The organism is Kamptonema formosum PCC 10802 (assembly GCF_000332335.1).
Taxonomy (GTDB): domain Bacteria; phylum Cyanobacteriota; class Cyanobacteriia; order Cyanobacteriales; family Oscillatoriaceae; genus Oscillatoria.
The window spans coordinates 246538-304208 of the sequence record NZ_KB235949.1 but is presented as its reverse complement, the minus strand read 5'-3'; the positions used below and the strand labels follow the sequence as shown (position 1 = coordinate 304208).

Genomic DNA, 57671 nt, shown 5'->3' with positions numbered 1-57671 from the left:
CCGCGATAGTGCCGCAGCGCTCCGGCAAAGGCGACCCACAGCCCGCCGCTGACTGTGCCGGCAAGGGCCATTGCCAGTTGGGCGATGAGAGGGGGGGCAGCCGGCAGGGCCAGTCCCGCCGCCACCGCCGCCACCCCCCCGGCGACGAGAGCGCCCTCATTGCCAATAATCACCAAACCCAGCTGGAAGGGCAGCAGGGTGCACAGGGAGCTCAGCATCAGCGGTGCGGCCCGAATTAAGGTGTTTTGCCAGGAAAACCAGCTGCCAAATGCCGCTGTGTAAATGGAAGCGCAGACCTCTGCCGGGTTAGCGCCGGCCAGGGCGCAAAACACTGCAAATACAAGCAGGGATACGAGCAGCGCTCCCACCGGCAGGCAAATTGCTTCCAAGGCTGGCCCGAGGCGGCGATAACGCATGGCGATTGTTTCAATTCCGTTTCCGGGATTCAGCTGGCCAAAAATCTTCTCCTCCTGCAACCTGCTGAAATCATTATTGCATTCATTTGGGCTTGTTTGCACAACCCTTGATGCTCCCTGGCGATTAGCTCTTGACGCTACCGAGGGCACCTTCGACGAGCCAGTTCATGGATTCTAGCTCAATGTCTTGCTGCTTGTACTCCTTGCCGGCAGGGATGATAACTTTGCCGGTGCTGTCTTTGATTTCGCCTTTGTAAATCACCATTGTGCCGGCTTTGAACTTAGCCAGTGCGGCTTCAGCATCTTTTTTAGCGGCTTCACTGACAGCGGGGCCATAAGGCGACAGCTTGCAAAAGCCTTCTTTCAACCCCCCCCGCAGCAGGTGAGGGATGCTGCCATCCATCAGGGTTTTGCCATCGCGAAGCATTTCTGCGTATTTGGAGTAAACATTTGCCCAGTCCCACTCAGCGCCGGTGAGATAGCCTTTGGGGGCGAGGGCGGCTTGATTGGCGTGGTAGCCGCAGCAAAAAATCCCCCGTTTCTCTGCTGTTTCGATGACGACTTTGGGGCTGTCTACGTGACTGGTGACGGCATCGACGCCCCGGTCTGCCAGGCTGTTGACGGCTTCGGCTTCTTTCACCGGCAGCGCCCAGTCGCCGGTAAAGATGGCCTGGGTTGTTACTGCCGGCTTGACGCTTCGCGCCCCCAGGGTAAAGCTGTTGATGTTCCGCAATACGACGGGTATGGGTTTGGCTGCAATAAACCCCAATTTGCCGGTTTTGGAGGTGTGAGCGGCAACGATGCCAGAAATATAATTCGCCTCGTCGATGTAGCCATAGTAGCTGCCCACATTTTTGGGGTGCTTGCCCTCCTGATAGAGCCCGCCGCAGTGGAAGAATTGCACTTGCGGGTATTCCCGGGCGACTTTCAGGATGTGCGGGTCAAAGTAGCCAAAGGAGGTGGGGAACAGGACGGTTACGCCGTCAATGTTGATCATGTTCCGCATGGTTTCTTCGACGGCTGCTGTTTCGGGAACGCTGGCTTCCTCCACTGTCTTGACCCAGCTCAGTTTGGAGATGCCGGCTTTGCCTTCGGCGTGAGCTTGGTTGTAGCCGCTGTCGTCTTTCGGCCCAACGTAGATAAACCCCATGTTGACGGTTTTGCCAGTGCCGGCTGGGGCTTGACCGGTTTGGCTGTGCTGCTGCGCCGGCGTGCAGCCGGTGGCAAAGCGCACGGTCGCGCCACAGGTGCCGGCTGCCAGCAAACCTCGAATCACTTGCCGGCGCGATAAGCGCGATAAGGACAGGGAACGTCTGGGACTCACAGGGGGGGCACTCCTTATTAGGGGTTTGCGGTTTGGGGTTTGCGGTTGGGGCTTAAGATAGCACAGGTGCCGGCCTGACGGGGAATTTTGATAAAACAGAACGGCGACTGCTGCCAGCTGCTGCCGGTTTGGGGTGACGCTGTTTTAACGGTTTGAGCCAGCAACCGCCATTTTCAGGAACCGGCTGTCTCTGACTTTTGCGGCGAGTCGCTTGCGCATTGTAACTCAAGTCCCCGTATCCGCATCAGCCTTTGGAAAGATTTATAAAACTGAGGCGCTCCCCATCCAGCGGAGTGTGTGGCCCGCTACTTATAAGATATTCTTATGTTTAGTTTTATAAAGTTGCGGGAATTGGCGAGCCAGTTAGATTAAGATGGAGTGCATAAAGATGGGCTTGATTTCGGGCGCGCTTAATGCAATGCTGAAAATCAGCGCCTGCCGAGAGCCGTATGTTAGGGTGAAACAGCGTCAGGGTTTTAGGCGCAGGAGGGAAGAAGAGCAGACGCCTGAATACAGTGCGACGGTTCGAGTCAAATCTGGGCCACTTCTGCTTAAGCCAAAGCGCTAGGACGCTGTGGGAGGAATGAAAAAGAAGAGCGACAGCAGAAAAAGCTTGGCAGATAGCTTGAGAAGGCAGGAAAGTCAAAGGGGGTTGACTTGGCTAAATTTTGACATTGGAAGTGCGCGAAAGAAGACGAGAAAAACAGAACACCTGAAAGACGAAGTTTGAGTCAAGGAGATTCAAGGTGAAAATCGGAGCTAATTATCAGGGTGAAGGCCGGTGCGAATTTACCGTTTGGGCACCCTTTCGCAGAGAAGTTGCGGTGCGAGTCGTTTCTCCTGACAAGCGCCCGATCCCGATGCAGCGGGACGAGGGGGGGTACTGGAAAGCAACAGCTGAAGGCATAGATCCGGGAACACTGTATTTCTACAAACTGGACGGGGAAGCCAACAGACCTGACCCAGCATCGCACTCGCAACCCAATGGCCCGCACGAGGCGTCTGAGGTGGTGGATCACAGCCAGATGAAGTGGACGGATGCCGGCTGGTCGGGCGTTCCCCTGGAGGAAATGATTATTTACGAACTGCACACCGGCACGTTCACGCCGGAGGGCACCTTTGAGGCGATTATTTCCCGATTGGCAGAGTTGCGGGATTTAGGTGTCAATGCCATTGAAATTATGCCAATCGCGCAATTTCCCGGCGACCGCAACTGGGGTTATGATGGCACTTATCCGTATGCGGTGCAGAATTCCTACGGCGGTCCGCAAGGATTGAAGCAACTGGTTGACGCCGCACACCAGCGGGGAATCTCAATCATTCTGGATGTGGTGTACAACCACTTTGGCCCGGAAGGAAACTACACCGGCCAATATGGCCCCTACATGACAGAAAAATACAATACGCCTTGGGGCTGGGCGATGAACTTTGATGACGCCCACAGCCCCGAGGTCCGCAACTACTTTATTGAAAATGCCCTCTACTGGTTCGATCGCTACCACATTGACGCCCTGCGACTGGATGCCGTCCACGCGATGTATGACTTGGGGGCGAAGCACTTCTTGCAGGAATTGGCGGACAGGGTGGCGGCGCTTTCCGAGTCCGTTGGGCGCAAACTCTATCTAATTGCGGAGAGCGATTTAAACGACGTGAGGGTGATTCACGAAAAAGAGTTTTGCGGGTATGGCATGGACGCGCAGTGGATCGACGATTTCCACCACTGCCTTCACACCTTGCTCACCGGCGAGCAGCTGGGCTACTATCAGGATTACGGTCAGTGCCAGCAGCTGGGAAAAGCCTATAAAGAAAGCTTTGTTTACTCCTGGACATACTCGCCCCACAGGCAAAGATATCACGGCAGCGATGCCAGCGACCGTCCGGGGCAGCAATTTGTCATTTGCGCCCAAAATCACGACCAAGTTGGGAATCGAATGCTGGGCGACCGGCTGGCGAACCTCGTCTCCTTTGAGGCGCTGAAGCTGGCTGCCGGTGCGCTTTTGCTGTCTCCCAACATCCCCCTTCTGTTTATGGGTGAGGAGTACGGCGAAGAATCTCCCTTTCTCTACTTTGTAAGCCACACCGACCCGGACTTGTGCCAAGCCGTCCGAGAGGGGAGGAAAAAAGAATTCGCCGCGTTTCATCTGGAAGGGGAGTACATCGATCCTGAGAGTCGCGAGACGTTTGAGAAATCCAAGTTGAAATGGGGGAAGCGGGAAGAGGGCAAGCACAAAACCCTGCGGGAATTTTACCAGCATCTCATTCAGCTGCGCCGCACGATACCCGCTCTGCAAAAGCTCGACAAGCAGAATTTAGAAGCCTCGGCGATTGAGGGAGAGAAGATTTTGTTCCTTCACCGCTGGAACGGAGAGAGCCAAATATACTGTATAATGAACTTTAATGCCAAAGAGGTGACGGTTAAGCACCAACATCCTAGCGGAAATTGGCACAAGATTTTGGACTCGTCTGACACCAAGTGGATGGGTTCAGAGCCCACACTGCCAGACCAGCTGGAGCCCGATGGTAAACTGACAGTCAAACGTCACAGTTTTGCGCTCTACCAGCAGTAAGCCCAAAGTTTGTAGTTGGGCTTTAGCCCAAAGTTTGTAGTTGGGCTTTAGCCCAAAGTTTGTAGTTGGGCTTTAGCCCAAAGTTTGTAGTTGGGCTTTAGCCCAACCCGCCCACACGGGGTTCAGACCGCTGTTTAGAAGTGAGAGTTCAAGCATGAGAATTCCAGTAGCAACTTACAGGATTCAAGTTAATTCAGCATTTAACTTTGAGGCGACAAAAAACCTAATTCCTTACCTGAAAGAATTAGGGATTTCAGAGATTTACGTCTCGCCAATTTTCAAAGCCCGAAAAGGCAGCAGCCACGGCTATGATGTCGTCGATCACTCTCAAATTAATCCTGAATTGGGTACGCCAGAGGAATTGGAAGCGCTGGTGAGCGAACTCCAGCAGCGCGACATGGGGTGGGTGCAGGATATCGTTCCCAACCACATGGCGTATGACAGCCAAAACCTGTGGCTGATGGACATTATGGAAAATGGCCAAGACTCCGATTACAGTGACTACTTCGACATTGAGTGGAATCACCCGTATGAAGATATCAAGGGGCGAGTGCTCGCTCCCATGCTGGGCACGTTTTACGGAGAAGCCCTGGAAAATGGCGAGATTCAGCTGAGCTATGAGGAGAGCGGGCTGAGCGTGAATTACTACAGCCTTAAGCTGCCGGTGCGCATAGAATCTTACTCCCGGTTCCTCACGCACAATTTGGGCTATTTGCCGAGAGCGCTAGGGGGAAGGAACCATCCAGACTTTATGAAGTTTCTGGGGATTTTTTACCTGATCAAGAACCTTCCCAGCGAGCCCAAAGGCAAAGAGCGATATGACCAGCTAGCCTTTGTCAAAGGACTGTTGTGGGAGCTGTACACGCAAAACCCTCACGTCCAAGAATTTATCGACAGCAATGTAAAAGTTTTTAATGGAGAGAAGGGGAACCCCGAGAGTTTTAACCTTCTGGACAGTTTGCTTGCGGAACAGTTCTACCGGCTCTCTTTCTGGAAAGTCGGGGCGGAAGAAATCAATTACCGGAGATTTTTTACCGTCAACGAACTGATCTGTGTCAAAATCCAAGAGCTGAAAGTTTTCAACAAAGCGCACGCTCTGGTTAGCAAGCTGGTTGAAGAAGGAAAAATAACCGGCTTGAGGGTAGACCACATTGACGGACTGTATGACCCAACAGAATACCTCAAGAGACTGCGGCAGAAAGTGGGAACTGCCTACATCACAGTTGAGAAGATTTTGGAGCTGAAGGAAAACTTGCCCGAAGGGTGGCCCATTCAGGGGACAAGCGGCTACGATTTCTTGAACTACCTCAATGGGATTTTTTGCCGGCGGGAGACGGAGCGCAAGTTTACCGAAATCTACAGTAACTTTACTGACTGTCACAGCTCTTACCAGCGGCTGTGTCTTGAGAAAAAACACCTGATTGTCGATAAGAACTTTGCCGGAGATGTAGACAATCTGGCTCAAATCCTGAAAAAAATAGCCGGTCAGTCCAGGCGCTCCAGCGATTTTACCCTGAACGGCTTGAAAAGAACCCTTTCTGAAGTGCTGGCGCTTTTCCCAGTTTACCGCACCTATGTCAATGGGGATGGGATGCGGGAAGACGACCGCGCCTACATCCAGGAAGTTATCGAAGAAGCGAAAAAGCGAATTCCGCTGCTTTTGAACGAACTTAACTTTATTGAAAACTTGCTGTTGCGGGAATTTGAAAAGCCGCTCCCGCCAGAAGACGCTCAGCGGCTCCACTTCGTGATGCGGCTGCAGCAGGTGACTGGCCCTCTGATGGCGAAAGGGATTGAGGACACGCTATTCTACGTGTACAACCGGCTGATCTCCTTGAATGAAGTGGGGGGCAACCCTGGAAAATTTGGCATCACCGCCGAGGAGTTCCACTCATTCAATCAACAGCAGATGGCCCATTGGCCTCACAAGATGAATGCGACCGCAACCCACGACACCAAACGAGGCGAGGATGCGCGGGCGAGACTGAATGTGCTTTCAGAAATCCCGGAAGAATGGGAAAAACAGGTAAAGCGCTGGAGTGAGATCAATCGCTCTCATAAAATCGAGGTTGGCGGGCGAGCGGTGCCGGCTGCCAATGACGAATATTTCTTTTACCAGACCTTGGTTGGGGCTTTCCCGGGTTATGAAAGTGAGCGGGCTGAGTTCGTCGGGCGGGTTAAAGACTACATGCTCAAGTCCGTAAGGGAAGCCAAGCTGCACACCGCTTGGCTGCGCCCCGATACGGAATATGAAGAGGGATTTCTAGCCTTTGTGGGGAAAGTCTTAGATCCTTCTGACTCAAATGAATTCGTGAAGGAGTTTCTGCCCTTCCAGAAGTGGGTGGCTGGCTATGGCATCTTTAACTCGCTTTCGCAGACCTTGCTGAAAATCGCTTCTCCAGGCGTGCCCGATTTTTATCAGGGAACGGAATTGTGGGATTTGAGTATGGTAGACCCGGACAACCGGCGTCCGGTTAATTTCGACCGGCGCATCTGGTTTTTGCAGGAGCTCAAAGAGAAAGCCAAGACAGATATTCTGAAACTCCTGCAGGCTCTCCTGTCGGATAAGGAAGATGGGCGGATTAAGTTCTTTCTAACGTTTCAAGCCCTGCAGGCGCGCTGCCAAAATTTGGAAGTGTTCCAGACAGGAGATTACCAGCCTCTGAAGGTGGCAGGCAAGTTCAAGGAGCATATTGTGGCTTTTGCCAGAAGCTCTGGCGACACGACAGCGATCGCCGTTGCCCCCCGATTCCTCACAGCGCTAGTGACGCCTGAGGGGTATCCCCTCGGCGAACAAGTCTGGGCGGACACTCACATCGAGATCCCGCAAGGTGCGCCGTCTTTTTGGCACAATGCTATCACCGAGCAGACGATTTCTGGCGGTGACAAGATGGCGATCTCAGAGATCCTGCAACACTTCCCTGTGGCGCTGCTCGTCAGCCGGCGCACCCCGTGATAGTTCCTTTTTCTCCTCGTTCCCAGGCTCCGCCTGGGAACGCAGTCTTAGAGGCTCTGCCTCTTTCCGCCCCGGAGCGCAGTCTTGGAGACTCCGCCTCCCACACCGGCATTCCCCCGGCTGCGCAGAGAGCGATAGTTTTTTGTATCCGGCGCTACAAGCTAACTTAATATTACTCCATTCTTGCGGTAGAGCTAAGTTAATTCCTCAGTTAGATGGTAGGGGAACAAGTGGCAGTTATTGTAGAAAAAGGTTACAGTTATAGCGTCTCTCATATTAGTGAGGTACTGAGAAACCCGGTTTCTTTAAGAAACCGGGTTTCTGGGCCAGAGTTCATCCAACTGAGAACTGCTATAGCAGCTGATGTGCGAATGCCGGTTGAATCAAGCGGAGAAGTCTTATGAGCAGCCTAATTGAATTTAAGTTATTCGCCCCTTATAACAAAGGGGCTGTTTTGATTGGGGATTTTTCAGATTGGAAAGAAATCCCGATGCAGAAAGACGACCGGGGGGACTTTCGCACTGAGGTTCAACTGGAAGACGGCGTTTATCAATATAAATTCCGCGTTCAGTCCCGAAGTGGGTTTCGCAAGCCGGATGAATGGGTGGAAATCAATGACCCCTGGGTGAGGGAACTCGACGGGAAGACAAAAAACGGTGTGGCCCGCATCAAATAGGGCCGGCGGATTCTGGATACCTACGTTTGGCAGCATGACGGCAAACCGCTGCTTCCCAATGAAGGCGCTAAACATTGTATCAGCGATCTCGCCCGACTTACTGCAGCTATTTATGGCCGTGAGTTTCGGTCTTTTTAAAGCGTTAGAAGCAGAGCTTCAGGACTTGACTGCTGTGCCATATTGACGAAATGTTGCTGTGTCGCTGGGAATCTGCAACTGAGAATTTCGGGACATCTCCAGCTGCCTTGTTTATTTCAAATCGGTTAACCTATCAAATCACTGCCGGGAGTGAAAATTTATTGCTGTACATCTATTTAACAGTTCGCAGCTGGCGCAACTTCTGCCCAAGGAATGAAGTTCAGCTGTTTTGCTCTGCGCCAAAAATACGCCTGAAGAGATACAGGGCGAGCTTTAAAGCACCATTACCGTTAAAAAACTTCCTCTTATAAAAATAGAAAAAACTCCCAGGACTTCAGTAGAGCCGTACAGGGAGAGGGCCTATGTCAAGAAACGCTATCGTCCTTGGATCTCACATAGCTCTGCAGCCATTGCTCTGAGACTCCGGCGATTTTGGCAGTCTGAGACAAGCTAAAGTTTTCTCTCAGCAATTTGTCAATCAATATCTGGATTTTCTTAGGAGAAATAACCTCGCTTTGGTAGTTTTGCATGAGCGGTCTGCCCTAAGTTCACTAAGCGCCGCAAAACTTCTTCGCGCCGCCTTGTATTCACTGTACCGTTTTGGCGAGGGGTTGTCTGTACGCTACCGTACCGTTGCAACTGAGACACTGACTGGCTCTTGCCTTTGCTGTATAGTAGATCACATAATTTCTTAACAAAAAATTCATCTGCAGTGGTACGAGGAGCCGGTGCGGCTAACTGTATGCTATACCCAAAGTGGTGTCAAGGAGGCTCCTCATGATACCGGTGTTTCAAAGCTTACGCAATCCCGCTGGGAACAAGCTTCTGGCTGCTTTGCCGGCAGAAGAATACCAGCGTCTCAAGCCCGTGCTAGAGGCCGTTACCCTGCCTTTTAAGCAATATCTCTACCACTGCAACCAACCCATCGAGTATGTCTATTTTCCCAACCGTGGCGTCATTTCCGTGGTCGCCCTCCTGGCAGACGGCGGCAGCGCCGAAGTGGCTATGACCGGCAGTGAAGGAATGGTAGGGATCTCAATATTGCTGGGGGGGATCGGATTCCCAATGAGACTTTTGTGCGGATTCCGGGCGACGCCCTGCGAATGAAAGCGGATGCATTCCGCAACGCCAGCGCCGGGGTCCTGAAGTTGAGTTGGGTTTACTGACAGTTGTGTCATGATTCATTTAAGGATTGAGATTGACTAAAATCCTCTCCTTCCCAGGCGGAAGGAGAAATATCGCGGTTCTCAGTTGGATGAACTATGACCCAGAAACCCGGTTTCTTAAAGAAACCGGGTTTCTCAGTACCTCACAAAGGATGAGAAACGCGCTCAGGCTGTTAGGCTAATATCCCTCTTTTGTCAAACAAGGGTGAAAGCCGGATCTGTCGTTGCCTGAAATAGCGCAAATTCGTCAAATTGCCCCAACGTGACAGAAGAGGGATATAGCAGCAGTCATATTGGTTCGGACAATAGGAGCTTCGGGAGCGGGGGAGCAAGGGAGGCCGGAATGTAGGATTCCTAAATGCTTACTGCTATATAGACGTAGGGCAGGCGTCCCGCCCCCCCTCAAGGTCTAATGTCCTAATCTAAGTGGCTACTGCTCTAATACTGCTTGGTGGAGAGAGGAGGCACAGCCTCCTGAGCTGCGTTTCCCGGCGGAGCAGGAGAACGAGCGGAAAAATCGAAAAGGCTTACAGTTGGAGGAGCCGTTTCAGCAATATCTCAACCCATTCGGGGCGCTGTTTGAGCTGGTAGCCCAATTCATAGATGACTTTTTCCAGCAAATATCCATCCAAAAGCACTTGCAATTCTTGCTGACTTTTTGGTAAGAAAGAGTCTTGGCTCGCCGTTTCCAGATAGCCATTCAGGAAAGCAGCGCTCACCCAAGAATACCAAAACTGCACCCATTGCTCCATCAAGGGGAGGCTGTCCGGACGAACCATGCCGCTTTCCACTTCATTGCGCAGCGCTGTTTGAGCCGCGTAGTTAAATGAGTGCAGCATTCGCGTCACGTCTCGCAGGGGCGAGCGCTTGATGCGCCGCTCGCTAAAACTGCGAGAAGGCTCTCCCTCAAAGTCAATAATTGTGAAGTCCTTGCCAGTGTAAAGCACTTGCCCGAGATGGTAGTTCCCGTGACAGCGGGTGCGCAGGGCGGTGATTTTTAGGTTGAGAACCGCCTGGAACCGTGCCAGAAATTCTTTTTGCCGGTTAAGAACGGCGTGCGCCAACTTTTGAGTGTTGGGTGGCAAGTCCTCCAGGCGATCTTTCAGCAGCAGGAAGACTTGCCCGGTGAGGGTGCGCGAGTGCTGGTAGATGGAGCGCTGGTAAAATGACGAAAAGGGTTCTGGGGCGAAGTTGGGATTCTCGGAGTCAGAAGCGAGCGCGATGTGGAGTTCGCCGGTGCGCTGACCGAGCAGTTTAGCGTTTGACAGGTAAGAACCGATCGTTTGGGAAGCGATTTCGGGAATCTCAGCGGCTTGCCAATCTAGCAGGGAGTCAGGGGGAACCGGCAGTTCTGCGGTCGCCCCCTGCTGCGCCATAACGCTGTCAAAATATTGGCGCAGGCTGTCGAGCGTGTAGTCCCAGGCATTGCGGGCGTCTGCAATAAACTCTTGCAATATCCCCACCGTCATCGGTTGCGCTTTTGGCCGGCGGTACTGCAGCACCCCGGCAATGGTGGGAAAGTTTTTAAAGAGTTTTTTCTCGCCCAAGAAGCGCGCGACCTCCAATTCGGGATTGACGCCCTCCTCAACTTGGCGGAAGAGTTTGAAGATCAGGCGATCTCCATAAACCACAAAGGTGTGGCTCTGCTCTCCTTTCAGGAGTGCGCCGTCCAGCTGAGAGGCGGAACTGTCAAGATGCGGGAACAAATCAGTAGCCGTGGCTGCCAGTTCCCCTGCCATTCCTTTGCAGGAGCGACTGCCAGCAATCGCATCCAGGGGGAAGGTCAAAAAGTTTTTGTCCGCTATGGCGTCGAATAACACCCCAATTTCTTTTTTCCCTTTAACCTGCAGGCGAGCCACCACAGAGTCTGGCATTTCTGCCAAAAGGTGCGCCGCTTGTTCGCCTTCTGCCAGGGCTAGAATCAGGAAGTAAGTTTCGGGATCTCCCTCGGTATAGTCTGCCCGCAATAAAATCATCTGCGCTTCCATGTCTTTGTAGGGCACTGGAATTGCTTCCGCTATCTGTGCCGATTGAATTGTTCGGGCAGTGCCGGCGAACCAGCGACAGGTGTGCAGGTAATCTGTCAGAATAGATTCCAGAGCCTCTTTTGCCTCTAGCTGCGAAAAAACATTCTGCCACTTGCCGGTGACTGCCAGCACCGGCACCTCGGCGTGCGGTCGGGGCTGCTGGATTGTGCTGGGTTGAAGTTTGAGAGCGAACCAGTAAAATGAGTAGGGGCTCATGCTGAGGAAGTAGGGCAACTCCCCCACCGGCGGGAACGCTGTGCGCCCAAAAATTTCCACCGGCACCATCCCCTTAAACGCTGACAGGTCTAATTCCACCGTCTGGATAAAGCGGGACAAATTCGCCACCACCAGGATGTGCTCCCCAGCGCAGGTGCGCGTGAACGCGAGAACTTTGCGGTTTCCCGATTGCAGGAATTCAAAGCTGCCCCTCCCGAACGCCTGGAAGCGCTGGCGGGTGGCGATCAGGCGCTTCATCCAGTACCACAGGGAATTGGGGTTCGCCCGCTGCGCCTCCACATTCACCGCTGCGTAGTGGTATTCCGAATCCACTATAACGGGTAAATACAGCCGCTGGGGATTGGCGCGGCTGAAACCGGCATTTCGGTCGTCGCTCCACTGCATCGGCGTGCGCACGCCATTGCGATCGCCGGTATAAATATTGTCTCCCATGCCAATTTCATCCCCGTAGTAGAGCACCGGCGTTCCTGGCATAGACAGCAGCAATCCGTTCATCAATTCAATTTGCCGGCGGTCATTTCCCAGCAGGGGCGACAGCCGGCGGCGAATCCCCAAATTAATTCTCGCTTGCGGGTCTTGCGCGTACACCCGATACATATAATCCCGGTCTTCATCTGTTACCATTTCCAGGGTGAGTTCGTCGTGGTTGCGCAGGAACAGCCCCCACTGGCAGTTATCGGGAATCACCGGCGTCTGCTGGAGAATGTCAATAATCGGGAAGTTATCTTCCAGGCGCAGCGCCATGAACAGGCGCGGCATCAGGGGGAAGTGGAAGTTCATGTGGCACTCATTCCCCTCGCCGTAATATTGAGCCGCATCCTCAGGCCACTGATTGGCCTCGGCTAGCAGCATCCGGTTGGGAAATTTTGCGTCTGTGTGCGCTCGCAGCTGCTGCAGGAAGGCGTGGGTTTCCCCCAGGTTCTCACAGTTCGTCCCCTCGCGCTCGTACAGGTAAGGCACCGCATCCAGGCGCAGCCCGTCCACCCCCATTTCTAACCAGAAATCCAGCACCTCCAAGACCGCTTTGCGCACGGCTGGGCTGTCGTAGTTCAAATCCGGCTGGTGGGAGTAGAAGCGGTGCCAGTAATACGCTTTTGCCACCGGGTCCCAAGCCCAGTTAGACGTCTCAAAATCTTTGAATATAATCCGAGCGTCCCGGTATTTTTCTGGGCTGTCGCTCCACACATAGAAATCTCGCTCCTTGCTGCCCGCCGGCGCTCTTCGCGCCCTCTGAAACCAGGGATGCTGGTCTGAGGTGTGGTTGACGATTAACTCGATAATTACGCGAATGCCCCGCTGGTGTGCCGCTGACAAAAATTCTTTAAAATCTTCCAGTGTGCCGTAAATCGGGTTGACGCTGGTGCAGTCAGAAATGTCGTAGCCATCATCCCGCAGCGGCGAAGGAAAGAACGGCAGCAGCCACAGTGCTGTGACTCCTAAGTCTTGCAGGTAATCTAGCTTTTCTGTCAGCCCCCGAAAGTCTCCGATTCCGTCCCCATTGCTGTCGGCAAAGGCTCGCACAGGCACTTCGTAAATGATGGCGTCTTTGAACCACAGGGGGTCGTCATTCAATATCGAGTGCGGGTTTTGCATGGAAGATATTAGGTCCTTTTACCTTGAAGTTCTGTGAAATTATACAGCAAATCTCCTTATTCCCGCAACTGCCCATAGGAGTAATCATTTGGACAGATATTTTGGGTTAGGGGTTAGGGGTTAGGGGTTAGGGGTTAGGGGTTAGGGGTTAGGGGTTAGGGGTTAGTCAATGCCCCATGCCCCATGCCCCATGCCCCATGCCCCATGCCCCATGCCCCATGCCCCATGCCCCATGCCCCATGCCCCATGCCCCATGCCCCATGCCCTATCCCCAATCCAAAATCCAAAATCCAAAATCCAAAATCCAAAATCCTTGACATTTCAGGCATTTTGTGATAAGTATAAGCAAATCACCAGCTAGCGCAACAATAACGCCGGCAGGTGCGTGGCTACCGGCTGCTGGCCTGTCAAGGGAAGTCTGCGGGCCCTGCTGTAAAGCTGCCGGCGGAAGTCGAAAAAGCCAGTTTCCGGGCAGCAAAACGCTTTCTATTTGGGGGATTTAATGCGCCAAGTATTTTCGCCAGATTCAAGGAATTGCCAATGAAAAACTACGCCGGAATTGTAATCGGAATCAATAAATATCAGTTCTTTCACGCTTTAAGTTACGCAAAACAAGACGCACAGGCGCTAGAGAACTTTCTCATTGAGTCAGCCGGCTTTGCCCCTGACCGGTGTGTGCTGCTGACAGACACCTCGCCGCCTGCCGACAGCCACTCAACCTACCCAAACCGGCAAAATCTTCTCAGGATGATAGACGAGCAGTGCCGGCACCAGCTGCGCTCTGGAGATGTCCTGTGGCTGTTTTTCTGCGGAGTGGCTGTCAGCGCGGACGGAGAGGACTACCTGATGCCGGCAGACGGAAATCCTGCCGATATCGCCAGCACCGGCATTTCTGCCAGATGGCTTTTTAGCGCCCTCAAGTCTTGCCGGACTCAACAAGTGCTGGTCTTGCTAGATATGTACGCCGCCACCGGCTCGGAGCAGCAGATAGGATCTCGGATCGCGAAATTAGCTCGCGAGATGGAAATCCCGGTGCTGCTCTCCTGCCAGAACAGCGATTTTTCCTCAGAAACGGATGCCCTGCAACACGGATTTTTTACAGCGGCGCTCCTGGAAGGGCTGCGCTCTGGCAAGTGCAAAACCTTCGAGGGTCTGGCGGAATTCTTGAGCGATCGCCTGCCTCAATTGTGGGAAGAATATAAAAGCCCCCGGCAAGATTTATTAATCACATTCAACCCGCCAGAAAAACTCAGCTATACTCTTTTACCCGACATCGACTCGCCAACCCCAGAGCAGTGGTTGCTCCCCGCTGTGCCCCTCCGGCCTGAGGAGTGGGAGCTGGTTCCAGAACAAGTGGGGGCGCTCAGGGAGCCGGTGGCGACAGGAGCGGTGGCCAATGCCCTGACCGGCGAGCCCCCCGCGCAACCCAAGCCACCCGTGCTTTCTCACAACGGCAAGACTCCCCCAGAAACTAGCGCCCCCCAGCCACAAACGCCACAAACGCCGGTGCCCGCCTCTCCCACCGGCTCTCAGTCGCCGCCATCCCAGACACCACCCCCCCCTGGCACACCCACCCGGGGGGTGCCGGTAGCGCCCCTGGCCCTGGGTTTGCTGGGGAGTGCCGTCGTGGGGCTGCTGGTGCTATTTGGCTTTCTCGTCGCCGATTTGCTCAAATTTGGGCAGCAGAAGTTAGCTCACCAACCGGCACCGGCACCCTCTGAACAAGTGCCGGCGGCTGTCAAGCCAACTCCCACCGCCCCACCGGCACCTGTCAAACCCGCCGAACCCAAACCCCCAACACCGGTGGCGGTTATTCCCGCCCCACCGGCACCGGCACCTGCTAAACCCGCCGCAGCCAAACCGCCGGCACCTGCTAAACCCGCCGCAGCCAAACCGCCGGCACCGGCTAAACCCGCCGCAGCCAAACCGCCGGCACCGGTGGCGGTTATTCCCGCCGCACCGGCTAAACCGCCCAAGAATCCGCAAGAGGCGAACCAGCAGAAGCTGAACAAAGCGCTTGTGTCGCTGCAACCGACTCAGGCGTACCAGTTCAGTGACGCCATCGCCCAAGCTCGGCAAATTCCCAAGAATGACCCCCTCTATCAAGAAGCCCAGAACAATATTGACCGCTGGGGGAGGGTGATTTTCGATATTGCCATCGCTCGCGCCAAACAGGAAAATTATAAGGACGCTATCGCCGCAGGCCGGCTCGTGCCCTCGGAAGCGACTGAGGTTCATAAGCGAACGCAGCAGCTAATTGACGTTTGGGAAAAGCTCTACAAGGACGATATCACCAACAAGCGCCTGCTGGCGGACGCGCAAAAACTCGTCCGGCGGGGACAGGCATCTTCTTATAGCAAAGCGATCGCCAAAGTCCGGGATATCGGCCCCGAAGATCCCCATTACCAGGAAGCCCGAACCCTGATTAACCAGTGGGGCGACAGTATTTGGCAAATCGCTCAATATCGCGCCCGCGTCCGGATGCTGCCGGCGGCTATTGCGGCGGCGAAGTTAGTCCCCTCTGACACGCCCGCCGGCACTGCCGCCCAGAAAGCCCTCAAACAGTGGCAGCCCCCGCAGCGCGCCCGATAGGTGTTGCTCTTCGAGGGGGCCAGAAACCGGGTTTCTCGATCGACTCTCGTTCTCTGCCGAGAAACTTGGTTAAGAAACCCGCTTTCTTCCTCTCGGGGGCCAGAAACCGGGTTTCTCGATCGACTCTCGTTCTCTGCCGAGAAACTTGGTTAAGAAACCCGGTTTCTTCCTCTCGGGGCACAAGGGGTCAGGGGTGATAGACCACCGGCCTGCAATGGGCCAAAACGCTGTGCAGCTTCACCACGTCCCCGATGGCGGCGATTGCCGGCGCTTCAAAGCCAGTTTCCTCAACTTGCCGCACAATGGTGGCCAGCGTGCCGGTCAGTTCTTCTTGATCCGGGCGCGTCCCCCAGCGAATTAAGGCCACCGGCGTTTCCGGGCTGCGACCGGCTGCAACGAGCTCCGCAATGATATGCGGCAGGTTGTGAATGCCCATATAGATAACGATGGTTTCGGAACCGTGCGCGATGGCCTGCCAGTTGACTTCGGGCCGGTACTTGCCCGCCGCTTCGTGGCCGGTGACAAATGTTACTGAGGAGCTGTAAGATCTGTGTGTGAGGGGAATTCCTGCGTAGGCCGGTGCGGCAATCCCTGATGTCACCCCCGGCACGACTTCCACCGGCACCCCGGCGGCGACCAAATCTTCCATTTCTTCTCCGCCGCGACCGAACACAAATGGATCGCCCCCTTTCAGCCGCACGACGACTGCATGGGTGTGCGCTTTTTCTATCAGCAGCTTAGCTGTCTCTTCCTGCACCAGGGAGTGACGCCCCCGGCGCTTGCCGGCATGAATTTTTTCCGCATGCGGGTTAATTAGGGCCAGAATTTGCGGGCTGATCAGGGCGTCATAAATCACCGCGTCAGCGCACTCCAATAGCGTTTTGCCTTTCACTGTCAGCAAACCGGGATCTCCCGGACCGGCACCCACTAGATACACTTTACCCAGACACTTCTTTTCGTTCGCCTTGTTGGGGGAAGTTTCAGCAGTCATAGGGTTTAAGTTAAATGAAGACTCTGTTCGAACGCTCAGCGGCATGAATTTGGGGTTCACCTACTCTTACTACTGTAAAATATCAACCGGAGGACATCGTATATTTGGCTACTAATAATATGTTATAATGATTTTATTTATGTTTTACATGCACTTTTTGCATCCCTCACCGGGCCGGTGGGAGAAACAGAGCGCCGGCTCACCCCGCCTTTCTGGGCCCGCTCATCGTTGAGGGGCGCAACCCCTCATGCGAGACAGGTCATGTTATGCTATTATAAAAAGTTTTTTGATCAATAAACCCCTTAGGAGCCAAGCCTTATGAAACCCCTTACTGACAGACGGATGAGCGCGTTACTGGTTGCTGTTCCCATTCTCGCTGCAGTTTGGGCACCGGCACTCACCCAAGCGCAAACTATCGCACCGGCAGCCGACGGCACCGGCACAGCGGTCACGCCTGAGGGAAATATCCTTAACATACAAGGCGGCTCTCTGTCAAGAGATGGCGCGAATCTTTTCCACAGTTTCCAGAAATTTGGCCTCAGTGAGGGAGAGACTGCCAACTTCCTCAGCAATCCCGATATCCGCAATATTTTCGGGCGAGTAATCGGGGGGGACGCCTCTTATATAAATGGCTTAATTCAAGTTAGCGGGGGGAACTCCAATCTCTTCTTAATGAACCCCGCCGGCATCCTATTTGGCCCAAATGCTTCTTTAAACGTGCCGGCATCCTTCACCGCGACAACCGCCACCGGCATCGGGTTTGGTGCGGGCTGGTTTAATGCGGTTGGCAGCAATGATTATAATGTGTTAGTGGGGACGCCGAGTGCGTTCAATTTTGCCGTATCACAGCCCGGGGCGATTGTCAATGAGGGGAATTTAAGCTTAACATCTGGGAGCAGTCTAACGCTGTTGGGCGGGACAGTAATAAACACCGGCACCCTGACAAGTCCTGGGGGGAATATTACGGTAGCGGCAGTGCCGGGTGACAGTGCGGTGCGGATTTCTCAAGAGGGGCATTTGTTGAGTTTGGACATCGAGCCGGCGGCGCTAACAGGATCTGAGGTTGCGGCGGGACTGCAGCCTCTTTCTTTACCGCAATTGCTGACCGGCAGACCAGATTTTGGGCACGCCTCCGCACTGAGTGTGAGTGAAACAGGCGAGGTGTTCCTGACGGGTTCTGGGGTGAGAATACCGGCATCAGGGGGGATAGCTGCCGGCAATATTGACACGAGTTCGGAATCGGGGGACGGCGGGGCGATTACCTTGAATGCTACATTAGATATTATAACAGATTCCCTGCAGACAGCCGCCGGCGGCACCGGCACTGGGGGGAATATCGCCATTTCTAGCAGTGCCGGTGGGATTAATACAAGTGCCGGTGTTCTAGACGCCAGTTCTTATGATGGGGATGGGGGGAATGTCACCCTGACGGCGGAACGAGACATTATAACAGGTGAGATTTTATCGGCGTCGGGTGAAATTCTTTCTTTAGGGACAGATGAGTGGGGCACTGAGCAGTTTTCATCGAAGGGAGGCACCGGCACGGGAGGGAATATCACCCTGGACAGTCGCAGCGGTGCCATTGATAGCAGCGCCGGCAGTCTGTCCGCTTATTCCCTGGAAAGTGATGGGGGTTCTGTTACCCTAACTGCCTTAGGGGATATTAAGACAGGTAACATCAGATCGCCTTCAGGTTTTTATAACTGGACTGCATCTACTTGGCAGGGCACCGGCACCGGCAATGGGGGGAATATCGCCCTCAATAGCAGTGCCGGTGGCATTGATACTGCCTCCGGCAGGCTAAATTCCAATTCAAAACAGGGGAATGGGGGTTCAGTCACCCTGACGGCTTCTGGGGATATTCAGACAGGTGATATCTCTTCTTTTTCTGGTTACTACGACTACAGTACAGAGACGTGGGCGGGCACAGGCAGTGGGGGGAATATCGCCCTCAGTAGCAGTGCCGGTGCCATTGATACAGCCAGTGGGAGACTATTCTCTGATTCAAGTCAGAGGAATGCGGGTTCTGTCACCCTGACAGCTTCTGGGAATATTAAGATAAGTGGCATAGACTCACATTCGGAGGGCACCGGCAGTGGGGGAAATATCACCCTCAATAGCAGTGCCGGGTCCATTGACAGTGCCTGGGGCTGGCTAGAATCTTCTTCCTTTCAGGGGAATGGGGGTTCTGTCAGCCTGACGGCTTCTGGGGATATTAAGATAGGTGAAATCGAGTCGCATTCTTATGGCACCGGCAGTGGGGGGAATATCGCCCTCAATAGCCGTGCCGGTGCCATTGATGCTGCCAGTGGAGTGCTATCCTCTTATTCAAATCAGGGGAATGGGGGTTCAGTCACCCTAACGGCTTTTGGCGATATTAAGATACGTTCCATCAGCTCGGTGTCGCATGGCACCGGCAGTGGGGGAAAGCTTGAACTCAATAGCAGTGCCGGTGGCATTGATGCTGCTAGCACGCTAATCTCTTCTTCCAGTCAGGGGAATGGGGGTTCAGTCACCCTGACAGCTTCTGGAGATATTAAAGCCAGTGACATCAAGTCGTATTCGCAGGGGGCAGGCAGTGGGGGAAATATCTCCCTCACCAGTCGTGCCGGTGCGATTGATACTACCAGTGCCCTGCTGGACAGTCAGCTGTACGACTCTTCTTCAAGTCAGGGGAATGGGGGATCACTCACCCTCTCTGCCAGCGGTATTATCACCACAGGTGACATCAAATCCTCTGGCTTTTTGCGGGGGGGAGACATTACCATCACCAGCCAGTTGAGTGATATCATCAACCAGGGATTTATTGAGTTCTCTTCTGAGAGTGGCACTCCAGGCGCGCTCACCATAAACGCATTTGCCGGCAGCATCTCCACAGGGAACCTCAGCGGTGCGCGAAATGTCACGATTGCCGGTGGGGGAAAAGACGAGCCAATTGGTGCCAGCGCAGATGCTAGCGTCACTGCCGGTGCGGAGAAGATTAACACGCTAGCAGGGAATGTCACTTTGGCAGCTCACAATGATATTACGGTTAATGAACCCATTCAAACCGACTCGATCGCCAGTTTGGAACTGATTGCCGGTCGAAGCATCAACATTAACGCCAGCATCGACACTTCAGGAAGCAATGGGGATATCGCCCTGCGAGCGAACAATAACAGCGCCAATCTCAATTATCGCGAAAAAGGTCCCGGTTCGGTGAGGATGGCACCGGGGACTGCCCTCAATGCCGGCAGCGGGAATATTGTGATAGAATTGGGAAGACTTGCCGAAGTGGGGGACATCACCCTCAGCGATATAAACACGGCAGGCGCTCTCACCGTCAGTGCCGCAACCGGCAATATCCTGCGCAGCTCACCCGACTCCTTAATTACCGCAGGGAGTGCCTTTTTCCAGACAGCAAGGTTAGGCACTGGCGGCATTGGGCTGCCGGCAGAACCGCTGCGCATCAGTGTCCGCAATTTAGAGGCAACTGCGGGAAGTGGCGGAGCCTTTTTCCAGTCTCCAGAGGGGGGCGTAACTGTCGGTGGCGCTACCGATTTCCCTATAGGGATTCTCACTTCAGGTGGGGGTGAGATTTCGATAAGCGCCGCCGGGAACATCACGATTGCCGAAACGGTGAGTGCGCCTAGTATACTGTCTGGCGATGCGGGGAATATCACCCTTAACAGTACCGGCGGTGTCATTGACACCCGCGCGGGATCTCTCAATTCCAGCGCCGCACAGGGGAATGGGGGTGCTGTCACCCTGACGGCTTCTGGGGATATTAAGACGGGTGACATCTCGTCGAGTTCAGACACCGGCACTGGGGGGAAAATCGCACTGAATAGCAGTGGCGGTGGCATTGATACTGTCAGTGGCATGCTATCCTCTGATTCAAGTCAGGAGAATGGAGGTTCAGTCACCCTGACGGCTTTTGGGGATATTAAGGCGGGTAACATCCTATCCTGTTCCTATGGCACCGGCAGTGGGGGGGATATCGCACTCACTAGCAGTGCCGGTGGCATTGACACAACCGGTGCCGGGCTGTCTTCTTTTTCCGACGCGGGAAATGGGGGTGCTGTCACCCTGATGGCTTTTGGGAATATTAAGGCGGGTAACATCTTATCCTCTTCCTATGGCACCAGCAGTGGGGGGGATATCGCACTCACTAGCAGTGCCGGTACTATTAACACTGCCAATAATAGCGAGCTGTCCTCTACTTCAACGCAGGGAAATGCGGGTGCTGTCACCCTCACAGCCTCAGGGGATATTAAAACAAGTGACATCCGCTCGTTTTCCTGGGGGGGAGGCAGTGGGGGAAATATCCAGATAACAAGCATAGCCGGTGGTATTGATACCGCCACTGGCGCGCTGAAGTCTGATTCAAATCAGGGGCATGGGGGTTCTGTCACCCTGAGGGCTTCTGGCGATATTAAAACAGCTAACATCGAGTCGTTTTCCCAGGGGGCAGGCAGTGGGGGGAATATCGAACTCACCAGCCATGCCGGTGGCATTGACACCGCTGCTGGCTGGCTGTACTCTTATTCAAGTCAGGGGAATGGGGGTTCTGTCACCCTGACGGCTTCTGGGGATATTAAGACAGCGCAGATTGCCTCAATGGCGGGTTTTCAAACTGAGGATGTGTGCGAGGATATGACTTGTGTGCTGAACTTCATCCCACTAGAGGGCAGCACCGGCACCGGCGGAAACATCACAATTGAAAGCAGCAATGGTGCCATAAACACCAGCGCCGGCGCACTCAACACCATGTCTTCCGGAGGGGCTGCCGGCAGTGTTACCATTCATGCCGCCAGACACGTCGAAACCGCAAGCATCCGCTCAGATGGTTTCTCGCAAGGCGGCAATCTCAGCATCCGCAGCGACAGTTCAAACAGTATCGCTGTCGGCGGCAATTTGGACACCTATTCTACGAATGGCACTGCCGGCGATATCACCCTATCAAGTCCGGGCAGAATTACCCTCACAGCTAACATTACCTCCTACGGACAAACTCAAAGTGGCGACATTACTGTCAGCAGCGCCAGCAACACCGTCGAGACAAATGCTATCACAACCCAATCGGGAACCGGTCCTGCCGGCAATATTACTATCAACGGCAATAACATTGCGGCAGGCAACCTGGATTCCATCGGCAGCACCGGCGCGGGCAATATTGAAGTGCGTGCCGGCAGCAACGTCACGACTCTTAATATCCAGTCGCGCACAGATGAGGGAAATTCGGGTAAGATCGATGTGTCAGCCGGCAGCGACATCAGCACCGGCAGCCAAACCACGAGCGCCACTAACGGCAATTCCGGGAATATCACCAATACTGCCGGTGGCGATGTGACTGCCGGCAATCAAACCACGAGCGCCATCAATGGCAATTCCGGGAATATCACCAATACTGCCGGTGGCGATGTGACTGCCGGCAATCAAACCACGAGCGCCACCAATGGCAATTCCGGGAATATCACAAATACTGCCGGTGGGAATATAAACACCGGCAACCAAACCAGCAGCGCTATTGGCGGAACTGCCGGCACCATTACCAACAGTGCCGGTGGCAGCATAAACACCGGCAATCTCACCTCGTCAGGCACACAAGAGAGCGGGGAAATCTCACTCAATAGTGGGACGGGAGAAATCAATACGGGTGAGATCCGCACGGGTGCGGAAGAAGTCAGCAACGCCAGTAACAGTGCTGCCGGCAATCCCAGCGCTCCCGCAGTCAACAGCACTCCCGTTGCGAACAGTCAGGACTTTAGTCCTCAAAAAGTTCCCCAAAACAGTATAATTGAATCCGTGCCGGTGCAAAGCAGTATTATCATCACTCTATCTGGCAATACGAGCAGCAGCACCGGCAGCAACAGTCCCCTCAACAGCAACCGCAGCGCCCAACAGATGGTAGGGAGTCTCAGCACCGCAAACAGCAGCCCTCTGGCGGTGAATGCAGCGGAAGCAGTGGCGCAACTAGAGCAGCGGCGGGATAAGGAATTTGGCGATTACTTCGGGCAAAATCTCTCCAACCAGCTGACAAACCCAGAAAGCATCCGAGACGCTTTGGCAACCATTGCTTCCCAAACCGGCAACCGCTCTGCTATCATATATGTAACGGCACTGCCCGAGGAATTGGAACTGGTAGTGCTGACGCCAGAAGGCAAATTGATTCGTAAGACTGTGCCGGCAGCCAAGCGGGAAAACCTGTTTCTTGCTATGTGGGATTTTCGCGAGATCCTGGCAGATGTAAAGCAGCGGAACAAAACCAGCTATTTGCAGCCAGCGCAGCAGCTATATCAGTGGCTGATTGCGCCAATTGAAGCCGAACTGCAAGCGGCTAAAATTGATACGCTGCTCTTCAGTATGGATGCGGGGTTGCGCAGTCTGCCGGTGGCGGCGCTGCACGACGGCAAACAGTTTATCGTGGAAAAATACAGTCTCGCCTTAATACCGAGCGTCAGTTTGATGGACACTCGCTATCAGTCCCTTAAGGGGGCGCAAGTGCTGGCGATGGGCGCTTCGCAATTTCGCGACCAAAATCCCTTGCCGGCGGTGCCGGTGGAACTAGACGAGATTACCCAGAACTTGTGGCAGGGCAAAGCTTTCCTGAATCAGGACTTCACTCGCTCCAACCTTATGGCGCAGCGTTCTAACTATTCCTATCCTATCATTCACCTGGCAACACATGGCGAATTCCAAGCGGGAAATATCGGCAACTCTTACATTCAGCTGTGGGACGAAAAATTGCGCCTCGACGAGCTGCGCAACCTTCGCCTGAACAGTCCGCCGGTGGAGTTGCTGGTGCTGTCTGCCTGTCGCACAGCAATAGGGGATGAAAAAGCGGAGTTGGGGTTTGCCGGTTTTGCCGTGGCGGCGGGAGTCAAAACAGCTATGGCGAGTTTGTGGTACGTTAGCGATGCCGGCACTTTGGGGCTGATGACCGAGTTTTACAGCCACCTCAGTGATGCTAAGATTAAGGCGGAGGCGCTGCGTCAAGCTCAACTAGCGATGATTCGGGGAGAAGTGCGGATAGAAGGGGGTGAGTTGCGCGGGAGTGGAACTCGCAGCGGCGTTTCCCTGCCGGCAGAAGTGCTCAAGGAGGGCTCTCACAATCTCAAGCATCCTTATTATTGGTCTGGCTTTACCATGATTGGCAGTCCGTGGTAAAATCCCCTCGTTCCGGGACGCTGCGGGACGCGCTCCGGGGCGCGTCCCGAAACGTGACCTCCAGAGGCTCTCCTTGCTTGCTGCAACAAGCAGATTAAAAACCTAACAGGTCATTTTAAAGAATTGTAAAGGAATCGGCTGAACCGAGAAAAATCTTGTTAAAGTAGAAAGCGAAAGGTTTGATAAACATCAACCGCCAGGAAGCAAAGTCTATGAAATCCGCTGCCGGCTCATTAAGTTCGTTGCTGCTTGTTCTTACCTCAGGCTACTTTGCCACCGCTAAACCAGCACTCGCCCAAGCGGAAAGCATGGCACCGGCACCCGACGGCACCGGCACAACTGTCACTGCCCAAGGCAATACCTTTAACATACAGGGCGGGTCACTGTCAAGAGATGGCGCGAATCTTTTTCACAGTTTCCAGAAATTTGGCCTGAGTGAGGGGCAGATTGCCAACTTTATCAGCAATCCCAATATCCGCAATATCCTGGGGCGGGTTGTCGGGGGCGACGCCTCCTATATAAATGGGTTAATCCAAGTCAGCGGGGGGAACTCCAATCTCTTCTTAATGAACCCCGCCGGCATCCTATTTGGCCCAAATGCAAGTTTAAACGTGCCGGCAGACTTCACCGCCACAACAGCCACCGGCATCGGGTTGGGTTCGGGCTGGTTTAATGCCGCTGGCAGCAACGATTACACGATGTTAGTGGGGACGCCAAGCGGTTTTTCTTTCACCTTACCGCAAGCGGGCGCAATTGTCAATGAGGGGAATTTAACACTGACGCCTGGGAAGAATCTCACCCTGTTGGGAGGGACAGTAATAAATACCGGCTCCCTGACAAGTCCTGGAGGGAATATTACTATTGCCGGTGTGCCGGGTGAGAGTGCCGTGCGGATTTCTCAAGAGGGGCATCTGTTGAGTTTGGACATAGAGCCGGTGGCGCTAACAGGAGCGGAGGGAACGCCTGTTCTACAACCGCTGTCTTTACCGCAACTGCTCACCGGCAGACCAGATTTTGGCCACGCTTCCGCGCTGAGTGTGAGTGAGAAAGGCGAAGTGTTGCTGACAGGTTCTGGGGTGAGGATACCGGCGGAATCGGGGATGGCAATTGCTGCCGGTCCTATAGATGTGTCTGCGCCCAGCAGTTTTGGCGGTGCGGTGAATATCCTGGGAAACCGCGCCGGACTTATGGGTGCAAAGATTAACGCTTCCGGTGCAAATGCCGGCGGTGAGGTGCGGATTGGGGGCGACTATCGCGGGGAGGGAACTGTGCCCAATGCCTCACACACCTCTGTCAGTTCAGATTCAGCGATTAATGCAGACGCCCTGTGGAATGGAAATGGGGGGCGTGTTATAGTTTGGTCAGATAAAACGACACATTTCTTGGGTCACATCAGCGCCCGTGGGGGCAGCAATTCAGGCCGTGGCGGATTTGCGGAAGTTTCGGGGAAACAGGACCTGATATTCCGGGGCACAGCTGATTTAAGTGCGGCCTTTGGGACAGCCGGCACCTTGCTCCTCGACCCAGAAAATATCACGATTGCCGGTGTGGGTTTCGGCCAAAATGACAGCGCCGTGTCCGACAGTCAGATCCTGTTGGGAGAGGGCACCGGCACATTCACTATTTCCGAAGCGAGTCTGGAAAGCCTCAATGGAAATGCCTCAGTCATATTAGAAGCGAGTAACAATATTACCGTAGCGCCAATATCCGACCAGCAATTAACTTTTAACGCCGGCAGCGGTTCCATCACCTTCAGAGCTGATGCCGACAGCAATGGCACCGGCTCATTTTCCATGAATGCCGGCGACACCATCCGGGCAGAAGGGAGAAATGTCACCATTGCCGGTGCCAGTATAGCAGCCGGCAATATTGACACGAGTTCTCCGGCAGCTGCCGGCGGCGCAATTACCATCACAAGCGGGGGAAGCATCACCACCGGCAACCTCACCACTTTCGGGCAAATCTCCAGTGGAAACGTTACCTTAAGCAGTAACAGCAATACCATCCAGACTGGATCTATTACAACCCAAGCATTTAATGGTCCGAGTGGCAATATTATTCGCAATGGCAGCAGCGCTGGCACAGGAAATCTCCAATCAATAGACAGTTCTAACACTTCGCCGGCACAAAATTCCGGCGAATCCCAATCCCCCGCGCCCACCAATTCCCAAACCCAACCTTCTACGGAAACACAGCCCACCAATTCCCAAACCCAACCTTCTACGGGAACACAGCCGGCCACTTCCCAACCCCAACCTTCTACGGCAACACAGCCGGCCACTTCCCAACCCCAACCTTCTACGGCAACACAGCCGGTCACTTCTCAACCCCAACCTTCTACGGCAACACAGCCGGCCAATTCTCAACCCCAACCTTCTACGGCAACACAGCCGGCCAATTCTCAACCCCAACCTTCTACGGCAACACAGCCGGCCACTTCTCAACCCCAACCTTCTACGGCAACACAGCCGGCCAATTCTCAACCCCAACCTTCTACGGCAACACAGCCGGCCACTTCTCAACCCCAACCTTCTACGGCAACACAGCCGGCCACTTCTCAACCCCAACCTTCTACGGCAACACAGCCGGCCACTTCTCAACCCCAACCTTCTACGGCAACACAGCCGGCCACTTCTCAACCCCAACCTTCTACGGCAACACAGCCGGCCAATTCTCAACCCCAACCTCCTGCCACCAGTCAGCCCCAACCCAACAATTATCAGGTACAATCCGCTGTCATCTCAGTCACAGGGACACAGCTAAAGAATCCTCAGACACAGCCCCTTACTGTCGCAGGGACACAGCCAAACAATCCCCAGACACAACCCCTGACAATCGCTCAACCCGAGCCAAACAGTGCCCAGGCACAACCCGTGACTGTCGCTGAATCTCAGCTCAACAGTGCCCTAGCGCAACCGGCTGCTGAATCCCAGCAAAACAATACGCAGGCGCAACCGGCTGCTGAATCTCAGCTCAACAGTGCCCTAGCGCAACCGGCTGCTGAATCCCAGCAAAACAATACGCAGGCGCAACCGGCTGCTGAATCCCAGCAAAACAGTGCTAACTCCCAGAACACTGCGGAAAATAAGCCTGATGCAAAAAAAACTGAAGCGCAGCCTGTAGCCCCGGCTCAAACTGTCAATAACTCCCTGAGTGCCGGCAATATCACCACCTTGCTAGAGCAAAGTCGGGAGAAAGAATTTTCTCAGTATTTTGGCATAAATTTTTCTAACCAAATTACGTCATCAGAAAGCATCCGAGAGGCTCTGGCAAAGATTGCTTCGCAAACAGAAAATCAGTCTGCTATAATATATGTTACCGCACTGCCCGATCAATTGGAGCTGGTCGTGTTCACTCCAGAAGGGCGGCCAATACGCAGGGCTGTGCCGGAAGCAAAGCGCGAGAAACTGCTGGAAGTAGCGCAAGCGTTTCGCGACAAAATTACAGCGCCGCGCCTGCGCAACACCACCAGCTATTTGCAGCCGGCGCAGCAGCTATATCAGTGGCTGATTGCGCCAATAGAGCAGGAACTGCAAGCGGCTAAAATCAACACCCTGCTGTTCAGTATGGATGCCGGCTTGCGGGGGCTGCCGGTGGCGGCGCTGCACGACGGCAAACAGTTTCTCGTGGAAAAGTACAGTCTCGCCCTTATCCCCAGTGTCAGTTTGATGGACACGCGGTATCAATCCCTCAAGGGGGCGCGAGTGCTGGCAATGGGCGCGTCGCAATTTCGCGACCAAAATCCCTTGCCGGCAGTGCCGGTAGAGTTGCAAACTATCACCGGACAGCTGTGGCGGGGGCAAGCTTTTTTGAACGAAGCTTTCACGCGAAACAATCTCAACGATCAGCGGCAGAACTATCCTTATCAGATTCTGCACCTAGCCACACATGGGGAATTTCAACCGGGGGAAATCAAGAATTCTTACATTGCGCTGTGGGACGAAAAGCTGCGCCTGAACGAGCTGAGCAAGCTGCGCCTGAACAATCCGCCGGTGGAGTTGCTGGTGCTGTCTGCCTGTCGCACTGCAGTCGGTGATGAAAAAGCAGAGTTGGGGTTTGCCGGTTTTGCAGTGGCGGCGGGAGTAAAAACAGCTTTAGCGAGTCTGTGGTACGTCAGCGACGAGGGAACTTTGGGGCTGATGACCGAATTTTACAGCCAGCTGAACCATGCCAAAATTAAGGCGGAGGCGCTGCGACAAGCGCAGCTAGCGATGATTCGGGGAGAGGTGCGGATAGAGTCGGGGACATTGCGCAGTGGCGGCACTCGCGGCGCAGTTCCCCTGCCGGCGCAACTGGCGACTTCAGAGAACGCAAATCTATCCCATCCCTATTATTGGTCTGGCTTTACCATGATTGGCAGCCCGTGGTAATGTGAACTTTTAATGTATGTATTACCGCTGCGTTACCGGTGTGTTACGCTTTGCGTAACGCACCCTACAGCTACAGCTTGACAGCAACCGGCAGTCCGTGCTAAGAATGAAAGATTCAAAATCCTAAATTTGCGAGAGAAAACGCCTGTGAACCGTCGTGAATTTTTAACTTGGGTTGGAGTGGGTTGGATGGCCAGTTCCCTGCCGGTGGCGATCGCCGCCTGCTCTCCCGACAGCACCACCAAGGCACAACCCACCCCACCGACAGCTGCCACCCCACCGGCACCGGTAGCGGGTGCCCCCCGCGCCGATGGATTCGTGGCTGCCGGCACCGTGGCGGAGTTGGACAAGAACGGTAAAATCCAGAATAAGACATTGCCCACCGGCCCCGTCTTAGTCGTTCGCAACCCAGCTGACTCCAAAACCCTGTACGCCGTCGATCCCACCTGCACCCACAAAGGCTGTTTGGTCGAGTGGGAAGCCGATGAGAAAGTCTTTGACTGTCCCTGTCACGATACCGACTTCGCTCCTGATGGAAAAGTGATCAAAGGTCCGGCAACCAAACCCCTCAAAACCTATCAAGTCAAAATAGAGGGAGATTCCGTTTTAGTAAAAGCCGGCGCTTAAGTTGCAGAAACCGGGTTTCTTCAAGAAACCCGGTTTCTTGAAGAGGTTTATTCGTTCAGTTTCTATCGCCCAATTTCAGAATTTCCTCCGGATAGTGCGCGCCTTCTAGCATCAGCTCCCCAATCGCAGCATAGGCATCCACCCACGCCTGCCTCACCTCCGGCGTCCAGTCCGCTCCCAAGTAAGACTCAAACGTTTTCAGCAGCGCCCCTCCCACCATCGGGTAGTGTTGCGGTAAAATGCCATAATTCACATGCCGCGCTCCCAGTCCCTTGAGGGCGTCTGACAGCACATCTGGTTTGCGCAGGTTGTTAACCACCAGCACCAAAGAACTGAACAGATGCTTCCGCTGCTCTTTCATATTGGTGTGGGCAAATAAAGGCTTTACCTCCGGATAGTCCCCAAACAAATTGTCGTAGAAGCTGCCGACAAACTCTTCTTCCTGCGGTTTGATGCGATTAAAGCTTTCTTCCAAAAGTTCGACGTTTAAAGCCATAAAATTCTCTCTGAGTCAAGAATGTCTCTCGCTTATTTAGCCGGGTCAGGCCGCCAATATATAGCGGTTCTCAGTTGGATGAAATATGGCCCAGAAACCCGGTTTCTTTAAGAAACCGGGTTTCTCCCTACCTCACTAATATGAGAGACGCTATATATAGCAGTATGCACTTAGGTTAGAACATTAGACCTTCACGGGGGGCGGGACGCCCCCCCTACGTCTATATAGCAGTAAGCATTTAGGAAACCTACATTCCGGCCTCCCTTGGTCCCCCACTCCCGAAGCTTCTATTGTTCTAACCAATATGACTGCTGCTATATAGTTTATGCCAAAATCTTTCTCCCTATGAACTTCTCGCATAAATTTAATGCTTTATTTACATTTCCCCCCTCCTCAGCAGCAGAGATTCAGCATAAGGTGTGGGTAGTCATGGGAAGCGCAGCTCGGGCTGAACGCCGGCAACCGGACTGTCGGGAGCTACCACCTCTGGCAAGCCTTTTTTGTAAAAAATTGTTGACTTGGAACTTTAACGATGTCGAGGTTTTCAGTTTTAGAGCAAGCGAATGCAGCCGCCACGCAAGCCAACTGGCCATTACTTAACCGCTACCTGCAGCAATTGCTCGACAGAGAAAATCGGGCCACACCCTCTGAGAAATCGGAGCTGCTGCAAAAAGCCGGCACTCAACTGCTCAGCTGGGCATTAGAAATTTTAGAAGCAGGCGACTTCCAAGAGCGCTGGGACGTTGCCAAACTATTTCCCAGTCTCGGACCGCAAGCCATTGAGCCGCTAATTGCCATATTACAAGATGAAGAAGCCGACACAGACTTGCGCTGGTTTGCCGGTCGCATTTTGGGCGAGTTCCACCGGCCCGAAGCGGTAGCCGCCCTCGCAGAACTCCTCAAAACCGCCGAGAGTGAGGAGTTGAGCGCAATGGCCGCCGATGCCCTGGCCAATTCAGGCCCTGCAGCCATTGAAGCCCTCACCGATTTGCTCGCCGAAGAAAACACCCGGCTGTTTGCCGTGCGAGCTCTCGCCCAAATCGGGCATCCCGAAACCATCAAGCCCCTGCTCAGCGCCGTCCGCGATCCTGTGGCCCAAGTGCGAGCCGCCGCCATTGAAGGGCTGGTTGGCTTGCGCGACGAGCGCATCCCGCCGGTGCTGCTGAGCGCCCTCAGCGATCCAGCCGCCAGCGTCAGGCGACAAGCCGTCACCGGCTTGGGTTTGCGCGCTGACACCCTCGACCCATTTCAACTCGTCCAACTGCTGCGCCAGCGGCTTTGGGACTTTAATTTTGACGTTTGCCAGCAAGCCGCCTTCGCCCTCGGGCGCGTGGGAACCCCACCGGCAGCCGCAGCCCTCTGGGAAGTCCTGCTTTCCAGAGCAACGCCAGTGCCCTTACAAATAGAAGTCGCGCTAGCCCTGGGCTGGATAGGCACAATTGAAGCAGTAGAATATTTGCGGCAGGCGCTACCCTTTGCTTCCCCAGCCCTCGCTCAAGAAATCGTCACCATTTTGGGGCGCAGCGAACACCCCGCAACCGCCCAAAATGCCGGTGAAATTCTCATAGAACTCCTCAAATCCGACCTCCCCACCCTGCAAAATCCAGGCGTCCAGCAAGCCGCCGCCCTAGCGCTGGCCCAACTCGGCGACCGGCGGGCAACAGAATCCCTCATGGAGCTCCTCGCTTCCCCAGATGCCGGTGTCCGCCTGCACGCCCTCGCCGCCCTCAAACAGCTGGCTCCAGAACACGCTCACCGGCAATTACAAGACTTGGCGAATAGCCCCCAACTGGCACCGGCACTGCGAGAAGGCGTCGCCTTCGCCCTGCAAGAGTGGCCTTTGTAAACGTGGGATCGGAGGGAACGCCGGTCCTACGAGATATAGGCGTAGGGCAGGCGTCTCGCCTGCCCTTCCCTCCTTCCCAAGCTCTGACTTGAAAATGTTCGTAGTTGGGCTTTAGCCCAAAAGTTCGTAGTTGGGCTTTAGCCCAAAAGTTCGTAGTTGGGCTTTAGCCCAAAAGTTCGTAGTTGGGCTTTAGCCCAAAAGTTCGTAGTTGGGCTTTAGCCCAAAAGTTCGTAGTTGGGCTTTAGCCCAATCAGCGGACCTCCCAGGAGCGCCTCAGCTGCTTTGCCTGTTGCAGCAAGCGCTGGAAGTCTTCCGTTTCCGTGATTTCCGCCACCTGGCGCTCCCTCTTGGCAGCGTCAATCTCGATAACCAATTCCCTTAAAGGAGCCGGCGGCACCGGCAGTGCGGCTGCAGCCACCGGCTTTGCCAATAACAGCCGGTAGACAATCCCTAACGCGAAAGCGAGCGCTAAAACTGGACTGACGATAAAAAGGACAACTGCAATAACAGTAATCGGTGCCGCTTGCCAGAGACAGTTAAAGCTTTTTTCCGATGTCATAAGGCTACCTTTGAACGCCACAACTTTATTAAATCTTGGCCGTTACTGGGATTGTCCTGAGACAGCCGGTTAGCAACCACTGACTTGTTCCTGACTTTCCCCTGAGTTGCGCCGTCACAAAAGCTCCCAGGGGCCCAAAACCCCGGTTTCTTAAAGAAACCGGGGTTCTGAAATTTACACAAATGATTTAGACGCACTATATAATAGTAGGCAGTTAGGTTCCGAGGTAGGACAGGCGTCTCGCCTGTCCCAAAGACCTTGAGGGCTTGGAGGGAACGCCTGCCCTACGCCTATACTTCGTATCCCGGTGTCCTAAGCTGACTGTCTATTGCTATATAATCTTATTGGGGGTTCTCAAGGTGAGCTATGTCCCAAAAATCAATCCGGGTGCGCCGAGAGTGCGTCAAGCAAGTCAAATCGGCTCTCGTTCGCCAGGGCTATGCCAAGCAGGAGGCTTTAGCCGAACACGCTCAACTTGGCTTAGCTACGGTTGGCAACTTCCTTAATGGCAAACCCGTTTCCCGCGAGAATTTTTTTGAACTCTGCCGCCTCTTGGGGCTAGAATGGCTGGATGTCGCCGCCGATTTAGAGGACGATGCCGCCCACAAACCTAGCAGCAAGCCCCCAAACACCCCTAACACCCACCGGGATTGGGGAGACGCCCCGGATGTGAGCCTGTTCTTTGGGCGCACCGACTGCCTCGACACGCTAGAGCAGTGGATTGTGCGAGATAAGTGCCGGCTAGTGGCGCTGTTGGGGATCGGGGGGATTGGCAAAACCGCCCTGTCTGTGAAACTGGCAGATCGGATTGAGAGCGAATTCCAGTACCTCATCTGGCGAAGTCTGCGCAACGCCCCACCTGTTCAAGACATCCTGGCGGTGCTGATCCAGTTCTTGAAAAGCCAGATCCCCCCCAACTCCCCCGAAGTTCGCAGAGGCGAAAGGGAGGATCTGCCAGACACCGCAGAGGATCGAATTTCCCTGCTGATCGACTATCTGCGCCGGCACCGCTGTCTGCTGGTGCTGGATAATGCCGAGTCGATTTTGCTGGGTGGCGACAGCGCAGGGCAGTATCGTCAGGGCTATGAAAAGTATGGGGAATTATTCCGGCGGGTGGGAGAAACGCCCCACCGCAGCTGCTTGCTGCTCACCAGTCGCGAGAAACCGAGAGAATTGACAGCGCAGGAAGGGGAAACACTGCCGGTTCGCTCACGCTACTTACCTGGTTTGTCCGAAAGCGAAGGGCAGCCAATCTTACAAGCTAAAGGTCTGGACTTTAGGGGCGATCGAGCAGCCAGCAGCGAATCTGGGCGTTTCGGAGTTTCCCCTTCCCAAGAACTGATTCATCGCTGCGGAGGAAATCCCCTATTCTTAAAAATAGTTGCCACAACTATTAAAGAGGTGTATGATGGGAATATCGCCGAATTCTTAAGTCAAAACACTCTGGCTTTCGCCGGGATTCGCTTCCTGCTCGATGAACATTACAATCGCCTGTCAGCTTTGGAAAAGCAGGTGATGTACTGGCTAGCGATTGAGCGGGAGCCGGTGGCAACACAGCACTTGCGAGAGGATATTATACCGCGAGTTGCGCAAGCGAAGTTGGTAGAGGCTCTAAAATCTCTGGCGCACCGCTCTTTGATTGAGAGAAGTGCCGGCAGGTTCACCCTGCAGCCGGCAGTTATGGAGTACATGACTGAGCGATTGATAGACAAGTGCTGTCAAGAGATTGAGGCGGGAGAAATTGCCTTATTTCAACGCTATGCGCTGATTAAAGCGACGGCGAAGGACTACGTTAGGGAGGCGCAAACGCGCGTTATCCTCCAGCCAGTTGCGGAAAGGCTGCTGGCTGGTTTTGGGAGCAAAGCCGGTGTGGGATGCCAGTTAAAGCAAATCCTGTCTGGGCTGCGAGAAAACCCCAAGCCGGGGTATGCCGGTGGGAACGCGCTCAATCTGCTTTGCCAGATGCAGGTGGATTTAACCAGCGCTGACTTTTCTAACCTGCCGGTTTGGCAAGCTTTCCTCAGAGGTGTGAACTTGCAGGGGGTCAATTTCGCTGGCGCAGACCTAGAAAATTCTGTTTTTACTGAAACTTTTGCCATAATTTTTTACGTCGCATTTTCTCCTTGTGGTAAACTCTTGGCTGCCGGGGATTACGAAGGCGGGATTCACTTATGGCGCGTTGCGGACGGTCAAAAACTTTTTACCCTCAAAGGACATACCTCTACGGTAAACTCCGTTGCCTTCAGTCCTGATGGGCGAACCTTAGCCAGTGGCAGTGATGATGAAACGGTGCGGTTATGGAATGTTTGTGAGCGCAGGTGCGTCAGAATTTTACAGGAACATAGGAATTGGGTAAATTCGGTTGCCTTCAGTCCCGACGGGCTTACTCTCGCCAGTTGCAGTGAGGACAAAACGGTGAAGTTATGGGATGCCGTCACTGGGGAGTGCCGGAAGACTTTGCAGGGAGACACCGATCGGGTATATGCAGTTGCATTCAGTTTGGATAGTAAAACCCTGGCTACTGGCAGTAGGGATAGCAGTGTCAGGCTGTGGGATGTTGGTGAAGGTAAGTGCCTAGCTGTTTTGCTGGGACATACGGATACAGTTCGTGCTGTTGCCTTCAGTCCGGATGGGCAAACCTTGGCCAGTGGCAGCGATGACAAAACCGTGAAGCTATGGGACATCCGAGATGCCGGCAGCAGTCAATGCCTCACCACTTTACAGGAGCATAGCAATCAAGTGCGTTCAGTTGCCTTCAGTCCGGATGGGCAAACCCTTGCCAGTGGGAGTTTTGACCAAACCGTGAAGCTATGGGATATCCGAGACGCTCGCAACTGCCGCGCCGCAACCACTTTGCGGGGGCACACGGCTTGGATACGTTCAGCGGCCTTCAGCCCGGATGGGAAAACCCTTGCTAGTGGCGGTTATGACCAAACGGTGAGGCTATGGGATGTTGGGGATGTTAGTCAAAGTGAGTGCCTAGCTACTTGGCGAGGACACACTAATTGGATATATTCAGTTGCTTTCAGTCCTCAAGGTAATATCCTGGCAAGTGGCAGTGCTGACAGAGCGATCAGGTTGTGGGATGTCAATAACGGTCAGTGTTTGACTGCTTTGTTGGGACACAGGGAGTTAGTGAGTACTATTGCTTTCAGTCCTGAAGGCAAGACTGTCGCCACTAGCAGTGATGATACAAACGTGAAGTTATGGGATGTGTCCTCTGGTGAATGTCTGGCAACTTTGCAGGGACATAGGCATTGGGTGTATTCAGTGGCGTTCAGTCCCGACGGTCGAACTCTCGCCAGTGGCAGTGATGACTTGACAGTCAAGTTATGGGATGTTCGCACGAGGGAATGTCGGGCGACTTTACAGGAACATACAGAGCGAGTGTTTTCAGTGGCATTCAGCCCTCAAGGCAAAATTATCGCCAGTGGCAGTCGTGACAGGACCGTGAAGTTGTGGGATGCCGGCACGGGTCAGTGTCTGGCAACTTTACACGGACACGAAAGAGAGATAAATTCCGTGGCTTTCAGTCCGGATGGCCAACTCTTGGCAAGTGCCAGTGATGACAAAACCGTGCGTCTCTGGGATGTCGGCACCCATGAATGCCTTGCCATCTTGCAGGGACACGACAATTGGGTGCATTCAGTTGCCTTCAGTCCTCAAGGTCATATCCTGGCGAGTGGCAGTATTGACAAAACTGTGCGTCTCTGGGATGTCCGCACCCATGAATGCCTTGCCATCTTGCAGGGGCACGATCATTGGGTGCCTTCAGTTGCCTTCAGTCCGGATAGTTCAATTCTCGCCACCGGCAGTGGCGATGAAACCATTAAGCTCTGGGATGTCAAAACCGGCACTCTCCTGAAAACCATGCGAGCGCCCAGACCCTGCGAAGGCATGAACATCACCGGCGCTGCCGGTTTAACCGAAGCCCAAAAAGCCACCCTCAAAGTATTGGGCGCGGTCGAATATGGGGGATGAGGACAGGCGAGACGCCTGTCCTACGCCTTTTATTAGGACAGCTTTGATCGGAGGGAACGCCTGTCCTACGTCCGTGCCCTAACTGCCTTCCCAGATCAGTGGTGTCAACCCCTGTCCGCCCCATCGGGCTGCAAGGTAAGATAGTTGGGATTCTTCCAATAAATTTAATCCTCTTCCCCGCCGGCAGCCCAACAAACCCTGCCGGCACCGGCTACGCTATAGAAAGCAGATTTCTGTCCGCAGACAGATGATAGCGACCGCTCCGTAAATCGCGCCAAGCCAGCCAGTAAATGACAGTGTTATAAAAACAGGAGCCTTGTTTTTATGAAATCTATCTTGCCTGTTGTTGCTATAGTTCTAGGAATACTTTTACCCCAAGCCGGCAGCTATTCCTTCCTGCTCAAGCCCCTGCTGATGTTTATCCTATTCTTCCCGTTCTTAGAGCTGAAAATAAATACTTTTTATAAAAGCACCCTATGGATAATAATAGCCAATATCGCCCTAGCCATTACAGCCTATTTACTTCTGCTTCCCTTCAACTCAGACCTGGCGTTTGTGTCCTTTATCACCGCCATCGCCCCCACCGGCATCACCGCCCCAGCAGTTGCCAGCTTTCTCGCCCTCGACGTAGAATATGTCACTCTCTCTGTTATCCTAACTAACAGTATCATTGCCCTGACGCTCCCCTTTCTCATCCCGCTCCTGACGCATCAAGCCAATTCCGTCTCCCCGCGAGAAATCTTGCTGTCAGTTTTAGGGCTGTTCTTAATCCCGCTCGCTGTCGTCCAAACCCTAAAACTCCTCAACCCGCAAGTCCTGAAGTCGGCTGGGAAATTCAAGATACTGTCTTTCTACGCCTGGAGTGCCGTGCTGTTTATCGCCGGCGCAAAAGCTTCCCATTTTATTCTCTACGAATCCACAACTTCGCCCCTGACGATTGCCGCCATTGCCACAATCTCCCTTCTGATATGCGCCGCCAACTTTGGCGTGGGATTCCTCATCGGAGGCAAACACTTCGCCCGGGAAGCCAGCCAATCTCTCGGCCAGAAAAATACCATGCTCACCGTGTGGCTTTCTCTTGCCTTCCTCAAGCCGGTGGTCGCTCTCGGCCCGATGTTTTATATCCTTTACCATAACCTGTACAATTCTTACCAGCTTGTCAGGACAAAACCCCATAAAATGTAGCGTTCTTGCGGAACGCACCCCGAGCTGTTAGGCTTTTAATTTGCTTATTGGGGAAAGGAGGCAGAGCCTCCAGAACCGCGTTCCCAGACTCCGCCTGGGAGCGAGGGTAGGGTACAGCTTACTGCTTTTGTAGGGTGCGTTACCCCCAGGGTAACGCACCCTACTTCTGCCAAAGGGAGGATTTTCCTGGGCCAAGAGGAACGAAAAACGCGGGCTGTATCAAAATCTACTGAACGATACCGGCAGACAGGCTATCCTCACGGTATACATAAAACCGATCCAGGCTACACACAACCATGCGGTTAGAGCAGTTGCAAGCCTTCCTAGCAGTCGCGGAAACCGGCAGCTTCCAGCAAGCGGCGGGAAAGTGCGGCGTCACCCAATCTACGATTAGCCGGCAAATCCAGGCGCTGGAAGCCGATCTGGGACTGCCTTTGTTCCACAGGACAGCTCAGGCTAAACTGACCTTGGGGGGCGAGCGCTTCTTCCCCCGCGCCCGCAAAATTTGTCAGGAATGGCAGAATGCCACCCAGGAGCTCGCGGACTTGCGTGCCGGCAAGCAGCCAGAACTGTGCGTCGCCGCGATTCACTCTGTCTGCGCCTACTGTTTGCCGCCGGTGCTGCAAAAATTTGCTAAGGATTACCCGGAAGTGCAGTTGCGCGTCACCTCCCTGGGCAGCGATCGGGCGCTGAAAGTCCTCAAAGACGGGCTGGTTGACATCGCCCTGGTGATGAACAACCGCTTTTTAACCGCCGGTCCGGAAATGGTGGTGGAAGCGCTTTACAGCGAGCCGCTGGAGGTGCTGATGGCGGCGAACCACCCGCTTAGCCAGTATGAGTGTGTGCCTTGGTCGGAATTAGCCCGCTACCCGCAAGTTTTGTTTAAAGATGGCTACGGCATGCAGCGCCTGGTGCAGGAGCAGTTCGACCGGCGGGGGCTGAAGCTGCAAGCTGCGCTAGAATTGAATACCCTGGACGCTTTCCGGGGAATCGTGCGCCAAGGAGAGCTGATTGCCCTACTGCCCGAATCTGCCCTGATTGAAGCAATTTCAGACCCGACTCTAGCTGTTCGCAAGCTGGAAACCGCCTCCGGTTCCGCTGAACCGGCGCTAACCCGTCAGGTGGTGCTGGTAACCACCCGCGATCGCCTGCAAATCCCTCCGATCGCTCAGTTCTTCAAGCTGGCGCAAGAGCTTGTCCCGTGGCAGTACAGCCAGCTAACCGGAAAAAAGCCGCTCACCCCGGCACAGCCGAGGGAAGCCGCCTAGCGCGCCGGTTAAATAGGAAAAATTCAGGGGAAGAAACGGGGTTTCTCTGAGCATAAAGACGGATTTTTCCTGGGGAAAGCGAAAAGAAAGCCGGTTTCTCCGATTTGAAGAGCGGCATTCTATAGCGTGTCTAAATCCTTCGTGTAACTTTCAGAACCCCGGTTTCTTTAAGAAACCGGGGTTCTGGGCCCGAGAGCGGTTGCGCCAATCATTTAGAGCTGCTATAGTGCTTTCATCAATTAGGGTATCTAGTTTTTCTGATTTTTCGCTCTCGTGGGTATTTATATGAGTGATGCGTTCAGGGAATTGCTGCGGAAAGTTGGCAGCGGTCCCCACACCGGCAAGGATTTAACTCGCTCAGAAGCTGCAGCGGCTACGCGGATGATGCTGCTGCAGGAAGCGACACCGGCGCAGATTGGGGCGTTCCTAATCGCTCACCGCATCAAGCGCCCGACTGGCGTTGAACTCGCCGGCATGCTCGACGGTTATGACGAGTTGGCGCAAAAGTTGCAACCCGGCAATTTTACTCGCCCGGTGACTGTTTTGGGCTGCCCCTACGACGGGCGCGATCGCTATGTGCCGGTGACTCACCTGACTGCGTTAATCCTCGCCGCCGCCGGGGTGCCTGCCGTGACGCACGGGGGCGATCGCATGCCCACAAAAGAAGGGGTGCCGCTGATTGACATTTGGCAGGGTTTGGGCGTCCGCTGGGGGGGGTTGGATATCGGGCGAGCGCAGCAAGTCTTCGAGAAAACCCTGCTGGGATTTGTCTATCTCCCCCAGCATTTTCCCCACGCTTACGAGATTGTTCCCTACCGCTTCCAAATTGGCAAGCGCCCGCCGCTGGCGACTTTGGAGTTAATCTGGTGCCCTTATGCCGGTGACAAACACATTGTTTCTGGGTTTGTCCACCCGCCCACAGAAGAGATGTTCCGCGAAGCGCACGCCCTGCGAGGCACCCAGCTGTTCACCACGGTGAAGGGGCTGGAAGGCAGCTGCGATTTGCCCCGCGAGCGCACGGCGATTATCGGGATAGCCAACCCGGACCAACCTTTCGAGCGCCTGCACCTGCACCCCCGGGATTTCGGATTTGCCGGTGCCAACCCGCCCTTGGAATCCACCGCAAAACTGCTGGAAGACACGCAATCCGTGTTGCGCGGCGAACCCTCGGAGCTGATGAAATCTGCCATCTGGAATGGCGGGTTTTACCTGTGGCGCTGCGGCGTTTCCCCGGATCTCAGTGCCGGTTTCGCTACGGCTGAATCTGTACTGACTAAAGGTGAGGCGGCGGAAAAACTCCTCGAACTCCGCAACGCCGTCGAGTCTGTTCAGCTCCCCGCGCCGGTCTAGCCCCCACCGGCTAGTTTCCTTGAGTAAATAACCGGAATCTATCTAAGTTTAAACTCTGGCGATTAACCCCGGTAAGGGTTATAAGTTTCATGTTTCTACAGATTACGGTTAATCACACATCCAAATTGCCTGCCGGTGCCGTCAAGTCTTGAAACTGCCGCCCCCGCCACCGGCTAGTTTCCTTGACTAAATAACCGTAATCTATCTAACCTTAAACGCCGGCACATAATATTGCTAAAGTTTACAGATGTCAGAATGATACAAATTACGTTTAATCACTACTCAAATAGCCCCCATGCCCAATGCCCCATGCCCCACGCCCCATGCCCCACGCCCCATGCCCCATGCCGGCTCTCGCTAGATTGGCCAGTAAAAGGAGTATACTGCTTGTTTGCCTCCACCCTCATCAAGAACAGCAACTCCCCTGCTATTGAAAGTGCAAGCTTGAGCTGGGGATAAATCTGGCGGTTGCGCCTCAGTCTTTTTCCCGAAGTTGAATAAAGAGCCAAACAGCTCCATCAATTGAGACAGCCCGTCTGCCTTCTTTTCTTCACGGACCAAACCCTCTCCTATCTCGCCAAATCGAATCACTTTCCTTTGAGTGTGAGCTTGACGGAGATACTCGACAGCTTTCACGTGCGTTGCTTCAGTGACAGTGCTTTTGCTCCAGGTTCGCTGCCCAAGAAGTTCGGGTCTGTATTCAATGATAACAGTTCTAACCGGACATTGTGGGTGCCCCCACTGTTTGTCAACCGTCTTGAGCGTAATGGTAGCACTTGTTCGGGAATGAATTTCGGCACGCTCTACCAAAACCTCCCAGCTCGCTCCACCGGCACGGCAAGGGAGAGCGCAAACTCCTATTATCAATAGCGACAGAGCCGATATCTCAGTAGCCTGAGGCATAATTTTCCGTTGAGCTTACAAGGTATAGTCTAGTATAAATTTTACAATTATGGTATAATATCCGCTTAAAAAGACAGTAAGATCAGGGTCGGCTGGGGCCAGGGTGAACCCTCGCTCGGACACCGGCAGCTAGCTGCTACTGGTGCCCGGCACCGGCAATCGATAGGGTGCCGGTGAATCGCTCTTTCCGCCACCGACTTGGCCCAACCGGCTGCTGTAGCGCCTAGAGCGCCCCTGCGGGCCAGGACTTTGGGGGATTGTTGAATTTGTCGTTTTTTTAGTTGGGGTGAGGCACTGGTGGCCAAAGAGTGATAGATTGATAAAAAGACAAGACACCCAAGATAGAATAAACAATGGAAGACATGGCTGCATTCCAAGTACCTCTTCCACCTTCAGAGAAAAAACAGCAAGCGCTCGCCCAAGTCCTCTCTGACATGGATGCCGAGATCGCCGCATTAGACAACCGCCGCGCCAAAACCCAAGCCATCAAACAAGGCATGATGCAAGAACTTTTAACCGGCAGGACGCGCCTGATATGAGTGAAAGCTACATAATTTATTTAGATGCGTGCTGCCTCAATCGTCCATTTGACGACCAAAACCAGGCCCGAATCGCCTTAGAAACCCGAGCAATCCTGACAATCTTGAGCGAATGCCAATCAGGACAGTGGAAACTCATCGCCAGCGCCGCCTTAGATGCAGAACTCGCTCAAACTCCCGATCTTGACAGACTGAATAACGTCAAGGCCATCCTGAGAATTGCTAAAATTAAGGTAATCAGCAGCCAATGGATAGAAGACCGTTCTATAGAACTCGTAAAATTAGGATTTTCTGGCTACGATGCCACCCACATCGCCAGTGCTGAACGAAGCCGTGCTGATATATTTTTATCCACAGATGACCGCCTAATCAAGAAAGCCAAACTACATATTAAACTTCTCAATGTACCCGCTAACAATCCCGTTCAATGGCTAATGAGCGTGACCTAACCAGAGGAGTAAAACCATGATAAAAACTCAGCAGGAAATTGTAAGACAAGGATATGAAGCTTTAATCGATTCGTTAGGAGTCGTTGATGCTATCCGGTTTATTCAATACTTTACTTCGGGTCAAGGCGACTATACCCAAGAACGCCATCAGTTTCTCGACAAAACGCCATTAGACGAGATTCTGCTATCGATGAAACAGCATCGAGAACACGACAGCAACCAATATGATGAAATTATTGAATAGGGCCATCATTTATTTATTAACGCTATATCCGGATCGGCTGGGGCCAGGGTGAACCCTCGCTCTCGCACCGGCAGCTAGCTGTTGCTGGTGACCGGCACCGGCAATCGATAGGGTGCCGGTGAATCGCTCTTTCCGCCACTGACTTGGCCCAACCGGCTGCTGCAGCACCAGCTTTCGAGCGCCCAGTCCCGTCGCTGCGGGCCAGGACTTTGGGGGATTGTTGAATTTGTCGTTTTTTTGGTTAACGTGAGGCAGTGGTGGACTAATAGTGATAGATTGGGAAAAAGACAAGACTCCCAAGACAGAATAAACAATGGGCTCACAGCAGCACCGGCGCTCAACCTCATCTAACTCCCACCCCAGGACTGAAAACAGAGATGTGGGGTTTGAGCCAACCGGCTCTCAGCTGCCAGCGGTTGCTCAATATGTGCCGGTGGCGTCGATTGTGCCGGCGAAATACCAGCCCCGGCATTATTTTGATGAAGGGGCTATGCAGGAGCTAACGGCGAGCGTTAGGGAACACGGTATCCTGCAGCCGCTTCTGGTGCGACCGGCAGGCATTGGCCAGTATGAGCTGGTGGCTGGGGAGCGCCGGTATAAAGCTGCGATTGCGGTTGGACTGAGTGAAGTGCCGGTGGTGGTGCGGGAGCTGACTGACTTTGAGGCGCTGCAAGTGGCGCTCACGGAAAATCTCCACCGGGGGGATCTCAATGCAGTGGAGGAGGCGGAGGGGATTTTGCAGTTGCTGGCGCTCCATCTGGACTGTGAGGTGAGGGCTGTGCCTTCTGTGCTGTATAAGATGAAGAACGCTGTGGAAAAGCAGTCGGAGTCTGGGGGTGCCGGTGGTGCAGTCCCTTCAAGCTCTCCAGCTTCTGAGGGAAATGGTTCGGCGGAGGGGGAATCCGCATCGGATGCGTCTAGGGAAAACGTTTTCCCTAACCCGGAATTTGAGAAGGTAAAGGAAGTCTTTGCTGGTTTGGGCAAGATGACCTGGGAGTCGTTTATCGTTACCCGACTTCGTTTGCTCAAGCTGCCTGAAGACATCCTAGAAGCTCTACGCCGCGGGAGGATTGAGTACACCAAGGCGAAAGCTATCGCCCGGATTAAAGACGATGAGTTTAGGGGAGAGCTGTTGGAGGAGGCGATAGCAAAACCTCTGTCCTTGAGTCAAATCAAGGAACGCATCCGCCAACATCAGGCGGAGCTGAAACCATCCGCGCCTTCCTTGAAGGGCCAAATACAGTCCGCCTACGCGGAGATTATCAAATCAAAGGTGTGGGATGACCCGGAGCAGCAGGAGGAGCTATCAGCGTTGCTGGCGCAGATGATGGCTGTCATATCTAGGAAATCCAGGGACAAGTGAGGGAATGTTTGCTCTCGCTATGCAGATCCCCTAAACAAAGCGCTGCAAGAGGCAACGCAAGCATATTATCACTGGGCTTGATTATCAAAGTGGTGCTAGCCCAGGGGGGGATCAGGCGGGATGAAGTATAATGCAGTCTTGTCTTCTTTATATCTGGGGCATAATGGCCAAATTACCAGACCAAACTTTAACGGCTATCTTTTACTTGCAGCGACGGTTGGTAGAACTGATTGATGAAGCTAAAGCCACTGAGTTTGCTCTATTTGAACGGTTTGGCGAGAATGAGGCAACTTTACCAGAATTAGAGCAGATGCAAAGCAGTGTCGAGAGGCTGAGAATGCCTTATTCGCGTCTGCATACCCTGGCGCTAGGCATAGCTGAATACCAGCCAATAGCGACCGATGCTATGCTGAACTTACTGGCTCAAACCATTGAACAGACTGAGGCATTAATCGGTGCTGTAGAGGCAAGCATTTCTGAAACCAAACAAAATTGGAATCTGCCATGAACCCACAACTCCAAATACCCGACCCCCAGATGAGAGAGCGAAGTGTCGCTAGGTGGCGCGAAGTTAACCAACAAATCGATTTGCTCACACTCCAGCTTGATGAATTAATTGCGATCGTAGAAATTGGTCTGCGAGAGCAACGTCTGGCTAGACTTCAAGGTAAAGGGAAGGGCCAAAAAGCAGAGACTGTTAAAGGGTGCTAAGCTGGAAGAACTGCTGGGTCACATGGAAGCGCTCCTGTTTGGGGAAGAGTGAAAAGCCCAGGGGTGTTGAGAGGTTGAACCGTTTGCCATACTGCCGGCGCATTGCGTTCGGAGTTTGGCATAACTGCCACAGTTGTAGAATTACTTCAGTTTTCTCAACTCGGTTTAAACCCTGAGCATCAAACCCTATCGCCCCTCTGCCAGGTCAGCATAAATGAATATCTCTACTCCCAAAACAATTAGAAGCAGAAGCTCTACCCCGGACAGAATAGTTATCGCTAGGGGCGGTTGGGATACCAGAAACCAGAATGCGGACAGCGCAACTACACCCGAAAAGACAAATGTAATTTCGTCAACAATCAACTGCCAAATCTTGCGGCGTTTGCGGTGCTTGTCGCTACGGTGGGCAATTTCCCAACCAAAAAGGGTTTCCAGCTCCGTATAGCCCGTATGCTCCTTAACCTTATCCACCAGTTTGAGGCGAATGTACCTGCCAATCGCTGTAATCTTCTCATCATTAACCAGATAAGTCCAACCGAGGATTAGGCAAATCCAAGGGATTACCAGTAAAGCGTAATAGTTGGATGAGTTGGAAAGTGCAAACGAGATAACCGTTGCAAACAAGCCCAGTGTCACGTAAAGTAGGTTGTCTCGAAAACCAATTCGCTGAGCCTCCTCTGACTTGAGCTTGTCGTATTCCTTAAAGAAAATTTCAAGAATTTGGTCTTTGTTAGTCATGGCCCGGTTAGAGTTCCTCAAACGTCTATTGTGACTGATAAGGAAGCATTGTTCAGCAAGTTAAAGAAATTTTTCAGACTCTAGACAAATCCCCAAAGAAGAGCCAGAATAGTAAATGTTCAGGTTCCTCGAAGGATTAACCCATGCCTCGTGCAGTAATATTAACTGCTCTGCCGGTTGAATATCTGGCTGTTCGTACTCATCTGAGGGATCTCCAAGAGGAGATGCATCCCCAGGGAACAATTTATGAGCGAGGAAAATTTTTCGCTAACGGTGAGTCATGGGAAGTTGGGATTGTCGAGGTGGGTGCGGGCAATGCGGGTGCGGGGGTGGAAGCGGAAAGAGCGATCGCCTATTTTAATCCCAGTGTCATACTCTTTGTGGGAGTTGCTGGAGGTATCAAGGATGTAGCCCTTGGCGATGTGGTAGCCGCGACGAAAGTCTATGGCTATGAATCAGGTAAGGCAAAACAGAAATTTCAACCCAGACCCGATTTAGGGCTTTCTACATACAATCTAATTCAGCGAGCCAGGGCTGAGTCCAAAAAATCAGACTGGCGGCAAAGACTGGCATCGCCATCGAGTTCGACTCCCCGCGTATTCGTTGCACCCATTGCCGCTGGGGAAAAGGTGATTGCTTCAACCAAATCCAGCGTGTTTAAGTTCCTTCAGTTGAACTATGGTGATGCGGTAGCGGTGGAAATGGAGGGGCGGGGACTACTCCAAGCGGCTTATGCCAATCCGCAAGTATCGGCACTGGTTATCCGGGGAATTTCCGATCTGATTGATGGTAAGAGTGCAGCCGATGCGGGTGGTTCTCAGGAAATTGCTGCTCGTAATGCTAGTGCCTTTGCTTTTGAGATTTTGAAGAAGCTTCCAATGGAAGAGGCGGGTAAGTCATCTTCTTCACAAGCTACTTTGCCGCTTCGGTTACCTGAATCTACTCAAACTATTAATTATAACGCTAAACCTCCAAAAGTTTTTATCAGCTATAGCCATGACTCCCAGCAACATAAAGAACAGGTACTGGCACTTGCAGATCGTCTTCTGGAAGATGGGATTGATGCCAACATAGATCAGTATGAGGAGTCGCCGTCTGAAGGATGGCAACGCTGGATGCTGAATCAAGTTGAAGCGTCGGACTATACCCTAATCGTTTGTACGCAACAGTATGACCGCAGATTTCGGGGACACGAAGAAATCGGGAAAGGGAAGGGGGTAACTTGGGAAGGAGGTGTCATTATTCAGGAACTCTACGATGCCCAAGGGAATAATTCAAAGTTTATTCCGATTGCCTTTACTTCTCAAGATTCTGAGTTTATCCCCAGTCCCCTTCGTAGTGCTACCTTCTACAGACTTGACCGAGAAGATGGGTACGAACAGCTTTACCTCCGACTGACGAATCAACCGCGCACTCGTAAACCCAATTTAGGCAAATTACGCACCTTACCGCCGCGCGATCGCAAACAGCTTTTTCAGGATGAATCCGAATCTTCTACAATTGAGAGTTTACCAGAAGCTCAAGCTCGTTCTACCAATTTTTTTGCTCTTGATGATACATGGGTTGGTCGGGAAAATCTGATTCGGGATTTGAGCCGTCGGGTTCGAGAGTCCTGTCGCTTATTGATACTGGTAGGAATTACAGGTATTGGGAAAACGGCATTGGGCGAAAGATTAGCAGTAGAGTTGTCGGACTGGTTTGATGGTGACTGGACGAAGTTTCACGAAGAGAATTTTGATAATGAGGAGCAAACTTCTGATTTTGCCAGTGTAGCGGCGAGGTGGTTGGAAAAGTGGGGCGAACTCATCACGCCAGAAGACCGTAAAGATACTCAACGCCTGCTATATAGATTGGTGAGACATCTAAGAGAGAATCGCTATTTAGTCCAAATTGATTCTTTGGAAAAAATATTGCAGGGAAATGAAGAGGAAGGATGGAGCGATTTTCAAGATGAGTGGTGGGTAAGATTTTTTCAAAATTTGCTAGCAGCAGATTCTTGCGAAAGTTCTATTATTCTAACTTCTCAAGATTTACCAGCTCAGCTCCCAACCATAGGAACAAGATATCAAAATTTTTGGTATTGTCAACCGCTGAGCGGACTGGAAGAAATAGAACGGTTGGCGTTGTTTGAGAAAACAGGTTTAGATGTTGGTACAGAATCAGGAGGTAAGCCCTATTTAGAAAGGATTGGGCGTGCTTATGAAGGGCATCCTTTAGCTTTGCGGGTGATTGCTGGGGAAATTAGAAATCAGCCTTTTGATGGTAATGTTCTAGCTTACTGGAATCAGTACGGTAAGGAAGTAGAAGAAGTTGAAAAGGCGATCGAGGAAGCAACAACGAAAGGAATAACAGCATCAGCCGATGATAAGTTTAACCTCCATCGATATACGCGCAGCTTACGAAGGAATGTGCGAGTGCGGCTGGAAAAGACTTTTAATCGATTGGCACAAGATGTTCGCTATGCCTATATATTGTTGTGCGAAGCTTCAGTTTATCGCTGTCCAGTACCAGAGGATTTTTGGCTGAGTCATTTGGAAGATTGGGATCGGGATGAAGAGGAACAACAGGTGGCACTGGATGCGTTGCGCGATCGCTATTTAGTGGAAGAAGTGGTTGAGCGCGATCGATGTTTATTAAGGCAGCATAATTTAATCCGGGGTGTGTCGCTTGAACATTTAAGAAAACTCGATGACGATGACGAATAATCTTGGCGAGTTCGCTCATGAAGAACAACAGGCTCACCAAAGGGTTTACATTACACCCCCTGGAGAGTCTGTATTGGCAGAACTTGGTATTGATATAGCAACACTGAAATCCATCAAGCCATTGTGGAAACGTAATCAATACATAGCTGTTACCAACTGGCTATTGATGTACAAACCTTTGCCATCAGCAACCAAGTTAGAGCAAGTTAAAGGTTTCTTAGAAGCTGTTTACCATCTTGGAAAGGCAGAATCTTGGGCTGAAGCATATACAGTTATCATGACTCGCCTCAATACTCCTACAAAAGAAGAATTGCATAATCAACTGAATACCTGGGGTTACTATCGAGAACAAATTGAGCTTTATGAAACAGTTTTATACAAAGTTCATCCCATTACAGATGCAATTTGTTTAAATGGTTTGGGCGACGTATATCTGGCTAAAGGCAAACTAGGTGAAGCAACTGATTACTATTCGCAAAGTGTAGAAATTGCACATAAAGTTTCAGCATATCGACTAGAAGGAATTGCCATCGGAGGTCTAGGCAACGCCTATCTGGCTATGGGAAATCGTAACCAAGCGATAGAGTATTATCAAAAGCAATTGAAGATTTCTCAAGAGCTTGGCGAGCGATGGATAGAAGTCATTGCCCTAATAGGTCTGGGAAATAGCTTTAATTTTATAGGAGAATTTCAGAAAGCAACTAGATACTATCTGCAAAGTCAAGAAATCGCTATCAGAGTCGAGCATAAAAGAGGTAGAAGAATTGCTCTAGCTGGACTAGGAAATATTCAAACTGCTATGGGACAGTATGAAATAGCTATTGAATATTACAAGCAAGAACTGGAAATTGCTAAAGAGATTGGCGAAATAGCTGGTGAGGGAGATGCGCTATGGAGTCTGGGAACTGCCTATTACTTGATGGAAGATTACCTCACCGCACTTGAATATTATCAGCAGTCTCTAAAAATAGCGCTAGATCTTGGAGATGCAAAAGGCAAGGCTAAAAGACAGGGAAGTATAGGAGTTATTTACCATAGTTTAGGAGAATATGAATCTGCAACTAACTATCATCAAAAATCTCTAATAATTGCTCGTGATATTGGAGACAGACTGGGAGAAGGAGAAGCTTTAGCTAATTGGGCAATAACTCATAGAGAATTAGGACAATATTCTGAATCTCTAGAAAAATTGTACGAAGCGCTGGAAATTTTTAGAGAAATTGAAAATCCCATTGAAGAGGCACGAGTTCTAAAAAGTTTGGCAGAGGTTAATCAAATTTTAGGTCATCGGCATGAAGCCATTGATTTTGTAGAGCAGGCTTTGATGATTACCAACAGAATAAAAACTCCCTTAGCAGAAGTATGCCAGAAGGTTAAGAATAATTTAGTGCAAGATAAACCTGCGGATAGCTCTCAGTCATTAAATGAGTTTTTAATCAATCAAATTCAAGAACAAAATAATCTGTTAAAGTTTTTTACAAATCAACTACAGAGAGATACACCCCACTTGGGCGGGGGTGAATTACGTTCAAATTTACCAACTTCTCAAGAGGAACAAGAATATCGGATTGAGGAACAGCCGTGGTATTCTCCAAACCTTCCTGACAGTCAAGAAACTCATGAAAACAAATGCGATTTACTAAAAAAGGAAATTGATGCCGTTATTATTACCGCAACAGATGTCGAATTGATATCTGTAACACACCTCCTAAAACCTTATCCCAGAAGAAAAAAAATTTTACTGGTTTACTCTGGACCAGAAACTTACTATCTGGGAAAATTCGGCGCGTACAATACTGTCGTTACTAAGTGTAGGATGGGAGCAATCGGTGACGGCTCTGTGATTCTAGCAACTGAGCAAGCTCAACGTCTCTGGAATCCCAAAGCAATTATCATGGTCGGTATCGCCTTTGGTAAAGATCCGACTAAGCAAAAGATAGGGGATGTGTTAGTTGCATCACAAATTATCTCTTACGAACAGCAGCGTGTTGGGGAAGAGATAATTTATCGCGGTAGCATTCCACCAAGTAACACAATATTGCTGAATCGTTTTGAAAACGTTCAAAATTGGCAGTTTGCTCGTCCCGACGGTTCATATTGTAGCCTCATTGTCAGTTCTATTCTGTCCGGGGAAAAGTTAGTTGATAATCCAGATTTCAAAGCCACTCTATTTCATAAGTTTCCCCAAGCAGTGGGAGGAGAAATGGAAGGGGCGGGGCTTTGTGCAGCATCAGGGCGCGTAGGTACAGCATGGATTTTAGTGAAGTCTATCTGCGACTGGGGAGATGGAAAAAAACACAAAAAGCATCAACCCTTAGCTGCTGCTGCTGCGGCTTCGCTCGTGCATCATGTGTTGTCTCAAAAAACTGCCATGAATGGAATAAAAAAATTATAAAAATCTTTGAGGTAAGATAATGAGTAAACCGAGTGAGTTAGATTTCCAAGATGACACAGTTTTAGATGAAGAAACTATCGTACCTTCTGGTGATTCGATTCTAGCAACACTAGGTATTGAACCAACAACCCTAAAGTTTATTAAAAATCCCTGGACGCGAACTCAATATCGCGCTGTTGTTAATTGGCTGACAAAATATAAACCACAACTAGATGCTTCAAATTTACAAATTGTACGTGGTTGCCTGGAAGCATTTCACCATCTTTGTGAGGTGGGTAATTGGGAAAGAGCCTGTGACATAATTTGTATTAACCTCAATACACCTACTAATGAACAGTTACATATTCAACTGGAAACGTGGGGCTACGAACACCAAAGAATTGAATTCTACAGTAAAACTTTAGGTAAGGTAGATTTATACTGGGACAGCCTTTGTTTAAATGGTTTGGGAAATGCCCACATTTCTCTAGGAGACTACCCCCATGCAATTAATTACCATCAGCAGCAACTAGTCATTGCACGACAAACAAATGATTGTTCTAGAGAAGCAGTTGCTTTTTGTGGCTTAGGTAATGTTTTCAGTGCATTAGGAGACTATAAACAAGCTATTTCATATTACCAACAGTATTTAACCATTAGCCAGGAAATAGGCGATCGCGATGGGGAATGTGCCGCACTAACTAATTTGGGTGGTGTTTACGATTCTTTAGGGGACTATTATCAGGCAATACAACTGCTTGAGCAAAGCTTGGTAATAGCGTTAGAAATAGGTGAACATCTTGGGGAATCCGTTGATACTGGAGCAATATTAAGTGGTTTAGGCAATGCCTATTATTCCTTGGGTAACTATCCCCAAGCAATTGATTACCACCAACAAGCTTTGAACATAGCCCAAGAAATTGGCGATAAATCCGGCTTTGCCGCAGCGCTAGGTAATCTGGGAAATGTATATTATAACCAAGCAAACTACTCTAAAGCACTTGATTACCATCAGCGAGCTTTAGAAATTGTGCGAGAAATTAGTAATCGCAAGGGAGAACAAACAGCTTTAGGGAATCTGGGTAATGTTTACGACGCTATAGGAAATTATAATCTAGCGATAGAGTTTCATCAGAAGGCTTTGAATATTGCACGGACTATCGGCGACCGTCTGGGTGAAGGGAAAGCACTGGGAAATTTAGGTGCTAGTTACTACATCCAGGGAAACTATCAACAAGCAATTAGCAACAGCGAACAATATTTGACTATCGCAAGAGAAATAGGCGACCGTTCTGGTGAAGCAAAAGCACTTGGAAACCTTGGTATTACATACGATTCCCTCGGGAAATATCGCCGTGCGATTAGTTCCCATCAGCAACATTTGACTATTTCTAGAGAAATTGGTGATCGCGAGGGAGAAGGTACTGCTTTAGGGAATCTAGGAAATACCCATTTTTCTCTGGGAAATTGCGACAAGGCTATTGACTACCATCAAAAGGCTTTAACCATTGCGCGAGAAATCGGAGACCGTTTAGGAGAAGCTGGAGAATTGGGAAATTTGGGTAACATCTTTGACGCAATGGGTGACTACACTCAAGCTATCGATTACTATCAACAACATTTAACTATTGCAAGAGAAATAGGCGATTGCTCTGGAGAGGGAAAGGCGCTAGGGAATTTAGGCGTTACTTATGACTCCTTGGGAGAATATCAAACGGCTATTAATTACTATCATCAGAATTTAGCGATTGCAAGAAAAATTGGTGAGCGCTCAAGTGTTGCCGCATCTCTAGGGAATTTAGGTGTTGCTTATTTTTCTCTGGGTAACTATGAAAAAGCAATTGAGTACCACCTGCAACAGTTGGCGATTGCACGAGAATTAGGCGAGCGCGAAGTGGAAGGGACGGCTTTAGGAAATTTGGGTAACACCTACTGTGCAGTAGGAGATAACAGCAAAGCAATTGAGTATCACCTACAACACTTAACTATTGCACGGGAGATAGGCAACTGCGATGGAGAAAGCGCAGCTTTAGGAAATTTAGGCCATGCCTACGATGCTATAGGAAAGCACAACATAGCAATTGAGTATCATCAAAAGTTGTTAGTGATTGCGCGAAAATTACGTAATCGCCAAAGAGAAGGAATGGCATTGTGCAATATGGGAGCCACCTTAATAAAACTTGAGCGATATTTAGAAGCTCAAGAAAATTTGCAGACAGCACTCAATATTTTTAGAAAAACTGGCGCTCGTCCGACAGAAGGGATTGCCCTTTATAACTTGGCAGAGATTAATCAAAATTTAGGTGATAGCATTCTCGCTCTTAAGTATTGCGCTCGCGCCTTATCTATTGCCACAGAATTAGACATCCCTCTACAAAAAGAGTGTAGAGAATTAAAACAAAAATTGGAGCGCTCCCATGAGTAATTGAACAGATAACTTCTCATTTTGTGTAAAACAATGGATCGACTAATACCCTCTGGTGATTCAGTTCTGGCTGAGCTTGGGATTGAACAAGCTACTTTAAAGCTTATTACCCCTAAATGGAAACGCACCCAATACAGAGCGGTCATCAACTGGCTGACCAAATACAAATCTGAGCCAGATTCACCTATATTAGAACAATTACGCGGGTGTCTAGAAGCATTCCACCACCTGTGCGGCGTTGATGCCTGGGAAAAAGCTGCTAACTTAATTAGGAGAGGAGTACCTGTTACAACTTCGACGGCTCCCCTAAATAGTTATGAAGGTATTTATTTAGAGGAAGCACTGCACAATCAACTCGGTGATTTTGGCTACTACCGAGAACAAATAGATTTGTGCGGCAAACTTATAGGAAAAGTTAATAATGAAGTTGATGATATTTGTTTGAATAGTGTAGGTCTAGCACATCGCGCTCTAGGCAACTATCAGAAAGCTATTGAGTGCCATCAACAACAGTTGGCGCTCGCTCTCGATCCCGAATCTCAAGCAACTGCCCTGACTAATCTTGGCAATATTTATGGTTCTTTAAGACAATATCAAGTAGCTATCGATCTTTACCAACAAGCCTTGGATATTTTCATTAGTATATCTAATGAAAAAGGTCAAGGCAAACTCCTGGGAAATATTGGTGTTATCCACCGGCTACAAGGAAATTACGAGCAAGCTATTAAGTTTCACCTGCAGCATTTGGAAATCGCCCACAAGATTGATGACCACCAAGGAATAGCTAACGTTCTTGTAAATTTAGGGATTGTCTACTACTTCTTAGGAGACTACCAGAAGGCTGCCGAAAATATGCAAGGGAGCTTATCCATTGCTATAAAATCAGGGAATCGAAGAAATGAAGCCAGTGTGCTAGGTAGTCTTGGCAATGTCTATTTTGCTTTGCAAAACCACTCGTTAGCCAGGGATTTATACCAGCAGCAGCTAGAACTTTCCCGCGAAATAGCATATTTGGAAGGAGAAAAAACAGCGTTAGTAAATTTAGGAGTAGCTTGTAATTCTACCGGACAATACGAGACAGCTATTAAATATTACGAGCGAGGATTAGCGCTCGCCCAGAAAATAGGCGATCGCCAAGGTGAGTCCTACGCCCTCAGTAATTTAGGCAATACTTATACCTGTTTGGAGCAATACGAAACGGCAATTGAATATCACAAACAAAGCTTAGGAATTGCCGCTGGAATTGGCGATAAATGGGCAGCAGCAGCAGCAATACATAATTTAAGCGATGCCTACCGCTTAATGAAACAATTCGATCTAGCCACATTATTAGGAATGCGAAGTTTGTATATATTTGCCTGTATACAATCTCCTGACGTAGAAACAGTCATGATGACTCTTAGTAAAATAGCGCTGGAAATTGGGATAGACAAATATGCCGAGATAATAGAGGAGCAATTACAAGTAATTGAGCAAGAAGAGGGCGGTAAAAATGCAGTAGCCGGGTTAAGAGAATTACTTTTTGAGATTTGAGTTTTAGAGGATTTGCTCGCGAATGTTGGTAGCGAAAAACTCAGGTTGCGCTCGCTGCTGATGGCGAGTAAGCTCTTTAAACAGAGCGCCTCTTAGTTAAACAATTAGTTATAATTAATACCTCCTTGAATCCCCAAGGCGTCACTTATGGAAAAACAGCTAGATTGGCAAAATGAGTAATCTTGCGTATCGCGGCCCACAGACCCCAAGGTATAGCAGTCAAGAGATTTTTGAAAATGGCTAACGAAGCACTCGGAACACAGCAGCAAAACATAGAAAACCAAGATATTTTACCTTCTGGAGAGTTAGTTTTATCGCAAATAGGGTTGTCTCCAACTTCTCTGAAACTTCGCAAAATATCGCCTCAGCTACGCGCCCAATATCGAGCCGTAATTAATTGGCTGACAAAATACAAGCCACCGCAAGATGCTTCCAATCTGGACAAGGTGCGGGGATACCTAGAAACTTGTCACCATCTTTTTGCCGTCGCCGCTTGGCAAGAAGCGATCGCCGTCTTTTCTACTCGTCTCAATCCACCACTCGCTCAAGAGTTACACCTACAGTTAACTCTGTGGGGGTACTACCGCGAAAAGATCGAACTTTGCAATAATCTTTTAGGCAATTTGGATTCTAGCGTTGATGCAACTTCGTTGAATAACCTCGGAGGTGCTTATTTCGCTATGGGAGATTATGAAAAAGCGATTGAATGCCACCAAAAAAGTTTAGCCATAGCCCGCGAATTAAAAGATCGAGAAGACGAAGAATTAGCTCTCAGAGGTTTGGGTATTACTTACAGCTCTAAAGGACAATATGAAATAGCAATTTCACATCTGCAACAGAGCTTAGAAAGCGCTCAAAACAGAAATGATCGCGCGAGTATTGGACGCTCTCTGAGCAGTCTGGGTAAAGTTTACAACTCCCAAGGAAAGTACCAAGAAGCGATTGCAGCCTGCGAACAAAGTTTAGCAATTTCCCGTTCTCTGGGAGATTGGGAGGCTGAAGGAGTAGCGCTGGGAAATTTGGGTACTGCTTACGTTTACTTGGGAGATTACGAGCGAGGAATTAACTACTATCAGCAGGACTTAGAAATAGCTCAAAAAATAGGCAACCGAGCAGGAGAAGGAACGGCATTGGGTAACATTGGCCATGCTTACTTATCTGCCGGCAATTACCGTCAAGCAGTTGATTTCTGCCAGCAACAGTTAAACATTGCCCGCGAGATTACCGATCGCCAGGGAGAATTGATAGCATTGGGCAACTTAGGGAATGCCTACACTTTCCTGACAGAGTATAAATTGGCAATTCAGTCCTGCCAACAAAGTTTAAATATTGCTAGAAAAATTGGCGATCGCAGTCGGGAAGGAGAATCATTAGGAGCCTTCGCTGCGCTCTATCTAGCAATGGAAAATTACGAACTGGCGCTCGACTTTTGCCAGCAGAGTTTAACCATTGCCAGAGAAGTAGGCGATCGCTCCGCTGAAGGAACGGCACTGAATTATCTCAGCATTGCTTACTATTCGCTCAAAAACTACCAAGAAGCTATTAATTGCGCTCAACAAAGCTTGACCGTTGCCAAAGAAATTGGCAATCGCACTATTGAAGGTATCGCATTGTGCAGTCTAGGTCTTACCTACTACTTTTTAGGAGATTACGCAAAGGCAATTGACTGTTTACAGCAAAGCTTAAATATGACGCGGCAAATTGGCGACCGCGCCAACGAAAGAAAAGTGCTGCATAATCTCGGTTTAGTTTATCAAGCGCTGGGAGAGCACACAATAGCTGTTGAGTGCTATCAGCAAAGCTTAATCATTAGTCAGGAGATAGGCGATCAAGCTGGAATAGGACAAGCTTCAGGAAATTTGGCAATGACCTACGATTCTATAGCAAAGTATCAGGAAGCTATAGAGTGCTACCAACAAAGTTTGATTGTTGCCAGACAGGTAGAAAACCTACCCAAAATAAGGGCTTTATTGGGAGGATTGGGTGCAGCTTACGATTGCTTAGGAGAGTACGAGAAAGCCCTAGATTTTTATTTCGCAAGTTTGGATGTAGCTCGCCAATTGGAAAACCATTGGCAAAAAGCAGTAACATTAAGGTTGATAGGTCTTGCTTACAACGCTTTGGCCAACCATCATCAAGCAATTTTATATTTGGAACAGTCTTTAGCTGTGGCGCAGGAGATAAATGCTCCTATTGAAGTAGGAAGAGCAGTGAGTAATATAGGTTCTGCATACTACGATCTAGGGAACTATCCAAAAGCAATTGAATACTATCAGCATCATTTAGATATAGCACGACAGATCGGCGATCGCGAAGAAGAAGCGGCAGCATTATGTAATTTAGGAAATGCTAAAAGCGAACTCGAACAATATACAGAAGCTTGGGAATGCTTGCGTGCAGCACTGGAAATCTTTAGAGAAATTAACGATCCTGCCAGCTCGGCGCTCGTTTTTTACAATCTAGCAGAGCTTCATTATCAAATGGGTGACTTGGATTTGGCTGTTTCCCATTGCGATGGCGCTCTATCCATTGCTACAGTGTTAGACATACCCTTACAACAAGACTGTAGGGACTTAAAAAAGCAATTGGAGTGCAGTCATGAGTAGCCTGAATAAGTTTGTTGCTCTCCAGCAACAGGTTATCGAGAAGGTTGACATGTGACGGTTGAGAAGCATCGAACCGGCACTCACTGCAATGTTGTGCTGGCTCTCCCGGCGATTCCAACAGCACGCCCAAGCGCGTTGCCGGTGCCGGTGCTCAGCAAGAGCAACAAGGCTCAAACAGCACTGCTAGCCTGCCGGCTACCGTGTGGGCTGAGATAGCTCCATTGAGGGTTCCGGTTACAGTTGCCGGTGTTTGCAGGGAGACAGACAGCAGCCGGTTGAGATTTTCTGTAGGGCTATTGCCGGTGCCGGTTTTTCTGTTCAGCTCCCCGCCCCAGTCATGCCCCCGCCCGGAACATCCGTCCCACCGGCTAGTTTTCTAGACTAAATAACCGTAAAATATCTAAATTAAAACGCCCTGCCTATTATAAAGCAAGGTTTAAAACTAACATATTTTTAAGATTTACGTTTAATCAATTAGCGAATAGCTCTGATCCCAATGCCGGTGCCCCGATGCCGGTGCCCCGATGCCGGTGCCCCGATGCCGGTGCCCCCAGTGCCTGTGCCCCCAATGCCGGTGGCCCGATGCCGGTGCCCAAATGCCGGTGCCCCATGCCGTCAAGTCTTGAAGCTGCCGCCCCCGTCCCACCGGCTAGCTTTCTAAACTAAATAACCGTAAGCTATCTAAACTAAAACACCGCCTTTTAAACATAGCAAAGCTTATAAATCACAAACAAATTTTTTAAATTTACGTTTAATCACTTAGTAAATTTTCCCGGCCTGCCCCCCGAATGCCGGTGGCCGGTGCCCAATGGCCAATGCCCGATGCCCAATGCCCGATGCCGGTAAATTTGTTCAGCAGCTCCCTCCGAGTGCGCAGCGCTAACGCCGCCCCCGTCATGCCCTCGCCAGCAACACCCGTCCCACCGGCTAGTTTTCTTAACTAAATAACCGGAAAATTTATAAAATTAAATAGCGCAACTTAACACAAGCAGCGCTTACCAATCTTTGCTTTTCGCAAAGTACGTTTAATCACTTAGCAATTGCTCCTGCCGGTGCCCCCAGTGCCGGTGCCCCCAGTGCCGGTGCCCCCAGTGCCGGTGCCCCCAGTGCCGGTGCCCCCAGTGCCGGTGCCCCCAGTGCCGGTGCCCCCAGTGCCGGTGCCCCCAGTGCCGGTGCCCCCAATGCCGTCAAGTCTTGAAGCTGCCGCCCTTGTCCCACCGGCTATTTTCTTGACTAAATAACCGTAATCTATCTAAACTTAAACCGCACATCTAAAGTCAGCTAATGCTTCCCAATCTCAGTTTTATGCCAATTCCGTTTAATAACTTGATAAATATGCCCTTGGCCCATGCCCGCGAGTCTATTCACCTTGCCGCCTCCGTCTCGCCCCCGCCAATAGCGGAACACCCGCCCCACCGGCTAGTTTCCTTGAGTAAATAACCGTAAGCTATCTAAACTCACACCGCAGAACTTAAATATGCTAATGCTTACCCATTTCATAATTAGAAAATTTTCGTTTAATAACTCATCAAATCTTGTCTTGGCTACTCTAGGTGTGGGACAGGAG

General features: G+C 51.4%; 37 protein-coding genes (1 of these 37 running past the window's edge). 24 read left to right on the top strand and 13 right to left on the bottom strand.

Translation table 11 applies throughout. The features are described from left to right. Positions 1–518, bottom strand: the 5' end (the start) of a protein-coding gene (locus OSC10802_RS0131885; protein ID WP_017720826.1) for an ABC transporter permease. Its footprint begins 661 nt before the window's first position; 518 of the gene's 1179 nt are visible here — the first part of the coding sequence; its start codon is at positions 516–518; its stop codon lies beyond the left edge, outside the window. 22 nt (positions 519–540) lie between these two features. After that, a complete protein-coding gene (locus OSC10802_RS0131880; RefSeq protein WP_026098995.1) occupies positions 541–1740 on the bottom strand; it encodes a BMP family ABC transporter substrate-binding protein in 1200 nt (399 codons plus the stop codon). A 746-nt stretch (positions 1741–2486) separates the two neighbouring features. Here OSC10802_RS0131880 and treZ point away from each other — a divergent pair. The 3 genes from treZ to OSC10802_RS0131855 all read left to right on the top strand — a co-directional run bounded on the left by treZ (position 2487) and on the right by OSC10802_RS0131855 (position 7939). Further along, on the top strand, positions 2487–4307 hold the full coding sequence (treZ, locus tag OSC10802_RS0131865; protein ID WP_017720822.1) for a malto-oligosyltrehalose trehalohydrolase: 1821 nt from the start codon (positions 2487–2489) through the stop codon (positions 4305–4307). Between the two features lie 154 nt (positions 4308–4461). After that, positions 4462–7263 (top strand): malto-oligosyltrehalose synthase, encoded by a 2802-nt coding sequence (treY, locus tag OSC10802_RS0131860; protein ID WP_017720821.1) that lies wholly within the window; start codon positions 4462–4464, stop codon positions 7261–7263. A gap of 400 nt (positions 7264–7663) precedes the next feature. Then, a complete protein-coding gene (locus OSC10802_RS0131855) occupies positions 7664–7939 on the top strand; it encodes a glycogen-binding domain-containing protein (protein WP_017720820.1) in 276 nt (91 codons plus the stop codon). Positions 7940–8442: 503 nt separating this feature from the next. Here the strand turns inward: OSC10802_RS0131855 and OSC10802_RS51745 are convergent. Then, the gene (locus OSC10802_RS51745; RefSeq protein ID WP_017720817.1) at positions 8443–8607 is read right to left on the bottom strand and encodes a hypothetical protein; all 165 of its coding nucleotides are present in this window, start codon (positions 8605–8607) and stop codon (positions 8443–8445) included. 256 nt (positions 8608–8863) lie between these two features. Here OSC10802_RS51745 and OSC10802_RS0131835 point away from each other — a divergent pair, with 256 nt between their 5' ends. Then, positions 8864–9184, top strand: a complete 321-nt coding sequence (locus OSC10802_RS0131835; protein WP_155968962.1) for a cyclic nucleotide-binding domain-containing protein — start codon at positions 8864–8866, stop codon at positions 9182–9184. A 586-nt stretch (positions 9185–9770) separates the two neighbouring features. Here the strand turns inward: OSC10802_RS0131835 and treS are convergent. Continuing rightward, complete coding sequence (gene treS, locus OSC10802_RS0131830) at positions 9771–13100, bottom strand: maltose alpha-D-glucosyltransferase (RefSeq protein WP_017720816.1); 3330 nt, start codon at positions 13098–13100, stop codon at positions 9771–9773. Between the two features lie 540 nt (positions 13101–13640). Here treS and OSC10802_RS0131820 point away from each other — a divergent pair. Further along, positions 13641–15692 (top strand): caspase family protein, encoded by a 2052-nt coding sequence (locus OSC10802_RS0131820; RefSeq protein ID WP_155968960.1) that lies wholly within the window; start codon positions 13641–13643, stop codon positions 15690–15692. Between the two features lie 187 nt (positions 15693–15879). Here the strand turns inward: OSC10802_RS0131820 and cobA are convergent, their stop codons facing one another. After that, positions 15880–16683 (bottom strand): uroporphyrinogen-III C-methyltransferase, encoded by an 804-nt coding sequence (gene cobA, locus OSC10802_RS0131815; RefSeq protein WP_017720813.1) that lies wholly within the window; start codon positions 16681–16683, stop codon positions 15880–15882. 318 nt (positions 16684–17001) lie between these two features. On the opposite strand from cobA, the gene OSC10802_RS0131810 reads away from it, so the two are divergent. The 3 genes from OSC10802_RS0131810 to OSC10802_RS0131800 all read left to right on the top strand — a co-directional run bounded on the left by OSC10802_RS0131810 (position 17002) and on the right by OSC10802_RS0131800 (position 28829). Then, positions 17002–23832: a CHAT domain-containing protein gene (locus OSC10802_RS0131810; protein WP_155968958.1), complete on the top strand. Its 6831-nt coding sequence runs from the start codon at positions 17002–17004 to the stop codon at positions 23830–23832. Positions 23833–24044: 212 nt separating this feature from the next. Continuing rightward, complete coding sequence (locus OSC10802_RS0131805) at positions 24045–28202, top strand: CHAT domain-containing protein (RefSeq protein WP_052334368.1); 4158 nt, start codon at positions 24045–24047, stop codon at positions 28200–28202. 147 nt (positions 28203–28349) lie between these two features. Beyond that, positions 28350–28829, top strand: a complete 480-nt coding sequence (locus tag OSC10802_RS0131800) for a QcrA and Rieske domain-containing protein (protein WP_026098992.1) — start codon at positions 28350–28352, stop codon at positions 28827–28829. Positions 28830–28884: 55 nt separating this feature from the next. Here OSC10802_RS0131800 and OSC10802_RS0131795 read toward each other — a convergent pair whose 3' ends face one another. Beyond that, positions 28885–29325 carry a globin family protein gene (locus tag OSC10802_RS0131795; RefSeq protein ID WP_017720809.1) on the bottom strand — a complete coding sequence of 147 codons (441 nt, stop codon included), beginning with the start codon at positions 29323–29325 and terminating at the stop codon, positions 28885–28887. 532 nt (positions 29326–29857) lie between these two features. Here OSC10802_RS0131795 and OSC10802_RS0131790 point away from each other — a divergent pair. Then, the gene (locus tag OSC10802_RS0131790) at positions 29858–31171 is read left to right on the top strand and encodes a HEAT repeat domain-containing protein (protein ID WP_017720808.1); all 1314 of its coding nucleotides are present in this window, start codon (positions 29858–29860) and stop codon (positions 31169–31171) included. Positions 31172–31421: 250 nt separating this feature from the next. Here the strand turns inward: OSC10802_RS0131790 and OSC10802_RS0131785 are convergent, their stop codons facing one another. Next, positions 31422–31730: a hypothetical protein gene (locus OSC10802_RS0131785; RefSeq protein WP_017720807.1), complete on the bottom strand. Its 309-nt coding sequence runs from the start codon at positions 31728–31730 to the stop codon at positions 31422–31424. Between the two features lie 366 nt (positions 31731–32096). Here OSC10802_RS0131785 and OSC10802_RS0131780 point away from each other — a divergent pair, with 366 nt between their 5' ends. The 4 genes from OSC10802_RS0131780 to OSC10802_RS0131765 all read left to right on the top strand — a co-directional run bounded on the left by OSC10802_RS0131780 (position 32097) and on the right by OSC10802_RS0131765 (position 39514). Then, complete coding sequence (locus OSC10802_RS0131780) at positions 32097–35711, top strand: WD40 domain-containing protein (protein ID WP_017720806.1); 3615 nt, start codon at positions 32097–32099, stop codon at positions 35709–35711. 324 nt (positions 35712–36035) lie between these two features. Next, entirely contained in the window at positions 36036–36896 is an 861-nt protein-coding gene (locus tag OSC10802_RS0131775) for a bile acid:sodium symporter family protein (protein ID WP_017720805.1), read from the top strand. A gap of 296 nt (positions 36897–37192) precedes the next feature. Next, the gene (locus tag OSC10802_RS0131770; RefSeq protein ID WP_017720804.1) at positions 37193–38164 is read left to right on the top strand and encodes a LysR family transcriptional regulator; all 972 of its coding nucleotides are present in this window, start codon (positions 37193–37195) and stop codon (positions 38162–38164) included. Between the two features lie 285 nt (positions 38165–38449). Further along, positions 38450–39514, top strand: coding sequence for an anthranilate phosphoribosyltransferase family protein (locus OSC10802_RS0131765; RefSeq protein WP_026098991.1), 1065 nt, complete (start codon positions 38450–38452; stop codon positions 39512–39514). A gap of 357 nt (positions 39515–39871) precedes the next feature. Here the strand turns inward: OSC10802_RS0131765 and OSC10802_RS0131760 are convergent, their stop codons facing one another. Together OSC10802_RS0131760 and OSC10802_RS51740 are read right to left on the bottom strand one after the other, a co-directional pair. Then, positions 39872–40417 carry a hypothetical protein gene (locus OSC10802_RS0131760; RefSeq protein ID WP_017720802.1) on the bottom strand — a complete coding sequence of 182 codons (546 nt, stop codon included), beginning with the start codon at positions 40415–40417 and terminating at the stop codon, positions 39872–39874. 129 nt (positions 40418–40546) lie between these two features. Next, positions 40547–40753, bottom strand: a complete 207-nt coding sequence (locus tag OSC10802_RS51740) for a hypothetical protein (protein ID WP_155968956.1) — start codon at positions 40751–40753, stop codon at positions 40547–40549. Between the two features lie 17 nt (positions 40754–40770). On the opposite strand from OSC10802_RS51740, the gene OSC10802_RS42775 reads away from it, so the two are divergent. From OSC10802_RS42775 to OSC10802_RS0131745, 3 genes are read left to right on the top strand one after another with little or no spacing between them, the layout of a single operon-like run. Further along, the gene (locus tag OSC10802_RS42775) at positions 40771–40956 is read left to right on the top strand and encodes a restriction endonuclease subunit S domain-containing protein (protein WP_017720801.1); all 186 of its coding nucleotides are present in this window, start codon (positions 40771–40773) and stop codon (positions 40954–40956) included. Continuing rightward, positions 40953–41405, top strand: coding sequence for a PIN domain-containing protein (locus OSC10802_RS0131750; protein WP_017720800.1), 453 nt, complete (start codon positions 40953–40955; stop codon positions 41403–41405). The genes OSC10802_RS42775 and OSC10802_RS0131750 overlap by 4 nt, the downstream gene beginning before the upstream one ends. Positions 41406–41421: 16 nt before the next feature. Then, complete coding sequence (locus tag OSC10802_RS0131745) at positions 41422–41649, top strand: hypothetical protein (RefSeq protein ID WP_017720799.1); 228 nt, start codon at positions 41422–41424, stop codon at positions 41647–41649. A 9-nt stretch (positions 41650–41658) separates the two neighbouring features. On the opposite strand, the gene OSC10802_RS0131740 is transcribed toward OSC10802_RS0131745, so the two are convergent. Continuing rightward, complete coding sequence (locus tag OSC10802_RS0131740) at positions 41659–41940, bottom strand: hypothetical protein (RefSeq protein WP_017720798.1); 282 nt, start codon at positions 41938–41940, stop codon at positions 41659–41661. A 22-nt stretch (positions 41941–41962) separates the two neighbouring features. On the opposite strand from OSC10802_RS0131740, the gene OSC10802_RS0131735 reads away from it, so the two are divergent. From OSC10802_RS0131735 to OSC10802_RS0131725, 3 genes are all read left to right on the top strand, one after another. After that, the gene (locus OSC10802_RS0131735) at positions 41963–43012 is read left to right on the top strand and encodes a ParB/RepB/Spo0J family partition protein (RefSeq protein ID WP_017720797.1); all 1050 of its coding nucleotides are present in this window, start codon (positions 41963–41965) and stop codon (positions 43010–43012) included. A gap of 163 nt (positions 43013–43175) precedes the next feature. Then, entirely contained in the window at positions 43176–43520 is a 345-nt protein-coding gene (locus OSC10802_RS0131730; protein ID WP_017720796.1) for a hypothetical protein, read from the top strand. Then, a complete protein-coding gene (locus OSC10802_RS0131725) occupies positions 43517–43723 on the top strand; it encodes a hypothetical protein (RefSeq protein ID WP_017720795.1) in 207 nt (68 codons plus the stop codon). Before OSC10802_RS0131730 ends, OSC10802_RS0131725 begins: the two co-directional genes overlap by 4 nt. 186 nt (positions 43724–43909) lie before the next feature. On the opposite strand, the gene OSC10802_RS0131720 is transcribed toward OSC10802_RS0131725, so the two are convergent. After that, complete coding sequence (locus OSC10802_RS0131720; protein WP_017720794.1) at positions 43910–44461, bottom strand: hypothetical protein; 552 nt, start codon at positions 44459–44461, stop codon at positions 43910–43912. A 143-nt stretch (positions 44462–44604) separates the two neighbouring features. On the opposite strand from OSC10802_RS0131720, the gene OSC10802_RS0131715 reads away from it, so the two are divergent. The 5 genes from OSC10802_RS0131715 to OSC10802_RS42760 all read left to right on the top strand — a co-directional run bounded on the left by OSC10802_RS0131715 (position 44605) and on the right by OSC10802_RS42760 (position 56104). Further along, positions 44605–47166 (top strand): phosphorylase family protein, encoded by a 2562-nt coding sequence (locus tag OSC10802_RS0131715; RefSeq protein WP_026098990.1) that lies wholly within the window; start codon positions 44605–44607, stop codon positions 47164–47166. After that, positions 47156–49561 carry a tetratricopeptide repeat protein gene (locus OSC10802_RS0131710; protein WP_198525333.1) on the top strand — a complete coding sequence of 802 codons (2406 nt, stop codon included), beginning with the start codon at positions 47156–47158 and terminating at the stop codon, positions 49559–49561. The genes OSC10802_RS0131715 and OSC10802_RS0131710 overlap by 11 nt, the downstream gene beginning before the upstream one ends. A gap of 19 nt (positions 49562–49580) precedes the next feature. Then, positions 49581–51965, top strand: coding sequence for a tetratricopeptide repeat protein (locus tag OSC10802_RS42770; protein ID WP_017720791.1), 2385 nt, complete (start codon positions 49581–49583; stop codon positions 51963–51965). Between the two features lie 33 nt (positions 51966–51998). After that, positions 51999–53498, top strand: coding sequence for a tetratricopeptide repeat protein (locus tag OSC10802_RS45040; RefSeq protein WP_017720790.1), 1500 nt, complete (start codon positions 51999–52001; stop codon positions 53496–53498). 236 nt (positions 53499–53734) lie between these two features. Continuing rightward, positions 53735–56104 carry a tetratricopeptide repeat protein gene (locus OSC10802_RS42760; RefSeq protein ID WP_017720789.1) on the top strand — a complete coding sequence of 790 codons (2370 nt, stop codon included), beginning with the start codon at positions 53735–53737 and terminating at the stop codon, positions 56102–56104. Positions 56105–56570: 466 nt separating this feature from the next. Here the strand turns inward: OSC10802_RS42760 and OSC10802_RS51730 are convergent, their stop codons facing one another. Together OSC10802_RS51730 and OSC10802_RS53495 are read right to left on the bottom strand one after the other, a co-directional pair. After that, entirely contained in the window at positions 56571–56750 is a 180-nt protein-coding gene (locus OSC10802_RS51730) for a hypothetical protein (protein ID WP_155968952.1), read from the bottom strand. 383 nt (positions 56751–57133) lie between these two features. Continuing rightward, a complete protein-coding gene (locus OSC10802_RS53495; protein ID WP_017720788.1) occupies positions 57134–57322 on the bottom strand; it encodes a hypothetical protein in 189 nt (62 codons plus the stop codon). Positions 57323–57671: the final 349 nt, after the last annotated feature.

Coding starts and splice junctions, on each gene's coding strand:
- OSC10802_RS0131745 (WP_017720799.1), top strand. CDS start 41,422: ATGATAAAAACTCAGCAGGAAATTGTAAGACAAGGATATGAAGCTTTA.
- OSC10802_RS42775 (WP_017720801.1), top strand. CDS start 40,771: ATGGAAGACATGGCTGCATTCCAAGTACCTCTTCCACCTTCAGAGAAA.
- OSC10802_RS51745 (WP_017720817.1), bottom strand. CDS start 8,607: ATGCAAAACTACCAAAGCGAGGTTATTTCTCCTAAGAAAATCCAGATA.
- OSC10802_RS0131760 (WP_017720802.1), bottom strand. CDS start 40,417: ATGCCTCAGGCTACTGAGATATCGGCTCTGTCGCTATTGATAATAGGA.
- OSC10802_RS0131795 (WP_017720809.1), bottom strand. CDS start 29,325: ATGGCTTTAAACGTCGAACTTTTGGAAGAAAGCTTTAATCGCATCAAA.
- OSC10802_RS0131785 (WP_017720807.1), bottom strand. CDS start 31,730: ATGACATCGGAAAAAAGCTTTAACTGTCTCTGGCAAGCGGCACCGATT.
- OSC10802_RS0131775 (WP_017720805.1), top strand. CDS start 36,036: ATGAAATCTATCTTGCCTGTTGTTGCTATAGTTCTAGGAATACTTTTA.
- OSC10802_RS0131725 (WP_017720795.1), top strand. CDS start 43,517: ATGAACCCACAACTCCAAATACCCGACCCCCAGATGAGAGAGCGAAGT.
- cobA (WP_017720813.1), bottom strand. CDS start 16,683: ATGACTGCTGAAACTTCCCCCAACAAGGCGAACGAAAAGAAGTGTCTG.
- OSC10802_RS0131720 (WP_017720794.1), bottom strand. CDS start 44,461: ATGACTAACAAAGACCAAATTCTTGAAATTTTCTTTAAGGAATACGAC.
- OSC10802_RS0131715 (WP_026098990.1), top strand. CDS start 44,605: ATGCCTCGTGCAGTAATATTAACTGCTCTGCCGGTTGAATATCTGGCT.
- OSC10802_RS42770 (WP_017720791.1), top strand. CDS start 49,581: ATGAGTAAACCGAGTGAGTTAGATTTCCAAGATGACACAGTTTTAGAT.
- OSC10802_RS0131780 (WP_017720806.1), top strand. CDS start 32,097: ATGTCCCAAAAATCAATCCGGGTGCGCCGAGAGTGCGTCAAGCAAGTC.
- treY (WP_017720821.1), top strand. CDS start 4,462: ATGAGAATTCCAGTAGCAACTTACAGGATTCAAGTTAATTCAGCATTT.
- OSC10802_RS0131810 (WP_155968958.1), top strand. CDS start 17,002: ATGAAACCCCTTACTGACAGACGGATGAGCGCGTTACTGGTTGCTGTT.
- OSC10802_RS0131730 (WP_017720796.1), top strand. CDS start 43,176: ATGGCCAAATTACCAGACCAAACTTTAACGGCTATCTTTTACTTGCAG.
- OSC10802_RS42760 (WP_017720789.1), top strand. CDS start 53,735: ATGGCTAACGAAGCACTCGGAACACAGCAGCAAAACATAGAAAACCAA.
- OSC10802_RS0131770 (WP_017720804.1), top strand. CDS start 37,193: ATGCGGTTAGAGCAGTTGCAAGCCTTCCTAGCAGTCGCGGAAACCGGC.
- OSC10802_RS0131820 (WP_155968960.1), top strand. CDS start 13,641: ATGAAAAACTACGCCGGAATTGTAATCGGAATCAATAAATATCAGTTC.
- OSC10802_RS45040 (WP_017720790.1), top strand. CDS start 51,999: ATGGATCGACTAATACCCTCTGGTGATTCAGTTCTGGCTGAGCTTGGG.
- OSC10802_RS0131855 (WP_017720820.1), top strand. CDS start 7,664: ATGAGCAGCCTAATTGAATTTAAGTTATTCGCCCCTTATAACAAAGGG.
- OSC10802_RS0131710 (WP_198525333.1), top strand. CDS start 47,156: ATGACGAATAATCTTGGCGAGTTCGCTCATGAAGAACAACAGGCTCAC.
- OSC10802_RS0131750 (WP_017720800.1), top strand. CDS start 40,953: ATGAGTGAAAGCTACATAATTTATTTAGATGCGTGCTGCCTCAATCGT.
- OSC10802_RS0131735 (WP_017720797.1), top strand. CDS start 41,963: ATGGGCTCACAGCAGCACCGGCGCTCAACCTCATCTAACTCCCACCCC.
- OSC10802_RS0131790 (WP_017720808.1), top strand. CDS start 29,858: ATGTCGAGGTTTTCAGTTTTAGAGCAAGCGAATGCAGCCGCCACGCAA.
- OSC10802_RS0131805 (WP_052334368.1), top strand. CDS start 24,045: ATGAAATCCGCTGCCGGCTCATTAAGTTCGTTGCTGCTTGTTCTTACC.
- OSC10802_RS0131765 (WP_026098991.1), top strand. CDS start 38,450: ATGAGTGATGCGTTCAGGGAATTGCTGCGGAAAGTTGGCAGCGGTCCC.
- treS (WP_017720816.1), bottom strand. CDS start 13,100: ATGCAAAACCCGCACTCGATATTGAATGACGACCCCCTGTGGTTCAAA.